We start from the raw sequence: 57,671 nt of genomic DNA on the forward strand, positions 1-57,671 counted from the left end.
AAAGATGATAAAAAAATAGTTTCGCCTTTTTTGAAGAACCTTTTTGGTGCGTGTGCGTTATAATTTCTTTTGGATAATAATATATTTTCTTACCGGATTGATATACTTTTCTACAAATATCTGCATCTTCCATATACAAGAAATAACGCTCATCAAAACCATTTAAATTTACAAATTCCTTTGTTTTAAAAAGCATGAAACAACCATGTATAAATTCAGGAGAAAAGGGTTCTAACAAACTTTTACTTCTATATTCGTTTTCGAAAATCTTTTGTTTAGAGAGATTTAATCTTCTATTAACTAAATCAAAAGGCGTTGGGTTTTTTCTGCAAATAAATTGATTTTCATTGTTTGAGTACACCACTCTAGGACTTATAAATGAAACATCTTTTTGATGATCTAAAACATTAATTAAGTTTGGTAAAACCAATCTAGAAAATTGAATATCCGGATTTAAAATTAAATGAAAATCTGAGGCAACTTTATCTAAAACCAAATTATGAGCCTTACCAAAACCAATATTTTTACCTACAAAAATGTATTCTATATCTGCATGGTTAAATTTTGATTTTAAAGCATCCGTAGAATTGTTATCTACTAAAAAAAGTTTTTTAGAAACATTAGTCTCTAAAAAACTTTTAATTGTTTGCTCTAAAATATTCAAATTGTCTTTATAAAGTACAATAGTAGCGGTTATTTTGAATCTTGGTTTCATTAATATGCTTTCTCTTCTCCTTTAAATACATTTAAAACAGTTTGTATTATAATCTTTATATCTAAAAAGAAAGACCAATTTTCGATATAAAAAATATCTAAACGCACTCTATTTTTAATATCAGACTTTTTCTTAATTTCACCTCTATAACCACTTATTTGTGCCAAACCTGTAATACCAGGTTTTACAATATGTCTTTTTAAATAATCGTCTACCTCTTTTTGATATTCTAAAGACAGACTTTCTAAGTGCGGTCGTGGGCCAACAACGCTCATATCACCAAAAAGAACATTGATAAATTGAGGCAATTCATCTAAACTAGTTTTTCTTAGAAAAGCACCAATTTTTGTAACTCTTGCATCTCCTTTTGTGGCGTGTACTTTATCTGCAATCTTATTAAGTTTCATAGATCTAAATTTATAACAAATAAATTCTTCTCCATTTATACCTTCTCTACCTTGTTTAAAAATTAAAGGACCTTTAGATTCTAACTTTACTAAAATCCATAAAATAGGTATTAACCAAGATAAAACAGTTACACAAACAAAAAAAGAGAACACAATATCAAACAACCTTTTAATATAGAAGTTACCCGTAAACTCAAATGGTAATTTATTAACATTTAAAACCATCAAATCATCGTCATAGTAATGTATCGTTTGATTTTTACTATACAATTCTGTAGCATTAGGAATTAATTTTAAATCAATTTCTTTCTCTAAAGCAAACTTATTTACTTCTTTTATTTGACTATCGGTTAATGAAGAAAGTGAACAGTAGATTTCATCTACCTTATTTTTTTTAGTAAAGTCATAAACAGATTCTAATTTCCCCAAGTATTCACTATTCTTATAATTTTTATCGGAAAAGAATCCTAAGAATTTGTACCCTAAATTCGCTTTACTTTTAAATAACTTAATAATATTTTTTGAAGATTCATCGAAACCTAATACAACTGTCGTTCTAAAATTATTACCTAAAGATCTGTATTTTTTAAGTGCAAACGACCATAAAATTTTTATGACTGATATAGCTATCATTATTGACATTAAAATTACAAACTGATTATTAACAACATCTCCTTCTCTAAATATACCGAAATAAGCAAAATAACCTAATGCAAAAAATAAAATTTGTTTACCCAAAAGTGTAATTACACGTAAGTAACTTGTATAACGGTAAACCTTATAAAAACCAAAAGAATAACTAGATGCTAACCAAAACAGGGTTATATAAGATAAGAAAGAAAAATTTAGAAACTCTTTATCATAAATTAGATATACAATTAAATTAATAATTATGACATCTATTAAAACTTGCAAAGGTCTTATTAAATATGAAAATCTCTTTTTCATTCTTTATTTTTTTATTGTATTCTTAAAATTATACAAAAACCTACTCTCTTCAAAACCCTCTGCATGCTTCCTAATCCATAAAGGGTCAAATTCATACTGTACGCTTTTAAAATTTAAAATAGCTTCTTGCAATGAAGTTATTGATTGTTCTTCAAAGAATACACCGGATGATTGAGAGTAATCTTCTTTATTTTCTATAACAGTTTCTAAGGCACCACCTTTTTTTAAAGCAATAACTGGTATACCGTAAGACATAACTTCTAATGGTATCATACCAAAATCCTCTTCACCAGGAAAAAGTAATGCTTTGGAAGTCGATATATATTTTTCTAGTTTATCATCCTCTAAAAACCCTTTAAACTCTATATTAGGTTTAGCTTTTTTTACTAAGTTTTCTTTTTCAGAACCATTACCTATAATAATTAATTTATCTCCGCTAATATTAAAAGTATCTACTAATAAATCTATTTTTTTATAAGGTGTTAAAGCACCAAAACTTAAATAATGAGTTTTTTCAACATCTTGAATTAATGATTTTTCAAATAATTTAGTTTCAATTGGTGGATAAACAACCTCTGCCACTTTACCATAATATTTTTTTACTCTATCTGCTACATTATTAGAATTCGCTATGTATAAATCAACATTATTCACTGTTTTTATATCCCAATTCTTAAGTTTTCTAAAAAGAATTTTGCTAAAGGTCTCAAGACAGGGTTTATAGCTGCCAGGTATTCATTTGTAAAGCCCCAACAGTATCGCATTGGACTGTGAATATAACAAATATGATTAGTTTTATTTTTAATTGAGATGCCTTTTGCTGGCCCGGATTCTGATGAAATAATTAGATCATAATCCTGCTTCAATTTTAAAGATTTCACAGCTAATGGATAAAGAGGAAATAATTTTTGATAATGTTTTCTTAATAAAGGAAAATTTAGTTTAGATGTATAAACTTTATGATTTTTTAAGTAATCTCCATATTTATTTTTATCATAAAAAAGTGTATAAATATCTGCATCAGGATATAGCTTTAACAAAGATTCAACAACTTTCTCTCCTCCTCTTCTAGTTATAAACCAATAATGTACAATAGCTACTTTCATCAAACCTCTTTATTAAAATAAAATATAGCAGTAAAAAAACTATAAAATATAACGCCATCATGCCTACTCAAAATATTTTCTGTAAAAAAACATATTATTAAAAACATATTTAATGCAAAAAACAAATTATCTTTATTTCTAATTGACAATTTTAACAAAATTAATAGATTGTATAAAAAAAATAATAGCCCTAAGAGACCACTTGCTAAAATTATCTGTAAGTACTGATTGTGTGAATTATAATGAAAAATTTGATAAACATCACTATCAATTTCACTCTCATAACATTTATTTAAATTGTCATTAACATCTCCTATGCCAATTCCATATAATACTGATTGTTTAATTATTTTATAGGAACAAAAATATATACCAGCTCTAATATCTTCACTCGACATTACATTATGCTTCAATTCATATTTTCCTTGAGGTATTTTAAAGTCTATTTTATTCTTTATGGTATTTAAATTGACAAAACCGATTACTAACGCTAGGGTAATTGCTGTAAAAAATATAGATAGCTATTCTCTTTTCTAATTGTTTCAATAGTAATACAAAAGATAAAAGTAATGTTACAAATAAAGGTAATCTCGCAGCAATTATAAATTGCCAATAAATACAGTAAGATAATACTATTAAATATAGTGAGATTATTATAAAGTTTTTTTATTAAATTTTAGGTTACATATTTTATTAAGTATTATTAATACTGCAAAACCTGTCCATAAAGAAAAGTAGGTACCATGCACTTTTGTATATTCTTCAAAAGCATTTCTATATTCCCACGAAGTTATTTCTCCTGAAACATTAAAAATTAAATACGTATGAACTATCAAAAGAGCTGTAAAAACTGAAAAAAAATATGTGTTTAATAAAAATTTCTTTTTTTCTTTGTAATGATTGGATTTAAAATTCCTAAAGTTAATGCGAATAAAAAAATAGGAGTTACTCTGAGGATAAAATTAAAAGCTTCAGATAAATTTTCACTGTACAATGTAGATATGAGATAAATTCCGAACAGAGACGACAAATTAAACACCTGAAATACATTTGATTTACAACAGTGTTTTTTGTTTTTAAAAAAATAATTAACGAAACTAAAAAAAATAATATCATTAATATACTTTCTACCGCCTTAGGGAGCAAAGGGAACATAGAAATCAATACTAAAATATAAAATGAATTTTTTTAAACTAAAAGTCTTCATATAATTAAATTACTTTTTCAAAAATATTTATGTGTTCTTCCGCAGATTTTTGCCATGTAAATTTTTTAGAATGATTGTAAGCTAATTCAATCTTAATACTATTATCACTATATATTTCTTTTACAATTAAATCTTTTAATTCTTCTGTATCTAAAGGGTTAAAATATAAAGCATTGTCTAAAGACACCTCTGGTAAACTCGTTAAATTAGAGGATAAAACTAAAGTTTTTGAAGCCATAGCCTCTAAAATAGGTAAACCAAAACCTTCATACAAAGATGGAAAAATAAACATTTTGGCTTTTTGATAAATATCCGGTAAATATTGATCTTCTACATAACCTGTAAATATAACATTATTAATTAGGTTATTTTTATTAATAAAGTTGAAGACTTTTTTATCAGGAGTTATAAAACCTTCTTTCTTCCCAATAACGACCAAACTAAATACTTTTTTATATTTAAAGGTAATTTATTATAAGATTTTAGTAACGAAATTAAGTTTTTATGTGGTTTTACATTACCCACATATAATAGATAGTTTTTTGGCAATTCGAAATTTAAAGTGCTTTTTTTAAAGAAAAGTTTATTTACGCCACCATAAATTACATTAATTCTTTCCTCATCCACCTTTAAATATTTTAATATTTCACTTTTTGAAAAATTAGAAACAGTAATTATTTGATGGCTTTTTTTACTGCATTTTTATACAATAGTTTAGCATACATCTTTTTAAGTATACTAAAATTATTATTAAACGCTAAGAGATTAATATCATGAATTGTTGTTACTTGCTTTTTAGCTCTTATAGGAAATAAAGGCACATTGATATGTGGAGACCAAAAGATATCACACTTAGGAATAATAAGAGGCAAATAAATTTGTTCTGCGAAAGAATAAATGTTAGCAGTAAACTTAACTATATTGTTTCTTAATTTATTTTCATATTTATGTAAATCTTTTGGAGTACCCAAGAATACCAAATCATATTTTGGTATTAAATAAGGAATAACATTTTTTAAATAAGTTCCTATACCAGAATCATTAATCATTCTAGCATCTACAACTATCTTTTTTTCTTCATTTTTTTTATTAGCAATAGACATTAACAAACCCATTAAAATCCAAGGGTAAAGAAAGTATATCTGAACTCCAAAAACAAAAAATAATAAAAATATTATTAAATAATTTTCTAGTTCTCTTTGATTGTTTCTAAGGTTTTTAAATAAACTATAGATTATCCATAAAAATAGAAACAACATTACAATTCCTCCGTCGACCAACAACTGTACTAAACCACCATAACCATGAGCATCCGTTTTACCTTTTGGACTTTTAGGTACAAAACCCAAGTATTTAGGATTGTTTCTAATAATTGGATAGTTACCCAAGCCTATACCAAGTATAGGATTTTCTACAACCATCTTTGGAAATATAAATAATCCGGCAATTCTTCCCATTACAAGATTTACATCTCTTGACCTCTCTTTCATTTCTCTCCTAACATTTACAATATCATCAATATAATCTTTTCCTAATTTAGCAATAACTATTGATATTAATAAGCCTCCAATTAATATAATTACAATATTTAATTCTTTTAGCTTTGCATACATTCTCTTATAATAAAATAGAATATACCAGCTTATAATTAAAACCAAACCTGCTTTAGACCTTGCTAAAAAAATATTACCAATATTAGAAACATTCTGTTAATAAAATGCCATTTACTTTTAAACAGAAATGTTAATATAAATGTAAAACTAAGCATTAAACCATAAGGCCCCCTTCTACATAACCACCATTCAATCTAATACCGTGATCATAATATAATAAAACACTCTCTTCAATTATATTAAACTTTAATAATCCAAAAGTTATTACATTGTATATAGTAAAAATCAAGCAAAATCTAAAAATATATTTAATATAAATTAAAGCTGTTTCTCTCTTTTTATTTTTGAAAAATAGATAAACAAGTGTAGCTAAATTTACACAAGATAATAATTCTAAAAACCTACCAATAGTTATAAAATAAGGTCTTTTTAAAATAGAAACGTTTTCCAATAAGTAAAAATCTCTAAAATTATTAAGAATTAATGTCGCAACCAACCAAAAAATAAATAAACCTAAAAACAACAAACTGTATTTATTAATGGTTTTTCTTAAATAAAGAAATGGAGTTAAGATTAACAGTAGTAGTTCAGATAATTTTATTACATCTAATTTTAGTTCTGTAAATTGTATACAAAAGACTACAAAAACAACAAATATTAGATTTTTGATATTTTTAGCTTCTCCAATACTAATTTTCATTTATTGTTTTATTTATAAAAGGTAAATAAATAGGTAAAAAATTATATTTTCTTTTTACATATATAACACCCGTAATATTAGTTATTAAAATTGAAAAACCTGTCGCTATAGAAGCACCATCAATACTATAAATTGGAATAAGAATGAGATTAAGAATTATATTTACCGGACTCAGAAAACATTGTTATTTTACTAAAAACCTTTTGCTTTCCTGTCATATTTAATATTAAATCTACAAATCCAGATATCGCATAAAAAAATTGACATATAGATAAAATTATAATTGAATTTCTTGCCTTTAAATATTCTTCACCAAAAAAAAGTAGAATTTCTGTGGAAAAAAACAAAATAAATATTAATACTGGTATTGTTATAAATAAAATAATTTTTGAAGCATTAATAACAACTTTTCTAATCTCATCATAATTAGAATCAGAATAAAAGTTTGATATTTTAGGACCTACAATAGAATTTAAAATAATTAGAAAGACTGCATTTAAACTAGAAACCTGGGTTACAATCCGATAAACCCCCACATTCTCGCTAGTATCAAAAAAACCTAACATTAATGTATCAAGAGAAAAAATAATAAAAATCATTGAAGAACTTAACATCATCGGAAAACTTTCCTTTAGAATATTTTTTGTACTTATACTTTTAACTTCTTTCTGAAATTTCAGAGGAAATATTTTAGTTATTGATATAATTAAGGCTATAAAAAAACTAAACAAAAGACTTAAAATGAGGTATATTTCTTTAGAAGAATAATAATTAAAAATCAATAAAATTAGACCTATAAAAATAAAATTATTGCAAAATGAACTCACAAATGAAAAGGATAAAACCTTACCTTGACCTTTTAAGACATTACTGTTATAGTTTAAAAAAACTGATAGAATTAAAATCAAAGGAAAATACTGCAAATAAATTTCTAAGTTTTTATCACCAAAAATCTGAATAGCTATATTTTTTTAAAAAAATATATAATAAAAGTAAATATTAACGAAACAATAAAAATAATCTTATAAGATTTCGATATAAAATTACTTTTAAAGAATCCATTCTCATAGTGATTTTTGTTTGAAGACAATTTAATTGCGTATGTGTTTAAACCAAGTGTATTAAAAATAATAATAACTAAAATTAACGCCTTAATTATAGAATACCTTCCATAAGTTGCAGAACCATAATATTTAGTTATAAAAATTCCTATCAAATAAACAATCGCAAGATTTAAACCATAAAATATAAAGTTTACACCACCTTTTTTTATTAATTCTAATAAATTCTTATCAAAAGAAGTATTTTGCTTTTCCTTAATTTTCATAGTTTAAAAATCATAAAAAAACTTCAACTTTAAATCTTTTTCAGAAAGAATAATTTTATTAAACGGAATCTTCCAATCTATATTCAAATCTTTATCATTATAAAGCACTCCATCTTCTGCATCAGGTTCGTAATAGTTATCGCATTTATAAGACACAATAGTATCATCTTCTAATACCGAAAAACCATGTAAAAACCCTCTAGGAACTAATAATTGTTTATTATTTTCTCCTGACAGTTCTACTGAAAATACTTTACCATAGGTTTCTGAATTTTTTCGGCATCTACAGCTACATCTAAAATTTTGCCTTTAACAACCCTTACTAACTTAGTCTGTGCAAATTCTCCTTTTTGTAGATGCAAACCTCTAATAACACCGTATTGAGAAGTAGATTGATTTCCCAAAACAAAATCGCCTTTAAAACCAGTTTTTTCTGCAAACTCTTTTTTATTAAATTCTAATAAAAAACTTCCTCTTTCGTCTCCAAAAACTTGTGGTTCTATAACGAAACAATCCTTTAAATAAGTTTCAGTTACTTTCATTATACTTTTAATAAATTGTTAGAATAACCACTTTTTAATAATGGTTTTGTTATTGCTAAGAGTTGTTCTTTATTTATAAAACCGGCTCTAAAAGCAGCTTCTTCTATAGAACCTATTTTTAAACCTTGCCTTTCTTCAATTACTTGTACAAATTGACCTGCTTGCATTAAAGAATTAAATGTTCCGGTGTCTAACCAAGCCGTTCCTCTATCTAGAATTTCTACAGAAAGTTTTCCTTTTTGAAGATACATGTTATTTACTTCAGTTATTTCTAATTCACCTCTCTTACTAGGTTTAATGTTTTTGGCAATTTCTACGACTTCATTATCATAAAAATATATTCCAGGTACGGCATAATTAGATTTAGGCACTTCCGGTTTTTCTTCAATAGAAATTGCTTTTAAATTTTTATCAAACTCTACAACACCATATCTTTCTGGGTCATTTACATGATATGCATATACAATTCCGCCATTTGGGTTATTGTTTGCTTTTAATAAGTTCGATAAACCAGATCCATAGAAAATATTATCTCCTAAAATTAAAGCAACTTTGTCTTTACCTATAAATTTTTCTCCGATAATAAATGCTTCTGCTAAACCATTAGGATTTTCTTGAACTTCATACTCAAAACTGCAACCAATTTGATTTCCGTTGCCTAATAATTTTTTAAATAATGGTAAGTCTTGCGGAGTAGAAATAATTAATATTTCTCTAATTCCTGCAGAAATTAAAGTTGAAATAGGATAATAAATCATTGGTTTATCATACACTGGCATTAACTGCTTACTTACAGCTAATGTAAGTGGATGCAATCTTGTACCAGTAACCTCCTGCTAAAACTATTCCTTTCATATTAATTATATTTTTTTAAATACCACTCAATGGTTTTTAAAATACCTGTTTCAAAACTTTCATCAGCTTGCCAACCCAATTCATTTTCTAATTTAGTAGCATCAATTGCATATCTAAAATCATGACCTGGCCTATCTTTTACAAAACTAATTTGCTCTTTATAAGATTCATCTTTCGGCTTAATTTCATCTAAAATATCACAAATTTTATGTGCTATATATAAATTATCTCTTTCATTTTTTCCACCAATATTATACGTTTCTCCAGCTCTTCCGTTTTCTAAAACCAAATCAATACCTTTACAATGATCTAAAACGTATAACCAATCTCTAATATTTTTTCCGTCACCATAAATAGGAATATTTTCTCCAGAAATTGCTTTCCTTATTATGGTTGGTATTAACTTCTCATTATGTTGTTTTGGTCCATAATTATTAGAGCAATTTGTAGTTACAACGTTTAAACCATAAGTATGAAAATAACTTCTAACCATAAAGTCTGATGATGCTTTCGAAGCACTATATGGACTATTTGGTGCGTACGAAGTTTCTTCTGTAAAAAGACCTTCTTTGCCTAATGTTCCGTAAACTTCATCCGTAGAAATATGATGAAATCTAGCATGCTTAAATTCTTCTCTATATTTATTTGGTGAAGTCATCCAATAATTTTTAGCAACGTCTAACAAATTAAACGTTCCAAAAACATTCGTTCTTACAAATGCATCAGGGGTTTTAATAGAGTTGTCTACATGAGATTCTGCTGCAAAATGAATTACTTCTGTAAAATTATATGTATCAAACAACTTGTTTAGTAAATCTCTATCGCAAATATCACCTTTAATAAAAGTATAATTTTTATGATTTTCTACTTCCTTTAAATTTTCTAAATCTCCGGCATATGAAAGTACATCTAGATTAATAATTTTACAATCACTATTCTTTTCTAAATAATAAGGAATAAAATTAGAACCAATAAACCCTGCACCACCAGTAACTAAAATAGATTTCATAGTTACTTTTTATAAGTATTTAAATAAGTATTTAGCTTGAGAACTAATAAAATTAAAATTACCAATACCGATAAAACAATTGCTAACTGAAAACCTAAATTTTTAGTTACACCTTTAATTTCATAACCAATCGGTTGAAAATCTGAAATCACATTTATAACCTCATATTTTTTAGATTTATTTTCAACAATGCTTCTTAATTCAGAATTTAACTTCCTGTTTGTTTCAAAAAGCTCTAACTCTTTGGTTGTTCTTTTCTCTCCGCCTAAATCTATGCTTGTTCCGTTAGATTGCTTTTTAGCTTCTTCTACCATAACCTGCATATAAACCCTTCTTAAAGAATCTACTTGACCTAGATTTTGTCTAAGTAAAGAATCTGTTCTATTCAAATTCTCGTTAGTTAACTCTTTAATTCTATTAAAGTATTTATTTTCTGTAACAGACTCTAAGATAACATTACTTAACTTATCAAAAACATCATTTTTAGTGGCTATAACAGTAATTTCATGAAGTTTATAATCTAATTCTTCAAATGAATTTTTATAATCTTCAAACTTGTAGCTTTTTACCGTTGTAGTATCTACAGATTTTATAAAATCATCATAAGAATTAATTATATCGCTTTTATTTTTAATCGGTTCAATTTCAAATTTCTTTAAAGACCCTGCAGATTTTTTATCAATTTGAAATATATTTTGAATTCTAGAAGTATCTTTTTGCTTCACTAAATCATTATAAAAATTCACATTATTATAAAGTTGTCTAGCACTTTCAAAATTTGGTTCTACAAGTAAAGTAGATCCAAATGTATTTTCTTTTTTGACTTCTAAAAATAAACCTACGGTAAAACCAATAACTGCTGCTATTGCTATTTTTAAAAAATTACTTCTTAAAAAAATTAATATCAAAATAAAGAAATGAAAAATCCCTTTAAAAATGTTTCCAATAAAGTTGAAAAACTTAGAAAAACCTCTACCAATGATAACAAATAAAGATCCTAAATCTACCTCTTCTTCGTTATTATTGGCTTGGTTATTTGGTTGTTGATTTGTTGCCATTTTTACTTATTAAAAAACAGTTTAACTGTTAAAAATTTGTTCTAAAATCTTCTGAGTAATTGCATAGGTTGGTGTTACACCTGTCATTCCTAAACCTCCAGAGGCTAAAGTTGCACCTGTTTCTAAAGGATTATCCGATGCATAATATGCGTATCTTACTTGTACATCTTCAGAAATATTTCCTCTAATTTTAGATGCAGACTGTATTGCTTTTTGGTAATGCGCTCCTTCCATTTCTAAACCGATAACATTCCATGTAGAATCATGAAAGAATTTTAGTAAATCTTTATTTTGTAATGAAGTTCCTAAAACAGAAATCATAGAACCATCAAAAACCTCGATACCAAAGCCTTCTAAATCTTCTTTTGCTAACTCGTTTTTAAATGGATAATTATCTGCTGTACCCTCAAAAATATGTGCAGAAGGTATCATTATATCTCCTTTTCCGCCTTCTAGAATTCCGGCTTTACCCATTATAGAAACAGACTTTACATCTAAATGTGTTTTAACACCTTTAGTACACGTATAAGGTTTTAACAATTCATCCATAGTTTCGAATGCCTGCTCACCAAAAGCATAATCCATTACCACAATAACTGCATTGTCTTCTACATTTTCTAATTTAGAAAACGATAAAATATCAAAATCTATTTTTGCTGTATCTATTATTTGTACATTAATATTTGTACCAGATGTATCTTTTAAATAAATAAGACCATTTGCCGTTGCAAAATCTTTTACTTTTTTCTGAAGAGGCTTGCTATCTGCATTACTTAGTAGTTGATACAACTCAAAACCTTGTAACTTTTCTGCTTCTTTTGGCAATGCATTTTTAGCATACACCGAGTTTAAAACACTGTGCATGTTTGCACTAATGATATGAATTGGTCTTGCTAAAAGTTTATTATCATTTAAAACCTTCTTAATATCATTCGCCCAAATTTCACCATAAATATGATGTCCTATTTCTTCGACTAAAACAGAACTAAAAGTTACTGTTCTCTTATTATTTTCTACAACTTCATTTATTGCCAGCTTACCTAACCAATATATTAATTGAAAAAATCTATCTGGATTTTCTGTTGTTGAAAAAGTATTATAAATATTAGAAACCTCATCAAAAGTTCTACCTAAAATATTACCTAAATGTACAATGGTAACTTCTCTTTCTTTCTCTGTAATTTCTTTATGATGAAGAACAATATCTTCTAAGTTTTTCCATTCTCTGGTAAAATCTTCACCATCATTTAAGGTAACTCTTTCTTGAATTTTGTGAGATTCAATAAAAAGAAAAGTTAAATGCGTTAAAATATCGTAGATTTCAGATCTTCCTCGGGTAATCTCAATATTCATTTGATCTTTATCAATTCTGTAACAATTTCTTCTTCTTTTGGCGGAATTATTGCTTCAAAATGAGAATTCTTATATCCTTCGTCTGCAGTTAAATTTATAAACTGACATTCCTCAATTCCTTCAGGAAGTCTTTCTATTACATAAGTTAAACCACTCAATTCTATTCTTTCTTCTGCTATAGAACCATAAATTTCTGGTCTTAAAAGCAATAAAGATTTACGTAATGTTTCACCTGAAACACCCATCGGTTTATAAAAACCTCTACTAAATAAATGGCGCATAGAAATATATAATTTCTCAATTGCATTTGTAGACTCTTGCGCTCTTGTTCTTGTTATTTTTTTAATTTCTGACATATCTTAATTTACTTCACAAATATAAAACTATTTACCTGATAGTATTTCTGTGTATTGGGTTGGGTTGTTTAACAAAGCTACTGCTTGCGAAATAGCTTCATCATTTTTTAAATTATACTTGTAAACGCCTTCTTTATAAAAGTATCTTTCTAGAATTTCTGCCTCTAAAAGTGCTGTAATAATATCTTTATTTTTAGAGATTTCTTTAATTTTATCGTCTGCTAATTTTTCTTTTATCTTTCTGTATTCCAAAGAAACATTATTTTCTTTTGAAGCTAAAAATGCTTTTTTAAACAACGATTCTTGCACTGTTGTAAATGTTGTATCTACCTTTAAAAACTCTGTAAAACGATTAAACTCTTTATTGCTAAATTTAAAATCTTCTAAACTTTTAGATGTTAAATTATTGTAATAATAATCTGTAGCAAAGTTAAAAATAGCTCTAGATTTAATTAATGCATCTGTTGTTTCATTCTTTTTAGAAGTTTTAATTTCTACATCTGGCATTACACCACCACCATCATAAACAGTTCTTCCGTTTGCAGTTTTAAAAGCATTAATTCCTTTATCAGAAAACTTAGGTATTTTACCCGTTTCAAGATCTCTGTTTTCATAATCTAACTCCTGTATACATCGCCCACTTGGTGTATAATATTTAGAAATAGTAAGCTTTAATTGCGTACCGTAAGTTAACTCTCTATAGCGTTGCACCAAACCTTTACCAAAAGATCTTTTACCCATAATTACAGCTCTATCATAATCTTGTAAAGAACCGCTAACAATTTCTGATGCCGATGCAGAACGTTCGTTAATTAAAACTACAATAGGAATTTCTAAATCTAAAGGATCATTTTTAGAAGTATATGTGTTGCTCCATTTTTTAATTTTTGCTTTTGTACTCACTATTTTTTTCCTTTAGGTAAAAAGAAATTAGAAATTCTAATAGATTCTAATAACGATCCACCAGGATTATACCTTAAATCGAAAACAAGTTTTTTCATTCCTTGTTTTTTTAATTTTCTATATGCTTTTTTTACTTCGGATGAAGCTTTGTCATTAAAACGAGTTAAGGTAATGTAACCGGTTTCTGCATCAATCATTTCTGCAAACGGAACCGGATTAACAACTACTTTTTCTCTAATAATTTCTTTAGTAAAAGATTTACTTTGTCTAACAACCTCAACAGAAAACTTGCTATTTGGTGTTCCTTTTAAAAACATAGACAATTGTTCTCTATTCATGTTTTTAATAGATTGATTGTCTACAGCTACAATTACATCACCTGCTTTTAAACCTGCTTTATCAGCAGAATATCCTTTATAAACTTCGCTAATTTCTATACCTTGTTTTGTGTAAAATACAGAAACCCCGATACCGCCATATTCACCAGCTCTTCTAATTCTTGCTGTTTCTACATCTTGTTCGTTATAAAAATTTGTGTATGGATCTAAATCTTTTAATGTGTTTTTAATTGCTCTATTGGTAAGTTCTGCAGGATTAATCTCATCTACATAGTACATGTTTAATTCCTTAAACAAAGTATTGTAGATTTCTATTTGTTTTGCAACTTCAAAAAACTTCGATTTAAACGAATACGTTAAAAAAACAGTAGCTACTAGAGCTATAATTATAGTTTTCTTTTTTATTTTAAAGTTTTTCATCTTCCTTTTCTTTTACTTTATTTACAAATAACGTTAGTAGTTTTTCCATTTTTAAATACAATTCTTCATATTTAATTTCATCTCTACCAATATACGAAATCATAAAAACATACGGTTTATCTAAATTGTTATACACAATCTCTTTTTGCAATCGATACGTTTCTCTTAACAGTCTTTTTAATCGATTTCTATGCACAGCTAATTTAAAGTTTCTTTTTGCTACAGAAACTCCTACTTGACAAGGAAAATCTGACGTATGTTCTGTTTGCACATAAATTAATCTTAAAGGAAAAGTTTTAACAGAATTCCCTTCTGAATACAGTTTTTCTATTAACTTCTTACTCTTTAAACGCTCTTGCTTTCCTAACGTATTTTTCATCTATACAAACTTAATAGAAAACAACTAGTTTTTACAATTTATAACGGCTAACTTTAAAAAAAGTTGTGTATTTTTAGCTTAAATTAGCAATACTTTTTAATTACTATTGTTAAAAATTAAACAATAATTTATAAATTTGTTTAAAATAAAACATATAAATATATGAAACCCGACTTATTTCAAGCACCAGATTATTATAATCTAGACGATTTATTAACCGAAGAACATAAACTTGTTAGAGATGCAGCAAGAGAATGGGTTAAAAGAGATGTTTCTCCTATCATAGAAGATTATGCTCAAAAAGCAGCGTTCCCAAAGCAAATTATTAATGGTTTGGCAGAAATTGGTGCTTTTGGTCCTTATATTCCAGAAGAATACGGTGGCGCAGGTTTAGATCAAATTTCTTATGGGTTGATTATGCAAGAAATAGAACGCGGTGATTCCGGAGTAAGATCTACAGCTTCTGTGCAATCTTCTTTAGTAATGTATCCTATTTTTAAATACGGAAATGAAACGCAAAGAAAAAAATATTTACCAAAATTAGCTTCGGCGAATGGATGGGATGTTTTGGTTTAACAGAACCAAATCACGGTTCTAATCCGGCAGGAATGGAAACCAATTTTAAAGATAAAGGCGATCATTATTTATTAAATGGCGCTAAAATGTGGATTTCAAATGCACCGTTTGCACAAGTTGCAGTTGTTTGGGCAAAAAATGAAGAAGGTAGAATACATGGTTTGATTGTAGAAAGAGGTATGGAAGGTTTTTCTACACAGAAACACACAACAAGTGGTCTTTACGCGCATCATCTACAGGAGAATTAATTTTTGACAATGTAAAAGTGCCAAAAGAAAATTTATTACCAAATAAATCGGATTGGGCGCACCATTAGGTTGTTTAGATTCTGCAAGATATGGTATTGCTTGGGGCGCAATTGGTGCTGCGATGGATTGTTATGATACCGCGCTTCGTTATTGTAAAGAAAGAATTCAGTTTGGCAAACCAATTGGTCAGTTTCAATTACAACAAAAAAAGTTAGCTGAAATGATTACCGAAATTACAAAAGCACAATTGTTGGCTTGGAGATTAGGAACTTTAAAAAATCAAGATAAAGCTACTTCTGCTCAAATATCAATGGCAAAACGTAATAATGTAGATATGGCATTAAAAGTGGCTAGAGAAGCAAGACAAATGTTAGGTGGAATGGGAATTTCGGAGAATATTCTATCATGCGTCATATGATGAATTTAGAAAGTGTTGTTACTTATGAAGGTACACACGACATTCATTTACTTATAACAGGTTTAGATATTACTGGCTTTAATGCATTTAAATAACCCACTCAAATTGTAAGGTTTACATTAATATTCAGACAAAAACAAGATGAAAAAGCCTATTCTAAGTATTTTTATTTGTTTTTGTCTGTTTCTTGTTTCATGCGGAAGTATGAATGATCAAATAGAAACAATTGATGAAATTGATGAAATTAAAGACGAAGTAGTTGTTATTGATGCAGAAGTAGATTCGACTTCAGTAAACAATTCAAATACAAAAAACTTCAAAATATTATCTTTAGGTGACAGTTATACAATTGGCCAAAGCGTTTGCGAAACTTGTAGATATCCGTCTCAATTAAAAGATAGTTTGCTAAAAAAATACCCCGAAGAATCTACAATTGATCTTAAAATTATTGCTAGAACTGGTTGGACAACTACAGACCTAATTAATGCAATCAATTCTCAAAATATTTCTGATGATTATAATTTAGCGACTTTATTAATAGGCGTAAATAATCAATATAGATTTAGTAATATGGCTGTCTTCGAAGAAGAATTCCCTTTATTAGTTGATACTGCTATAAAAGCTACTGGTAATGAGAAAAATAAGTTGATTGTTATTTCTATACCCGATTATTCTTTTACACCATTATTTAAAGATAATACTGATATTTCAAAGCATATAGACAATTACAACAAGTTTATAGAAGAATATTGTACTAAAAATGATATTACTTATGTAAATATAACTGATATTTCTCGTGAAGGTTTAACAAATCCTAATTTGGTAGCATCAGATAATTTACATCTTTCGGAATTGGCGTACACAAAATTTATACAAAGAATTTTACCTTTAGCTTTAAAGAGATTAAATAATTAAGAGGCTTTCGCTAATAAAACATGAGGGCATCTTTTGCAATTGATTCCCTTCTTTTTATATTTATTACAGCATTTATTTTTTGGCTTAATACAACTAGAAGAACAAACAGAATTACAAGCAACTTCTTGCTTTAACTGAATTGTTGGTGTAGTATTTGTGTAAAAAACAATCATAATCTAAATAATTATACTGCAAATATAAGCATTTATTTAGAATAAATAAAAATAGCAAAGTTAATCCTTCAATAATTTCACAAATAACTCTCTACCTTGCCTATTTTTATATGAATTATAACACTTTTCTAAAATGTCTATTTTGAAATGAGAAGAAAAAGTTCAACGTATTCTTCTAAGTTTCCACCAAAAGGAGGTCTATTTTCATTTAACGGAACATTAAACATAACACCAACTAATTTACCCTTTGGTTTTAATAATTCCTTCATTTTAACCGCGTATTTTTCTCTTAAATCTGGTGCAATAGCACAAAAGAAAGTTTGTTCTATAATTAAATCAAAAGTATCATTTACATCAAAAAATCTGAATTTATCAATTGGTTTTTTGGTAATTCGGTATTCTATTATGTAAGTTATTTAAAGCAGTCTTAGAGAGATCAACAACAAATATATTTTTAAAACCTTGTTTAAAAAGATATTCTGCTTCGTAAGAATTCCCTCCTCCAGGTATTAAAATTTTAAGTTCTTTATTCTTTAATTGATCAAAATATGCTTTTAAAGGAGGAGAAACAATACCTAAATCCCAACCAATATCATTATTAATATATCTATTGTCCCAAGCACTTGCAGATAAATCCATTTAAAATCTTCTTTTTATTAGTTTAACAAAAGTACATTTTAAATAAGATCATTTAAAATTTCTATTAGTAACTCATCAGAAATTAAAGCCGTTAAAGTTCCTTAAAGTATTCATAAAGTTCTGTTAAATGGCAAAAACTTCTACTTATTAGTTAAATATTTGCAAAATAATACTAACAAACTCAAATGAAAAAAATATTACTTTTAATTGCTTTTTTAGCGACATCTTTAACCTATTCGCAAAAAAAGACTTTACAATTAGCGGAATCATAAAATCTGCAGAAGATAAAGAAATGTTAGAATCTGCAACCGTACATGTAGAAAGGTTAAAAGATAGCAGCATTGTTTCTTATACAATTACAGATGCCAAAGGAGATTTTAAAATTGTTTCTAATACAGGCGATTCTAAATTAAAGTTAGTAGTTTCTTTTATTGGTTTCGAGTCATATTCTAAAATTATAGATGTAAAAAATCAAAACGTTGGTACATTATATCTAAAATCTGCCAATACTTTAGATGCTATTGTTATTAGATCTTCTGCGCCAATTACTATTAAAAAAGATACGGTAGAATTTAATGTAAAATCATTTAAAACAAAAGCAGATGCTAATGTAGAAGATTTACTTAAAAAATTACCAGGTGTAGAAGTAGATGCAGAAGGTACAATTACTGTAAACGGTAAAGAAGTAAATAAAATTCTTGTAAATGGTAAACCTTTTTTTGGTAACGACCCTACAATTACAACTAGAAACTTAACAAAAGAAATTATAGAGAAAATTCAGATTTCTGATACAAAAACCAACGCACAAGCATTTGCTGGCGAAGATTCTGATGGAGAAAATAAAACAATAAACTTAACCATAAAGAAAGAAAACAATAAAGGTTATTTTGGTAAAGTAGCTGCGGGTATAGGTACAGATGATCGTTATGAGTATGCTGGTTTAGGAACTCGTTTTGAACAAAGTGAACGAATAGGACTTTTAGCCGGTGGAAACAATATAAACTCGCCAGGTTTTAGTTTTGGTAATCAAAGACTTCGTTTTGGTGGTAATAATAGAAGTTTTGGTGGCGGACAAGGTATTATTACATCAAATAATTATGGTGTAAATTACATTAACGTGTTCAAGAAAATTTTTGAATTTTCCGGAGATTATTTTTACAAAAACAGTGAGTCTAAAAACACTTCTTCTAACAATAGAGAAACGTTTTTATCTAACGGTGAAAGTTTTTTTAGAAATTCTAATAGTAATTCTGTAAACGAAAGCGATAGCCACGATGCAAGTATCGATTTTGAAATTGAAATTGATAGTACTTTTAGAATAGATATTGAATCTGATTTTAACAAGAACTTAAATACAAATACTTTTAACAGTATTTCAGAAAGTTTAAATAATGATAGAACACTTACCAACGATTCTGAAACAAATTCTGTTGCAGATTCTGATAGAAATCAATTTGATAATGAAATTAACTTTTCTAAGAGGTTTGGAAGTAAAGGTGCCTTTATAAGAGCAGAAGTAACAGCAAATTTTAGCGATAATAAAACAGATGATTTTGTAAAATCTGAAACAAATATTTATGGCTCTAATCCTGATCAAATTATCAGAAATCAATATTCTGACGGAAAAACAGAGGTAAAAGAAATTGGTAGTGAATTTACATACCGTTTACCAATTATGGCCAATAAATTATTTTTAGATGTTGCTTATGCATATGGCAACACAAAAACGAAAACAAAACGTAGTACTTTCGATTTTGAGGAAGCCACTAACGATTTTACAAGTTTTAGTACTTTATTAAGTACAGATTTCGAGTATTTAGATAAAACGAAAAGACCAAGTTTAGAGTTAGAGTTTAGAAATGATAAATGGTCTGCATCGGCAGAAATAGCTCAAGTAAATAGAACTTTAGAAAACGTAGATTTTTTAAGACCAGAAACAAATTTAGTTAGAGATTTTAATAATTTAGAATATGGTTTTGGTGTGCGTTTTAGAGAAAGTAGAAGTAGCAGGTATCGTTTAAGATATCGTTTTAGAAATAACACCCCTAGTTTATCGCAGTTACAACCTTTTAGAGATGAATCTAATCCTTTAAATATTGTGACTGGTAACCCATCTTTAACGCCTTCTAAAACACATTCTTTAAACTTTGGTGCTTCTAATTTTAATTGGCAAAAAAGAACTGGTTTTTGGTCTTTTGCAAACTTAACTTTTACAAATGATAGAGTTGTTGCAAAAACTATCATAGACCCTAACTCTTTAATTAGAGAAACAACTTATGCAAATGTAGATGGCTTTTATAGTTTTAGAGCAGGAGGAAGTTATAGCACTACAAAAAAGTGGGAAGATTTTGGAAGTTTAAGAACAGAATTTAGAGTTTTTGGTAACTATAATAAAAACATCAACTTTAATAACGGAATTCAATACTCAAGTAAAACGGCTACTATTTCACCTAGAATTGGTTTTGATTTTAATTGGGATAAGGTACTTCAAATTAGGCCGAATATTCAATTTCATTCAATAACAACAAATATGATATCGAAAGTTTTGAAGATAGAAATTTTGTTAGTCATGATGTCACCATACAAACTGCGACATTTTTACCAAAAAAATTAGAATGGAGAAATGACATCAACTATAATTACAACCCTAATATTGCAGATGGTTTTCAAAAAAGTGCTTGGTTCTGGAACACAACTTTACGCTATTCTATCTTAAAAGACCAAGGTGCTATTAGTTTAAAAGTTTATGATATTTTAGATCAAAACACCAATGCAAGAAGAGTTGCAACAGAAGATTACATTCAAGATTCTTCGAGTACGGTTTTAAATCAATACGCAATGTTATCTTTTACCTGGAAATTTAATAGTTTAGGTAGCGCTGGTAAGAAATTCGAAGGAGGAAATAGAAGAAGATATAGAGGATAAAATCAATATAATACTTAAAAAAAGCCCGATAAATTAATTTATCGGGCTTTTTTATTATTTTTTAATTCCTAATTTCTTCAAAATAGTTTCTAACAAACACCATTTTGTAAATGCTGATTGTATCATATTTACACCAATAAACACACCAAACCACAACCATTTAATACTTACATAATAAGTTAATAAAACCATTAAAAGTACCATACAACCAACTATAACTCTAAAATATTTATTCAACATAATTTACTTGTTTTTATTTATAATTCTTTTTTCTATCATATAATAAACTAATGGCACAACCAATAATGTTAACACAGTAGAAACAATTGTACCTCCCATTAACGAAATTGCCAATCCTTGAAAAATTGGATCAAAAAGAATTACAAAGGCTCCTATTACCACTGTACCCGCAGTTAATAAAATTGGTGTTGTTCTTACAGCTCCTGCTTCTATTGCCGCTTGTTTTAGCGGGACACCTTCTTCTAGCCTTAAGTTGATAAAATCTATCAATAAAACGGAGTTTCGCACCATAATTCCGGCTAAAGCAATCATTCCAATAAACGATGTTGCTGTAAAAAATGCGCCCATAATCCAGTGTCCTAAAACAATTCCTATTAAAGAAAGTGGTATTGCAACCATCATTACAACTGGTGCTTTAAAGTTTTGAAACCAACCCACAATCAAAATATAAATCAAAATAATTGCGCCTAAAAAAGCAATTCCTAAATCTCTAAAAACCTCTAAGGTAATTTGCCATTCTCCATCCCATTTTACAGTATAATCGTCTTCGTAATCTGGCTGTCCTAAATACATTTCGTTTAATTTATATCCTTCAGGAAGTTCAATTGCATTCAATTTCTTTTCCATTCCCGAATTGCATAAGCAGGACTTTCTAATTCTCCAGCCATATCTGCCATAACATACACAACACGTTTTTGGTTTTTTCTGTAGATACTTTTTTCTGCAATTGTTTCTTTAATTTCAACCAAATCTGCAATAGGAACCATATTTCCCATTTTAGATTTTACTTTTAATTGAGAAATATCTGAAATGGTAGATTTTTCTTTTTCATCTAAACTCAACACCAAACCAACTTGATTTACAGCATCTTCATCATATAAAGTTGTTATTGCTCTGTTAGATAAAGCCATATTCATGGTATATGCAATTTGCTGTGGCGCAACACCATACAGCATTGCTTTTTCTTTATTTATTTCAAATTGATATTCTTTTTGATCTGCTTCTACCATCCAATCAATATCTACAACATCATTGGTATTTTTTAAGATATTCTGAACATCGTTTGCTATTCTAATTTGCTCTTTATAATCTGGTCCGTAGACCTCAGCAACAATTGTCGATAATACTGGAGGTCCTGGTGGAACTTCTACCAATTTTACATTTGCATTGTATTTTTTTGCAATTTTCTGAATTTCTGGTCTAAGCAACTTAGCAATTCCATGACTTTGAATTGTTCTGTCTCCTTTATCAACCAAATTCACCTGAATATCTGCCATATTAGATCCACCACGTAAATCATAATGACGCACTAATCCATTAAAAGTTATTGGTGCAGAAGTACCAATGTAATTTTGATAATTCACCACTTCTGGTCTTGTAGATAAATACTGAGCAATTTCTTGTGTAACAACGCCTGTTCTTTCTAAAGTTGTTCCTTCGGCATATCTATTACCACCTGAAACTCGTTTTTATTATCAAAAGGCAACATTTTTACTGCAACAGAATTGGTTACAAATAATCCCATAGTTGCAATTAAAACAAAGAATGTTCCTCCTAAAAACAACCATCTTTTGGTTGCATTTTCTAACAAAGGTCTTTCTAACTTATTGTAAACTTTATAAATAAAGGTTTGCTCTAAAGGTTTTTCTGATTTTTCTTCTACTCCTTTTTTGTCTTTTTCTCTTAAGAAAATATATCCTAAATAAGGTGTAATTGTTAATGCTACAAATAAAGATAAAATCATTGCAATTGAAGCTCCAATTGGCATTGGCGCCATATAAGGCCCCATCAAACCAGATACAAAAGCCATTGGTAAAACAGAAGCAATTACAGTAAATGTTGCTAAAATTGTTGGGTTACCAACTTCATTAATTGCATATAATGCAGCTTGTTTAAAAGGCAAGCGTTTCATTTTAAAATGCCTGTGCATGTTTTCTGCAATAATAATAGAATCATCAACTACAATACCTGTAACAAAAACCAATGCAAAAAGCGTAATTCTGTTTAAAGTATAATCTAACATATAGTAACTTAACAATGTTAAAGCAAATGTAATTGGCACAGATAAAAACACGACCAATCCACCACGCCAACCCATAGCTAACATCACTACAAGTGTTACTGCAATGATAGAACCAATAAGGTGTAATAATAATTCTGATACTTTATGAGAAGCTGTTTCCCCATAATTTCTTGTTACTTCTACATGAACATCATCTGGTATTAAAGTAGTTCTTAAATGAGCTACTTTATCTAAAACTACTTCTGCAATTTTCATTGCATCTGCTCCTTTTCTTTTAGCAACAGAAATCGTTACTGCAGGATATTCAGATTTATATGTTTGAGCTTTATCACTTGCTTGTCCAAAACCTAAAGACACATAGTTTTGTGAAATTTCTGGTCCGTCAACAATAGTTGCAATCTGTTTTAAATAAATTGGTAAATTTTGCTGCACGCCAACCACCAAATTTTCTACATCTTTAACAGAAGCTAAAAATTTACCTGTATTTACTAAAAACTCAGTATCGTTTTTATCAAAACTACCAGAACTTAATTGTGTATTATTGGCTTTTATCATTTCAGAAACAGATAAGAAATCTAATCCACTAGCAGCCAACTTATCTTTATCTAAAACCACACGCAATTGTCTGTTTCTTCCACCTATTTTATGTGTAATAGAAACATCATTTACTTTCTTAATTTCTGTTTCTAACTCTTGCGCCATTTGGCTAATTTGATAATCACTGTAATTTTCACTCCACAACGTTAAACCTAACATTGGCACATCATCAATAGCACGTGTTTTAACTAACGGAAACGTAACACCTTGTGGCATTTGATCCATATGTTTGTTAATTTCATTATACAATTTTACAAACGAACGCTCAATGTCTTCGCCTACATAAAACTGAACAATTACCATCGCTTTTTCGTTCATAGCAGTGGCATACACATACTCTACACCCTTAATATTAGAAATTAATTTCTCTAAAGGTTTTACAACTCTATTTTCTACTTCCGTAGGACTTGCGCCTGGGTAACCCACAAAAATATCTGCCATTGGCACATCAATTTGTGGCTCTTCTTCTCTAGGAATTAAAAACGAAGCATATACACCAACAACCATAAAAACGATCATTAGAAGCACTGTAAGTTTAGATCCTATAAAGACTTTTGCAATTTTACCAGCTAAACCTTCTTTCATATTATTTATTTTTTGGGCGTTTTAACAGGCTATCCATTTCAATCTTTTTTTGCCATAAATGGCAGCAAAAAAAGGATTTCCATTGCTATCCTTAACGCGGAATGTTAGTTATTGAATTGTAATTTTTGCTCCGTTAAATAATTTTCCTTCAGCAGAAACTATATAAGATTCATCTGCATTTAAACCAGATAAAACTTCAACTTCATTTCCATAAGTTCTACCTAAACGTAACCAACGTAAAATTGCTGTGTTACTTTCACTTACTGTATAAACTCCGGATAATTGTCCGTTTTTAACTACTGCTTTTAAAGGAATTAAAACCAACTCAGATTTTACTTTTCTTTCTACAGGAAACTGAACCGTAGAAAACATACCGAGATAAAATATTTGCATCTGTTTTTTCTAAAGCTACTTTCACTAAATATTGTCCTCCAGTGTTTTTTGCAGAAGAACTTACTTCTGTAACTTTTCCTTTTAGAGTTGTATCAATCGATTTTACTAATACATTTACGTTTATTCCTTTGTCAATTTCTGATATTTCTGATTCTGGCACCATTGCAATCACCTCAAAAACTTTAGGTGTTTCTAAACCAATTAAAGGCATTCCTGGGTTTGCCATGTCTCCGTTTTCTACATTTTCACTTGTAATTACACCACTAAAAGGAGCCGTAATATTAGAATACGTAAACTGTGCATTAATTTCATTTTTCATTTGATTTGCAGATTCTAAACCGGCTTTTGCCATTTCGTAATTTGCAGTCATATCATCCATTTCTTTTTGAGTAACACTGTTGCTTACAAATAAATTTTTAAAACGATTGTAATTCTTTTCAGCATTTTTAAAAGCCGCTTTTGCTTGAATTATTCCTGCATTCACTTGTCCTTTTTTAGCTTCTAAATCTGTATTATTAATAGAAACTAACAACTGACCTTTTCTTACTTTATCGCCAACATTTACGTGTACTTTTTTTACGTAGCCCATCATTACGGTACTTAAGTCTGTACTATTTGCTGCTTGAATTTTACCACTTACAGACAAAAATTGGCTATTACTATTTACAGCAACTTTATTTATCGAAATTTTAATTGCAGGAGTAGTATCTATTGCTGCTTTTTTTCTTCGCTACCACAACTTGTAATAAATATTGATGCAGATAAAAACGCGATTATGTAGATATATTTTTTCATTTTAATGATTATTCTTTAGTTAAAAATTCTAAATATTTTAGTGTAAAATTGTATTCGAAAATTGTTTGGTAATATTCTAATTGCTTTTTAGCAAATTGAGTTTCTGCCATTAACAAATCAGATGTTTTTTCTAATCCTTCTTTAAATCTATTTTTTCTAATTCTTAAAGATTCTTCAGATTGTTGTATTGCTAAACTTGTTAATTCTAATCTATTTTTAGCATCTACTAATTGGCGTTTTACTTTGTTTAATTCTAAATTGCTTTTAGACACATATTGATTGTATTCTAATTTTGATTTTTCGAATTCAGCTTTACTTTTTTTAGCTTTTCCAAAACGTTTAGATCCTTGAAACAAATCCCAACTTAATTGTACACCAATTAAATATCCGTTTGCATTTCCTTGAAACACTTTATTATCATACATTTCATAACTACCAAAAGCATTTAAACGAGGTAAAAAAGCCATTTTATCTGCTTTATTCATTGCTTCAAATCCTTTTAAAGCAAGTTCCATTGCTTTGATATCAGATCTGTTTTCTGATATTTTTTTATCATCAACATTAAAACTAACCACTGATAAGGTTTCTGTTGGTTTATAAACGACGTAGTTTTTATCATTCATTAAAAAAGACAAATAATTAGAGGCATTTTGCACATTACTTTTTGCAGTTTGTAATTGGTTTTTAACTTCTGTAACTCTTACCTCAACATTTAAAACATCTGCTCGCTGTAAAAACCCTTGTTTAAAACTATTATCTGCCATTTGTTTGTTTGCAGTGGCCGCTTTTAGTGCTTTTTCTATAACGTCTACTGCTTTATAAGCTAATTGCAATTGCATGTATGCTTTATCTACTTCAAACACCAAGTAATCTTGCATTCTTTCTGTTTTTAAAGACATTGCTTCCATTTTAGATTTGGCTGCTTTTCTTTGATAAAAACCGTCAAGATTTATTATTGGTTGCTGAATTTCTATCTTTGTAGCAAAATTTCTAGTAGTTGCAGGGTCATTTAATAATGCTGGATTAAAATCGTTTTGCGTTAATATTTCTTGATTTAATTTAGACCCAAAAGCCATCAAAGGATTCGTTGTAGAAATACCAGTATGACTTGCTGTAATGTTTGGTAAAAAGACTGCATTGGTTTGATTGTAATCTGCTTTTGCTGCATTAAAGTCTTCTTTAGAAATTTTTAATGATAAATTGTTTTCAGATATTTTAGACAAGACCTCAGACTTACCAATCGAAATTATTTCTTGTGCAGGTAATTGTTTAGAAAACAACAACACAATTACAAATACACTTTTTATTATTTTATTCATCTATTCTATTTTACAGTACAAAGCTAAATCGAATAAAATCTTTTTTTAGTAACATTAGTTACTAAAGAAAAAGCACTTAAACCATAGAGATTTAAGTGCTTTTTAATTAAAAACTAAGGTAGTTTCTAATAACTTGTATCATCTAACTTTACCTTACCGTGAAAAGTTTTATATAAAAACAAAAAGTATCCTGCTAAAAGCGGCGCTCCAATTAAAACAATTGTTAACATAATGCCTAAAGATTTTTGAGATGATGCTGCATTATAAATAGTAACACTAAATTTAGGGTCTATGGTAGAAGGCAATAAAACAGGGTACAATTGAAAAGCAACTAGCATTAATAAAAACGCCATTGTTAACGATGAAAAAACCGGAGCATTGCCATATTTTTTCTTAGAAACCAATCTTGGTACATTTGCTACTGCTAAAAAAGCAAGAATTGGTAAAATAAAAAATACAGGGTATTCTTTAAATTTATCGGTAACTCCTGGTAAAAAAACCAAAGTATAAAAAGACGTTACTGTAAATGATAGAATAAAAAAACCATTCCTTTTTTAAGTAAAAATGTTAATCTTGCATACAAACGTCCTTCTGTTTTTAATAATAAAAAAATGGCACCTTGAGTCATAAAAATAGACAAGGTTGTGAAACCAACCATAATTGCATACGGACTTAAAAAAGCAAAAAATATCCCGCCTTTGTAGCTATAATTTTCTCCTATTTCAAACCCTTGCAGTACATTTCCTAAAACAACACCCAATAGAAAAGCTATTAAAGTATTGGAAACAAAATAAATAATATCCCATGTTTTTCGCCACCACATCATTTTTTCTGAACTTCTAAACTTAATAGCCGAAGAACGTAATACCAATAAAACTAAAAATAGCATAAACGGAATATACATTGCAGATAACATAGTTGCATACATTACTGGAAAGCCTGCAAACAAAGCACCACCGCCAATAATTAACCAAACTTGGTTTGCATCCCAAAGAGGCCCAATTGCATTTATAGCAACACGTCTACTTAAATCTTTTCTTAAAAATAAATGCCATGCTCCTGCACCGTAATCAAAACCTTCTAAAATAGAATATCCGGAAAATAATAATCCAACCACTAAATACCATAACGTTGGGTAATCTACCCCTAAAAAAGTTTCCATAAGTATAGCGTTAAACATGTTTTAAAAATTCATTAGGATTTTTAGCTTCATCATAAGGACCATGCTTTATTTTTTTATGCAGAGAATAAATAAACAAAAGAAATAATAACGTATAAACTACTAAAAATAGGATTAACGAAAAGAGAATTTGATTTGATGATACTTCTTGAGAAAAGCCTTCGTTGGTTCTTAAATGCCCATAAACAATCCAAGGTTGTCTACCCATTTCTGCAGCAAACCAACCTACTTGATTGGCTATTTGCGGTAAAATTACCGAGAATGCAAAAATATGTAAAAGCCATCTTTTGTCGAATAATTTTCCTCTCCACCATAAAAAACTTGCATATAATGTTAATGCGATTAAAAACATTCCGATAGCAATCATGATATGATAAAACTGAAAAACTGCATTTACTTGTCCTGGTCTGTCTTCTTCTGGAAAAGCATTTAAGCCAGTAACTGGTGCTTCAAAATCTTGATGTACTAAAAAGGATAATCCACCAGGTAAAGCTAAACCTGTAACTTCTTGACTTTCGTTATCTACCCAACCAAAAAGATACAAATCTGCCGGCGCCGATTTTTCATAATGCCCTTCCATTGCTGCTAATTTAGCTGGCTGATTTTTTGCAACACCATCCGCAGAACTATGTCCAGAAACTAATTGTGTTAAAGAGATAATAGTTGCCACAGCTAAAGCAATTTTAAATGCTTTTTTAGAAATTGTAATATATCGTCCTTTTAAAAGATAATAGGCATGAACACTTAAAACCAAAAAAGCACCTGCTAAAAAAGCTCCTTGCCATACATGAATAATTCTATCTACACTAGATGGATTAAAAACCATTTCCCAAAAATCGGTAACTTCTGCCCTAGCATTTAAACCTTCACCTACAATATGATAACCTGCAGGAGTTTGTTGCCAACTATTGGCTACAACAATCCAAACTGCAGAAAACATAGAACCTAAAAAAACACCAATAGTTGAAATAAAATGTACTTTCGGTGATACTCTGTTCCATCCAAAAATTAAAATACCCAAAAAGGTACTTTCTAAACCAAATGCAAACAAGCCTTCTGCTGCTAATGCACTACCAAAAATATCACCAACATATTTCGAATAAACAGACCAATTGGTACCAAATTCAAACTCCATAATAATTCCGGTAGCAACACCTATACCAAAAGTTATAGCGAATATTTTTAACCAAAAACGAGTTAAAATTTCATAATGTTTATTACCCGTTTTTAAATATAAACCTTCCATTATTACCATAATAAATCCTATTCCTATACTTAAAGGTGGATATATATAGTGAAAGGCAATTGTGAATGCAAACTGAATTCGTGCTAAAATTTCTGTATCCATGATAATGAATTAAATATACAGTAAATGTAAAATCTTTCTATGATTTTTAATGTAACAAATATTACATTTTATCGTGTTTAATAAAGTTTACAATACTTCAATTATTAAAATATAAACTCATAAAAAAAGCACTTGCCTACACAAGTGCTTTAGAGTTAACTAAATCTTTTTATAATTTCAACCAATTCTTTTGTTTGTAAAACTCCGGATTGTCGCCAAAGCTGTTCCCCTTCTTTAAAAACCATAAAAGTTGGCACTCCTCTAACTTGATATTTTGAAGCTAATGATTGATTTTTATCAACATTTATTTTAATAATTGAAACCTTGTCGCCTAAAACATCTTTAACTTGTTTTAAAATTGGACTCATCATTTTACAAGGGCCACACCATTCTGCAAAAAAATCGACTAAAACAGGTTTTTCTTGATCTATTATTTCTGAAAATTTACTCATGTTTAAAACTATTTTTTATTAAATGAAACATTCCAAATTCCACGAACTTGATTTATATTGTAACCCAAAGCCTGATCTTTGGGATATAATTCTTTTAATTTAGAAAGCGTGTTTTCTGTAACTTCTTTTTTAGGAGATCCATGGCATTGCAAACACATACTATTTGTTTTAATAGGGTAATAAACATTTATATTGTTTACAGTTTCTACTACTATTGGCTCTGATTCTTTATTTACTGCAACATCCTTTTTAAATAAATTAATTATTTTCAACTCCTCTAAATTAGCGGCATTTTTAGGGTTTCTAGGTTTATCTGAAACTCTTTTAATAGTTGCTTTGTGAAAAACAGACATACTATCTGTTAAAGGATATGCTTTTACGTTGCAAAATTTTAACGCTTCTAGTGTACCTTCTTTTTGAATTTTACTCATTAAATTTTTGCCTAAAACTGCTTTTGTAGAAAGAGCATATTGCAAACCTCTCTCAGAATTTGGTAAATCTTTAAAATTTTCACCCATTTTATGGTCTTGCTTCCCTTTCGTTTTTACTTTTCCCTTTCCTTTACTTCTTTCTTCATTAAAATGAGACTCAAACCATTCTCGGTTGTTCAATATTATTATCATAAATATATTCAGCAATTTTTTTAATATCGTTTGCTGCAAAGACCTGTTTAGGCATTAGACCAAATCTTCTTACAGCACCTCTCATTTTTGAAGTTTCTTTAGTAGGATTTTTTACAAAACTTTGTAAAGATTCTATAAACTTCTCTTTAGTGGTTTCTGAAGAAATATAATGTTTTTTGATAGCAATCATAGGAGGTGCAATTCTATCATCATGCGAAGCAGAAGGACTATGACAAACATAGCACTTGTTTTCCATAAGTTTTTTACCTTCCGGTTGTTGAATGTTTTTAGAAGTTATTACTTCTTTTTTAGAGTAAGAAGGCCTGTTATTATCTTTACAACTGAAAAATAGTATGAATACTAGTAATAATGTAAGTAATCTCATCTTTTTTTACAAAAATAGGCTCTAATTTTCTTTTGTACAGTAACCAATGTTACAGTTCTAGAACCTTTATATTGTTTCTAAAAAGTTGAATTTTACTTTCATTCTCTAGCTTTTTTAACAATCTAGAAATTACAACTCTAGAAGTGTGTAAATCGTCTGAAATTTGTTTGTGAGTTACTTGTAAAACATCATTATGTGTAACCATAGCTTTGTCTTTTAAATACTTAAAAAGGCGCTCGTCCATCTTTAAAAAAGCAATAGTATCTACTGCAACAAGAAGTTCTTCTACTCGGTTGTGGTAACTTTGTAAAATAAAAGATTGCCAAGATTTATAAGAGCTTAACCATGCGGTCATCTTTTCTTTTGGCAACATTATTAACTCTACATCTGTTTCTGCAACGGCTCTTATTTTGCTTTTTGTTTGTCCCATACAGCACGAAAGTGTCATGGCACAAGTATCTCCTTTTTCTAAATAATACAAAACTAGCTCCTCTCCTTTTTCATCTTCTCTAAGTATTTTTATAGCTCCGTAAAGTAATAATGGCATCGAAGTTATGTAATCTCCTCGGTCTATAATTGTAGACTCTGCTTTATAAGCTTTAGAAACACCTATTTCTGTAATTTCTTGTATTAAACTATCTTCAAAAAGATATCCAAAATTAGTAGCTAATTCGTCTGCCATTTTATAAATTTTAAAAGTATAAAAATAATAAAATGATTTTACGCAAAGTATTTTAAACCTATTAAAGATTTAAGTTTGATTATTTTACTTTCTTATCTGAATTTATCAATAAAAAAATTGCTGCTATTAAACCGATTACTACAACAGCAAATACACCAATCATAACTGTACCGTTTACCCAAGAAACTAGCGGAAAATTTAAAAAGTCCATAATTTTAAGTTTGCTACAAAACTAAAAACTATGGACTTTAAAATTTATGATATAAATCAGGTTTTAAAAATCTACGTTTAAAATATCTCCGCTTAATTGTAATAATTGAAGTTCAATTAATTTCGCGTCATATTTTGCATTATTTAATGCCGTTTTAGAGTTTATAAGATTTATTTGAGCTTGTCTAAACTCTATTGAGGTTACTTGCCCTAGTTTGTATCGCTCTTGTGTTCTTTTAAAGTTATTCTCTGTAGTTAAAACATTTGTTTCTTGAGCTTTTAAAATAAATAACTGATTTTGATAATTTTCCCAAGTATTCTTTAGATTATTTTCTATAGTTATTTTTTGTTGTTCTAAAAGTATTTGCTGATTTTCTAGAGCAATCTTAGAATTGGCAATTCTTGTTTTTGTTGAACCTCCATCAAAAATATTCCATGTTAAATTAACACCCGCATTTAAACCATCAGACGTAATTAATTTTGCCCCAAAAGGATTGATTAAATTCTCGTTTCTGGTTCTATTATAACCATAAGAAGCATTAAAATTTAAAGACGGTAAATAACTTGCTTTGTTAATTTTGATATTAAACTCACTTATAGCAATGTTTTTTTCATTCTGTTTTAAAAGCGAATTATTTTCTAATGTTTTATTTTTTAAATCATTAAAGCTTAACATTTTATTATAAGTCACTTCTGTTTCAACAGAAAAATTTGCATCGTTTTTTTACCTAAAATAACATTTAAACCACGTTTTGCATTGTTTAATTGTTGTTTTGCTGCGATTAAAGAAATACTATCATTATTTACATCTACTTGCGCGTTTAAAAACTCTAATTTGGTAGATTGACCATAATCATATTGATATTGGGCACGTTGCAAGCGCTGTTTAGAAATGGTAAGTGCTTCTGTTAAGTTGTCTGTATTTTCTGATAAACGAGCAATTTGAAAATACGTTGTAAACAATTGCAAATATGTATTTTCTATCGTTTCTCTAGCTTGTAACTCTGTTAAGTTATAGGTTTCTTTTAATTGCTCTACATTATATTTACGACCAAAACCATCAAAAATTGTATAGTTTACAGCAAGTGATGCATTGTATGTTTTTGCTACAACACCATTACCAGATATTTCAGAATCATCACCAGTATCTCTATCCGTAAAAATTAAACTTTGATTGTTCCTACTATAGTTTGCACCGAATTAAAAGTTGCAGTTGGTAATTTACCAGTATTGTAAATACTTGTATTGTTCTCTGCAATTTCTAAGTTATTCTTGGCAATTTTAATTCCGAAATTATTTTCTAATGTTATTTCTAGCGCTTTTTCTTTGGTTAAAATTTCTTGAGAAACCATTTGTAAAGTCGATAAAAAAACGACTGCTAATATTGTTTTTCTTACCAATCTCATATTATTCTTCTTTTGAATTAATCTTAAGAGTTTGTTCTTCTTCAGCTACTTTGGCTTCTATAATTGCTCTTTCTACCTCTTCTTTTGTTACAGGTTCTCCTGTTTTTAACCACTTAGCCTTTACTTTAATAGAGTTAGATACAGAAAGTAAAATAGGCAACATAACCAACGTTAAAACAGTAGCAATTGCAATACCATAAGAAATTGAAATTGCCATTGGTATTAAAAATTGTGCTTGTCTACTTTTTTCTAATAATAAAGGTGCTAAACCAGCAACTGTAGTTAAAGACGTTAAAAATATTGCTCTAAAACGAGATTGACCTGCAGCAATTAAAGCATCATCATATTTCATGCCTTCTTTAAGGTAATTATTAAACTTACCAATTAATACCAAACCATCGTTTACCATAATTCCTATTAAGGCAATAATTCCTAAAAAGGATAAAATACCAATTGGAAAATTATGAAAGTAATGCCCCCAAACTACACCAATCATACTAAAAGGAATCATGATTATTAATAAAATTGGCTGGCTATAAGAACGGAACGTAAATGCGATTACAATATAAATTAGTAATAAAATAATAGGCCCAACAACATTTACAGAATCTGTAGTTTTTTTAGCCTCTCTATTTTGACCTTCATATAACGGTGAAACTGTTGGATATTTAGATATTATTTCTGGCATTACCCTTGTTTTAATATCATCTAAAATTTCTGTAGCACTTGTTTCTAGATCTTTTAAATCTGCTGTAATTTGAATTTCTCTTTTACCTTTTAAATGATTTATTGCAATATCTCCTCTAGCTATTGTATAATTTGCAATTTCAGAAAATGCAACTCGAGTACCGTGAAGGTGTAGAAATTCGCATGTCATCTAAATTCTTTATAGAAGATCTATCTTTTTTATCATAACGAACCCAAACTTTAATTTCATCTTGACCTCTTTGAAATCTTTGTGCCTGAAATCCGAAGAAACCATATCTAATTTGCGCCATTATTGCTTGCAAATTCAAGCCTAATAAATACGCATTATCTTTTAAAGTAATTTGAATTTCTTTAATTCCGGCAGGATCATTATCTGCAATATCTTTTAAAAGTGCATTGTTTTCTAACTCTTGTTTAAGCTCTTGTTTGGCTGCTTTTAACTCGCTAATATTATTACCTAATAAAGAAACAGCAACCGGACTTCCACCAAAATTACCACCGTGAACCAAAAGTTAAACTTTCTACACCATAAACTTTACCAACTTTATCGCTAATAGAATTTGTAATTTCCGGTGACGAGAAATCTCGGCTTCACCAGGTAAAAGATTTACCGTTAAAGTTGCGTTTGCACTACCAGGTCCAATTCTTTTAATAACATTTTCTACTACAGAAATATTACCTGTTTGTTTTTCTGTGTATTCTGTGTTTGTTAACCAAACTTTTTCTTCTATAGACGATATTATAGAATCTGTAATTTGCTCGTTAGTACCTTGCGGCATTGTTAAAGCTATCTGAACTCTATCACTTGCTATTCTTGGAAAAAACGCTTGTTTTACAATACCTGCATTCATTGCCATAATACTAAATATTACAAGCGCAATTGGTAAAGACAATGCAAAAACTTTGTTTTGCAAACAGAACTTTAAAAAAGGCATGTAAAAAGTATCTCTTAATTTCATTAACAACCTATCTGCTGCTTTGTTTACTTTTGTAAAGAAAGCATCGATAACATTGGTTTTTTCTCTTCTCCGTTTTCTTCTCTTTTTCTTTCTAAAGCTTTAGAATGTGCAATATGCGCCGGTAAAATAACCAATGCTTCTACCAAAGAAACCGTTAATGTTAATAATACAATTGTAGAAACTTCACCAAAAAAGCTTCCTATTCTACCATCAACAAAAAAGAATGTAGAAAATGCAATAATTGTAGTTAAAATAGCAGATACAATTGGCGGAATAACTTCCATTGTCCCATCAATTGCGGCATTTATTTTAGATTTTCCTAAGTCGTAATAATGATGATAAATATTCTCTCCAATCACAATACCATCATCAACCAAAATACCAATAACGATGATCATACCAAATAATGATAATACATTGATTGTTACATCAAACTGAGCAGCAAAAATAAACATCCCGAAAAATGCAACAGGCAAACCAAATGCTACCCAAATTGCCAATCTTAAATTTAAAAATAACGCTAAGAAAAACAACACCAATAAAATACCTACAACTCCGTTTTCTATTAATAATTTAGTTCTACCATTTAGTGTAATAGAAGCATCACTAGAAATATTTAATTGTACGTTTTGTTGTTGCTGATTAAATTTATGAATGTATTCTTTAATTTTATCTGCAGAACTAATTAAGTCTTCGTTATTTGTATTACTTACCGTAACATTAATTGCTAAATTACCGTTGTAATACAATCTATCTGGCGTTTCAGACCAAGTATCGTTAACTTTTGCAATATCTTTTAATCGAATAATATTACCATCGGTAGACGTTCTAACTATTAAATTTTGAAGCTCTACACCATAATAAGAACGGTTACTTGCTCTAATTAAATAATCTTCTTCGGATGTTTTTATGTTACCACCAGTAATTAAAATATTAGAGTTTCTTATGGCATTTGCAACCTCTGTAAAAGACATATTGTAAGAACGCAAATCGTTCTCTCTAACAGAAATTTCTATTTCTTCGTCTGGAAAACCAGAAATTGCTACTTGAGAAATTCCTTCGATACCTCGTATATCGTTTTCTACATTTCTAGCATATTGTTTTAATGATTTTAAAGGAACATTTTCTCCACTAACCGTAAAACTTATTGTTGGTCTTATACTTTCTACCTTTGCAATTACTGCGGGTTCCATACCAGAAGGAAAAGACGGAACTCTATCTACTGCATTTTTAACATCAGATAAAACAACATCTATATCTTTACCTTTTTCTACTTCGATGTTTACACTTGCAGAGTTTTCTCTAGAAACAGATGTTACTCTTTCTACACCAACAATTCCTTTTAAATTGTCTTCAATTTTTAAAACAACACCTTCTTCCATTTCTGCTGGTGAAGCACCAGGATACGCTAAACTTATTTGAATAAGTTGCGAATCTACTAGCGGAAAAAAGAAGATTTCATGCTAATTGCACCAACCGCTCCAAAAATAATAAATGCAAGAATCATTACATTTACAGCAACCGGGTATTTAATAAAATAAGTAATGATTTTTTTCATAGTTTACTTCTTTTTATTAATTTTTACAACCATTCCGTCGAAAGCTCCTGGTAAAGTTTGCGTTAAAATTTTTGCGTCATTTTCGATTCCTTTAATCACAACTTTATCTGTTCCAAAATATACTGGTTGCACAGAAACTAAGCTCAAAATACTATCGTTTTTAACTGTGTAAACTGCGGTATTATCTATTAATAATTTTCTAGGAATTTCAATTGCATCAGATTCTGATTTAGCAACCAAGTTTGCTTCTAAAAACATCCCTTCTTTTAAATCTTTATGTTTTACATCGATAAACGCTTTAATTGTTTGCGAAACCTGATCTACTTTACCATTTACTCGTACTACTTTACCTGTATATTCTTTGGTTTTCTCTAGATTTGTTAGTGTTACAGAATTACCAACTTTTAGTAAATCTGCAAATTCAGAATTTATAGAAACTTCCATTTCATAAACACTTGGGTCAATAAATTCACCCAACTTTTGCCCAACTCTTACCAAAGAACCCGGACTAACTAATGCTTCTGTTAAAATACCAGAAAAAGGTGCTCTAATTTTATATTTAGACAAACGAACTTCTAAATTTTTTACATTGTAATAAGCTGTTATAATACCTCTACCAGAAATAAAATACTTTTCTTTATCCGAAGAAAACTCAGGAATTTTAGGTGTAGAATTGTTCATATTAAAACCCTTCAAATAAGATTCCCATTTGCTAAACTCGTTAGGATAATCTAATCTTAAATCTGGTAAAATAGCAGTAATTAAATTATATAAATTACTTTTTTGAGATTGTAAACTAGCGTAAAACTCATCATTATTAAGACTTAAAAGCGTTTCGCCTCTATAATAGTTTGTACCTGGTTTAAATAATTTATTTGAAGTTTTTAAAACACCTTGTACTTCAGAGAAAATTTCTATTTTATTTTTTGCAGTTAAGTTACCGCTAGCAGATAAAATAATAGGAATTTCTTTATTCTCTACATTTTCTACAAATACAGTTTTTATTTGTTTTTTAAACTTTGGTTTTGGTTTTTGATTCTTATCAATAAGGTAATTTCCTAATAATATTGCTCCTGCAATACTTAATACTCCTAGAATGGCTAGAATAACTTTTCTCATAATTGGTTTCGTTTCACTTTTTAATAGTTCGTAAAAAGTTTTCTTGTGGTTGGCACAAAGATACTTTTTATGACTCTAGCTATTTGGTAAAGTTTAAAACCAACTATGTTAAAGAAACGTTATAATTTACTAATAAAATTAGTTCTTCTAGAAACTCACTTTTTTTAGCATCTTTATATCATCTAAAAATATATAAATGTCTTCTAACAAAAGGATTTCTCGTGCTTTTAAAAATGCTAAAAGAATTTGTTTTAATACAGATTCCAAATTTGTGTTTTTTAGTGATTCTCATAGAGGTAACAATGGCTTTGCAGACGATTTTGCTAGAAATAGAAATATGTTTAAGCATGCTTTAGAACATTACTACACTAATAATTTTACTTATATAGAATTAGGTGATGGCGATGAGTTATGGGAAAACAGACGTTTTGAAAGAATTTTTAGAGCAAACAAACATATTTACATGTTGCTTAAAAAGTTTAATGATGATAATAGGTTGCATTTTATTTGGGGAAACCATGACATGAAATACAAAAACCCGGCAACAATTCGTAAGAATTTACATTATTATTACGACTCTGTAACAGATACACAAAAAGAGCTACTAATTGGTGCCTCTTTTTCTGAAGCAATCGTTTTAGAAGATGAAAATAGCGGAAAAGGGATTTTTTATTACACGGACATCAAGCAGATTGGTTTAATTATGTTTTTTGGAGATTGAGCAGTTTTTTAGTAAAAACACTATGGAAACCATTACAAATACTAGGTTTTTCAGACCCTACAAGTCCGGCTCAAAATTTTAAAGAACGTATAAAAGTAGAGCACAAATTAGAAAAATGGATTATGGAAAATAATAATCAAATGATGATTACCGGACACACACATAGGCCACGTTTTCCCGATAAAAGTGAAATCCCTTTTTTTAATGATGGTAGCTGCGTACATCCAAGATCTATAACGGGTATAGAAATAGAAAACAATGAAATTACACTTATAAAGTGGCACATAATAACCAACAATAATGGCACAATGCAAATAAAAAGAACCATTTTAGAAGGGCCGGAAAACTTAACACATTATATAAATTAATTTGATTTGTTGCACGAATACAAATACGGCACTTTATTTCTCTTCTATTGATGAAATTCCGTCTGAAACCTTAAAAGAGTTAGGTTGTTTAGACAACTTATATTTTAATCCTAAATTTTTAAAATCTTTAGAGATAAATCATCCAAAAATTACATTTTCTTATATTATTTTAGTTGATAATTTAAAAAATCCTATTGCTTTTGCTAGTTTAAAAATAGTAGATTTTCACTTAAAATCTATAAAAGATAATTTTGATTTTTTAAAGAATATTGGCAGAAAACTGCATCTTTTTCCGTAAACAAAACCTTTAAAACTGTTAATATGTGGTAATACATTTGTTAGCGGAGAACACGGTGTATTCATCAAAAATAATCAAGATAAAAAAGCTGTAGTTAAAGAACTAGCTGCTAGTATTTATCACTTTGTAAATTCTGATAAAAAATTAAAAAAACAAATTGATGCTTTTTTAATAAAAGACTTTGTCGATGCTTCTATAAACATAACAAACAAGTTAAAATTATACAATTATCATCCTTTTTCAGTAGAACCAAATATGGTTTTAAAATTAGATACAAATTGGTTAAATTTTGATGATTATTTAGCTTCATTAAAAACAAAGTTTAGGGTAAAAGCAAAAAAAGCTTTTAAACTGAGTAAAGAATTGGTAATTGAAGATGTTACGCTTGCATCCATAGAAAATATTTTACCTAAAATAAAATCTCTGTATACCAAAGTAGCTACCAATGCTAGTTTTAATTTGGTAGATTTCAATTTAGAAACTTACATAAGTTTAAAAGAAAAACTAGGTGACAATTATATTTTAAAAACCTATTGTTTAAATGGTGAAGTGGTTGGTTTTATATCTGGTGTTATTAATAAAAATGCTTTAGATGCACATTTTGTTGGTATCGATTATCAATTAAATAGAGGGTATGCTATTTACCAAAGAATGCTTTATAATTATATAGAAATTGCCATAAAAAACAATTTAAACACTATTAATTACGGACGAACAGCAAGCGAGATTAAAAGTTCTGTAGGCGCAACACCACAAAATTTAACAATGTATCTTCGTCATAAGAAAACTATAAAAAACAAAATTTTAAAGTTATTTTTGCAAAGAGTTCAACCAACACCGTTTCAACAAAAATTTCCTTTTAAAAAACAAAGTTAAATGCAAACTATACAAGAATTAATAAAACTTTTAAATCTAGAAAAAGTAGGCGAAAATATATTTAGCGGTAATAGTTATACTATTGGTAGCCCGCAAGTTTTTGGCGGACAAGTTTTGGCACAAGCCGTTAATGCTGCACATAGAACAATTCCGAGAAAATAGATTTTTACATTCTTTACATGGTTATTTTTTAGAAGCAGGAGATTTAAAGGTTCCTATTAATTATAAGGTTGAAGAAGTTAGAAATGGCGGAAGCTTTTCTACAAGAAGAGTAACTGCAATACAACATGATAAAACCATATTTATACTTGCAGCTTCTTTTCATCAGCAAGAAGAAGGTTTTGAGCATCAAGCTAATTTTGATAAAGACATAAAACAACCCGAAGAACTTTTAAGTTGGGATGATATGTTGGTTAAATTTGGAGATTTCTTACCAAAATCTACTAAAGAATTTTTAAACGTTAAAAGACCAATAGAGTTTAAACCTATTAGAGTTCCAAATCCTTTAGATCCAAAAAACTTGCCACCTACAGAGCAAGTTTGGTTTCGCTTAAAAGGTAAACCTGAAAATCTAGATTTTAGAACAAAACTAGAAATCCTTACATATATTTCTGATTATAACATACTTAATGCAGCTTTTAACCCAAATGCAAGCAAGTATAATTTTGGGAACACGCAAACTGCAAGTTTAGATCATTCTATGTGGTTTTTTAGAGATTTTGACTTTAAAGATTGGATGCTTTTTACAGCAGAATCACCAAATGCTTTTGGCGCTAGAGGTTTATCTAGAGGAAATATTTTTACAAGAGACGGTAAATTAATAGCATCTTTTGCACAAGAAGGATTGTTAAGACCTAAAAAGAAAAAATAATTATGAACGATGCTATATTATACATATTAACAACCAACGGTTTACTGTTTTTATTAAGTATAATTTTTTGGAAATTTCCACCCAAAAAAATTAATAGTATTTACGGCTATAAAACACCTAAAGCGATGCAAAATCAGCAAATTTGGGATTTTGCAAACAGCACTTTTAATAGAAGTCTGTTAATTTACGCAGGTTTGTCTTTTATTGCTTGTTTAGCTTTTACAACTTTATTAAACGCTAATTTAACTTGGCAACCAATGGCTTTTGTTTTTTTATCTGTAATTGTAAGTATCGTAAAAACAGAAAAAGCTTTAAACGAAAACTTTACGGATGAAGGAAAAAAGAAAAAGCTTAAAAAGTAGCCATTAAAGAAATTGATAAGTTTCTACCAGGAGAAGCAACACCGAAGCAAATTCTATATAATGTTCGTCTAGTAAATTATCTAATCTTGCTTGCACAGACACATTATTATTAACATCATATCTACCATTTAAACCTAAAGTAGCCCAACTTGGTGTGCCAAAGTAAATATCTGATGCTGTAGCACCGTTTTCGTTAACAATTGGTGTTAAATCGTGGTTATCGATACCTTCTGTAATATTAAAATCTTCTATATCTTTTTTGGCATTGAATCTAACAGCTGCACCTAATTCTATTTTATTTACTTTATAGTTTACACCAAATTGACCAAATAACGGCGGAATAGATGACATTGGTTCTTCTGTGTCATAGGTACGTCCTTTAGTGTAAGTAATAAAGCCTGTTGTATTCCAAACATCAGAAATTTTACCTAAATAGTTTGCTGTAAACCCAGTAATATAAGCAGTTTCTTTATTTTGATTAGAAACAGCGTTTCCAAATTCGCCATCAAACTCTACTTGTTGTACACTACCGTCTGCGTTGTAAACAAAATCTCTTTGAATATAATTATCTAATAATGTGTAATAGACATTTGCACCAAATCGGAATCTTTTGTTATTAAAGTATTTTTGAATACCAAGTTCTGCACTATACGCATATTCTGGTGTAACATTAATATTTGGCACTGTAACATTGCCGATTTTTCTCTAACTCTACCAACATCATCTATGTTTGGTGATCTAAAACCAGATGATAAAACGCTATTTATTTGCCAATTTTTATTAGGTTTAAAAACGTAACCTAAAGTTGCCGTAACTGCAGAATGATTTGCTTCAATATCTGTTTCTGGTAGCTGAATAAATGTTTGATCTATCCATTTTGCTTCTAAATGGGTGTTTGTAAATCTTAAGCCGGAGTTTAAAGTAGATTTAGCACTAAGATCTTGTCTATAATCAACATAAACAGCAGAACTCAAATAACTGCTTCCACCATCAGGATAACGAGATTGTACTTTAAAATTGTTAGAAAAACCATTAATTTGATTGTTTTCTATATTTAATTCTCTTCCGTAAGAATTTGAACCGACGTCGTTATAAGCCAATTCAAAACCATAAGAAAGTGTTCTTTTTTTATCTTCTGTTAAAGACACAGAAAAATCTCCATTCAAACTAAAAACATCTACAGATTCTTCTCTATAAGAACGCTCTAAACTACCAAATTTTCTTTGGATTCTACTTTCTTGCAGATTCTGATACGCAGCAGTAATAACTCCTTTTTCTAACCAATTTTTGTTGGCATCAAATAATAATTGAGACGAAATTAACAATCGTTCTTGCGGACCATAATACCATTCTGCAAATTTTAACGTTCCGCCACTTAATTCTGTTAACCTGTCAAACCTTGGTATATTTGATGTAGTAGAGTATTGTAAATTAATTTTTAAATCTGCGTTTTTATTTAAAGGCACAAAAAACTTCTGCAAAACATCTGTTTGATTGTAACCTGAATTTCTTTGCAAATTTGGATCTAAATTTGGTGTAGGATTCTCTTTATAATTTCCGTTAATATTTTCAGAGTAAAAGAATACTTTTCCCCAATCATCAAAACCATGCCTTCTATTTTCACCAGCTTTTAAATCGCCAAAATCACTATAAGAAACACTTGTTAAAGAAGCCCAATTTTTGTTTCTAATTTCTGCAGTAACATTTGTAGTAATTTCATGATTAACAGTAGAAAACCTAGAAAAAAACTGACTTTTAACTTCCTTTTCTTCTGATAACTTTGGTGTTTTTGTATAATAATGAATAACACCTCCTAAAGCATCTGAACCGTAAAGAACAGAAGATGGTCCGAATACTACTTCTGTTTTATCTAAAATATTTGGTGTAACCGTAATAGAACTTTGTAAATGTCCTTTTCTATAAATTGCATTATTCATTCTAACACCATCTACAACTAATAAAACGCGATTAGATTCCATACCTCTAATTACCGGACTTCCGCCACCAAATTGAGATTTTTGAACTTTTATACCAGGTATTGTTGCCAATAAATCTGCAGACGTTTGTGGTGATATATTTTGAATATCTTTAGTATTTAAAACCGCAACCTGTTCTGCTATCCTGTATGCTTTTTCTTCTTTTTTAAATAATGAAAGTACAACTTCATCTAACTGCTCTGACTCTTTTGCCAAAGAAATAACATAATTCTTACTCTTTAGCACAGATTTTTTGACTCTTAAAACAGCGTATGCTAAGTGAGAGAAAACAACATATTCGTTCTCTTTAAAATCAGAAACATCTACCAAACCAAACTTATTGGTAGTTAGATTAATTGTTTGGTTATCATTAAAAACACTAACATTTTTAACAATTTTACCTGTTTGCTCGTCTAAAACTTTAACTTCTTGTGCATAAGTTATGCCTGCGACAAAAAAACGATTGTAAGTAAAAATTTCTTCATTAATTAAAAACTGCTTCTAAAATTTGTAATGATTTAGGTTTTCTAAAGCCATCCAAATGTAATTCAAAATATCTTATTATGGTTTTTAACACCATTTGTCTTTCATTTTTACTGAAAGATACGTTTTCTATACTATCAAAATTTATGCCTAACAGCTTTTTAAATTGATAAAATTCGTTACCGGAAATAACATTAGCGTCAAGCGTTGATTCTGAGAAACTTCCGTTTAATAAATCGAAGCCAAATAAAGAATCATTTGTAGTATCAGGATAAAAGCCTAAAAAACGAGAAGCATTTAAAAGAAAAAGTAAATGAAAATTGGCAATTTTATCATGAGAATCTAACCAATTTAATCCTGCCTCTAAATAATTGTAAAAAGATGTATTACTTTCTTCTTCTTGAATACTATTAGACAACACTTCAGAAATAAACAATACAACAGATTGCTTAACTATATCTCTGTAAATAGAAGTATACGGATTTAAAACCTGCACTTCCTTAAGTGTATTTAAAGTACTTTTATTATTATGATTTGCTACAATTGTTAATTGTGTTAAAGGTTGAAAGTAAGCAACTTTAATTCCGCCTTTTTTCGCTTTTAAAATCCCTTTAATAATGTAAGATTTTACACCATCTTCATATGTAAAACATTTGACTATTAAACTAGTATCGCTATATTTTAAACTACTTAAAACAATAGCTTTTGTTTTAATTGCAGCCATTATTAGTTTACAATTGCTATTTTGGTTATTGATGTTTCTGATGCATCATCATTAGAAAGTAGCACAATGTAAATACCGAAGCAACTTTTCTACCGGATAAATTTTCTTTGTTCCAAACTACCTTACCACCTTGAAGCTCTTGCCCTTCTACAACATTAGTTTCATAAACCAAATTACCTGCTACATCTACAATTTTAACATTTGTACCCTTTGGTAAATGTGTTCCATTTCTGCCATCTATTGTTACAGTTTCATGATTTTTTAAGGCAGGATTTGGATACGCATAAACTTCACCTAAAACATCACCAAAAGGCGCAACTTTACTATTGTAAGCTACAATACCTTTATCTGTTGCAAAATATACTTTACCCGTAGAAGTATCTACGCTAATTTTTAATATTCGGTTAGATGGTAAAGGTGAATTTTGCTTACTAAAATTAGCCAATGTTGTTTGCCCGCTTGGGTTTGTGTAAATCACACCACCGTTATCAGTTCCAATCCATTTATTATCTGCGCCATCAACAGAAATACTATTAATTGCTTGATCTCCTCCTAATTTTTTCGGAATTCCGTCATCTAAAATAATTACAGGATTTGCATTGGTAACTGTCTCTTCGAAAACTCTGAAGCATTAGAATAAACTACCAAACCGGATTTTGTTCCCAACCAAACTCTATTGCTTTTATCTACAGCAACAGTAACTACAGAAGCGTCCGGTAAATTACCCAAATTAGGTGTTGCTATTAAAGATTTTTTTCGGTTTCCGTTTTCATTAAACACAAAAACGCCGTTATTTCTAGAACCATACCAAATACTGTTGTTTCTATCTATTGCCATTTCACTTAAACCAAATGCAGCATTGGTTTTTACAGAACTCATATCAAAACTAGACCATTGCCCATTAGTAGATAATTTTTTAAGTTCGTTTGGCACACCAATATTTGTTACCCATAAATTACCTTGACTATCTATTGCAGAACCAACAACTCTAATAGTTACTCTGTTAGGATCTAATGCTTCTATATCTTGTAACGGACTATTTAATTGATTGTAAAATGTAGTAATTTCATCATTTTCTACAACCATTAAACCACCAGTAGCAACACTATTTGTGTTACTTGTATCGCCTAAAGAACTTATAAAAACTTTATTTTCTTGGTTAGGATCTATTGTAACATAACTTAAATCTGTTACCGGAAAACTAGGATTGTAGTTGGTATTCAACCAATTTTCTCCGTTAAAATGACTAAATCCTGCTTTGTTAAAAGTTGGCCCATACACAGAATTATAACCTCCATAAACAATCCATAAATTATTATTTGCAGAAGCTATTGAAAAAGCATTGTTTGCTAACGGACCTTCTGGATGAATTTCTAAATAATTATTAGGGTTAGAAATATTTGATACCAAAACACCAAACTCTTTGGTTGCGATATAAACCAAATTATTTTCAAAAAAACTAGTGTTTACACTATAATCTAAACTAGAATTTGCACTAAAAGTTGCTTGAATTCCCATAGTTGTATTTAATACGACAACACTTTTACTTAAAGCAATATTTAAATGTGTTTCTGATGCTTTTGTTGCTATAATATTTTCTGAAAAACTTCGTATTTGATTTAAAGCATTACCATCATATGCATATAAATTTCTATTTTCTGATACATACAAGTTATTTAAAAATGAGATCGATTTAAAACTTCTGCCGTCAAATTGCTGCTCCCAATTATTATAATCTATTAATAAAGCACTTTTAACATCAGCTTTAAAAATACCAGAATCTGTAGCTGCGTAAATAACATCATTATTTACTAATGTTTCATTAATTTTTACTGATGTAGAATTGTTTCCTATAAAATAAGTATCGCCAAATTCTAATTTTTCTATATCATACACTACAATGGCAAAAGGTGTTGCTAAAAAAAGTTTATTACCGTGTTCTGATATATGATTGATACTTTTTTCTCCAGATTGACTAAAATTAACAATGTCTGATGAAATTGTAATAGAACCATCATTATCTACAACTTCTACCAAACCATTTTCGTAACCAATAATTAATCTTTGATACGTTTTATTATAATAAATTGATGTTGTATTCTCACCAGATAAACCTTGTACAGAAGATAGTTTATCAATATCGCCAGTTAAAACATTGTAGGTAAAAACAGCATTATCTGCCAACGCATAAATTACATTATCTACCTTTGTAAAATCTTTAACATTATTGTACGAATAGAAATCTTCCCAAGAATCACTGTAATCTGTTTGAGAAAATATTATCGAAGAGATAATGAATATATAAAGAGTTACTATTTTTTTCATGAAGATAAAATTAATAATCAAAGATATTTATTTATTGTTACAATAACGCTAAAACACATTACATTAGTACAAAATACAGCACGTTTTATGAGTATAGAAATAGAAAGAAAGTTTTTGGTAAAAAACTTAAACTTTAAAACAGAAAGTTTCGAAAAAAATATATTAAACAAGGGTATCTAAATTCTGATAAAAACCGAGCCGTAAGAGTTAGAATTGCAGACGACAAAGCTTTTTTAACTATCAAAGGAAAATCTAATTTAGAAGGCACCACAAGATTTGAATGGGAAAAAGAAATTGATGTAAAAGAAGCCGAAAATTTATTTATATTATGCGAACCAGGCATCATAGAAAAGCATAGATATTTGGTTTCTTACGAATCTTTAACTTTTGAAGTTGATGAATTTAATGGCGACAATAAAGGTTTGATAATTGCTGAAGTAGAACTAACTTCTGAAAATCAAAAAATTGAAAAACCAAATTGGTTGGGTAAAGAAGTTACAGGAGACGTAAAATACTATAACTCAAATATTAGCAAATTTCCTTTTAAAAATTGGATATAAAAAAACCTCGAACTTGCTGTTCGAGGAAATTTAATAAACCTACCCCTAAATAAATTTATAAATACTCAAAAATCCATTAACAAATGTTAACTTTTTTATGAGCGACACAAAATTAAAGTTTTTTTAACATTTAACAAAATAATTACCTTGTTTTAAGAATTTGTCATTAAATCATCAAAAAAACAAAACTAAACAACTGTAAAACAACTATTTGTTACGTAATTAATAAGTTAAGCCAATATTTATAATAGATTATATATTGCTAAAAAATGACAAAAACTTCCTATTAAAACAAATAAATGAAAAATTGCATGATTATACGGCATCTTTCTAATGGAATATAAAACTGCACCAATACTATAAGAAATACCCCCATAAAATAGAAAATTTAAACTAAACGAAGACAGACTATCTATTAAAGGCGAAATAAAAAAACTACTTGCCATCCCATAAGTAAATACATTGCGGTAGATAATTTATCAAATTTACCTGTAAAAAATAATTTGAGTATGATACCAATCAATGCAAAAATCCAAACAAATATAGCCATGTAATTACCTAGTGAAGAATCTAAACCTACCAAGCAAAAAGGTGTGTAACTTCCGGCAATTAATACATAAATAGCAGCATGGTCAAATATATTTAAACGCCTTCTTTTTTTGGGATCTTTTGCTGCATGATAAAAAGTAGATGCGGCATACAACAATATCATGCTTACTCCATAAACTATAAAACTTGTAGGTTTCCAAAAATCATCATATTCAAATGCTTTTAAAATCAAAAAAGGAAAAGCAATTATACTTAACACCAAACCGAATCCGTGAGACCAAATATTTAGTTTTTCTTCGGTACTTGTATAAATAGGATTTAATTTTTCGTTCATTTTTTTCTATTTGTATCTTTCATATATTTTTTATCAGCCTGCAAAGCTTCAAAAATAATATTAAAGGTTTTATTTTTCAAAACCTTCATATCTTCTAACACGTTTAAACCTTTTGTTTCTATAAATTTAAACTGATGAACCCTTAAAACACCAGGCCTTCCTTTAAAAATATCCCAAGAAAAAAACGCTTACAATCGTAATATACTTGCGGTACAATGGGTATTTCAAACTCGATAGCCAAACTAAATGCACCTTTTTTAAATGGTGCTAAAACAACATCTTCTTCAGGCACTAATCCTTCAGGAAAAATAGCCATACTTACACCGTTTTGTAGTCTTTTTTTAGCCATTTCGAAAACTCTTTTTCTACTTTCTACGCTCGATCTATCTACCATTATAACGGTTCTTTTATAGAAAAAACCAAATACTGGTATTTTAACCAACTCTTTTTTACCTACAAAAACAATGGGCCTTTTACTTAATACAATCAATACAAAAGGATCTAATAAAGAGGCATGGTTAGGGCAAAACATATAACTTTTATCAACGTCTATTTTTTCATCCGCAGTTAAATCTATACGAAAACCCATTCCGTAAATTAAAATCTTAGAAATTAATCTAGCAAACTTCCGAATATAGGATAATGTTCTTCTTTAATTGTAAAAATCAATAAAAAAGGAAAGAAAATTAAAAGTGAAACAAACATTAAAATGTAGAACCACAAACGCCAAATAAGTAATAACGGAATCTTAAATAATTTCATATCAATCAAAAATACTAATATTCTTTTTGTTTATTGATTATCCTTATCAAAACCTTATTTTTGTTTTTTTAAAGAAGAATTATAAGTATTAAAACATACAATTAATGTCAAGAATTTTAACAGGTGTACAAAGTACAGGTACCCCGCACTTAGGTAATTTATTAGGAGCTATTTTACCTGCAGTAGAAATGGCTAACAACCCGAGAAAACGAAGCTTATTTATTTATTGCAGATATGCATTCTTTAACGCAAATTAAAAACGGAGAAGAATTAAGAGAAAACACTTATAGTACTGCTGCTACTTGGCTTGCTTGTGGTTTAGATATTAATAAAACTGTTTTTTATAGACAAAGTGACATACCACAAACTACAGAATTAACTTGGTATTTAAGTTGTTATTTTCCTTTTCAGAGATTAACTTTAGCACATAGCTTTAAAGATAAATCTGATAGGTTAGAAGATGTTAATGCAGGTTTATTTACATACCCAATGTTAATGGCTGCAGATATTTTATTATATGATGCAGAAGTTGTGCCTGTTGGTAAAGATCAATTACAACATTTAGAAATTACAAGAGATGTTGCAAGTAGAATGAACAATATTATTGGAGAAACGTTTGTTTTACCGAAAGCAAAAATACAAGAGCATACAAAATTAGTACCAGGAATTGATGGTGAAAAAATGAGTAAGTCTCGAAATAATACTATCAATATCTTTTTAACTGATAAGAAATTACGCAAGCAAATTATGGGTATAAAAACCGATAGTTTAGCTTTAGAAGATCCTAAAAACCCAGATACAGATAACGTTTTTGCTTTGTACAAGTTATTAGCTTCTGATGCTCAAATTGCAGAAATGCGAGCTAATTATGAAGGTGGTAATTATGGTTACGGGCACGCAAAACAAGCTTTGTACGAACTTATTTTAGAAAAATTTGCGACAGTAAGAGAACGTTATCATCATTATATGAATAACAAAAATGAAATTGATGATGCATTACGTATTGGAGCAGAAAAAGCAACAAAAACTGCAAATGACGTTCTTAAAAGAGTAAGACAAAAAATAGGGTACTAAGCTACTTTACTTTTATATATAATTAAAAAAATCCCTTAACAGAATTTGTTAAGGGATTTTTTAGTCTATAAACTAAGTATCGTTATTTTATTTTCATTGATTTTGCAATTGCCTCTAACTCGAATATAAAAGCTCTTTTATTAACAGAAGGCGCATATGTAAATCCTTCGAAAACTACAACCCTATTATTCTTTTTATCAATTACAGAATAATTTAAAAAAGGACCAGCCATAAAATCGTTTTTTACTTCCCATTTACCTCTAGTTTCAAAAGTTTTTTTACCATCTAAAACCATTTCAGAAGTAAAAGGAGTATACGCTTCTTCTGTAATCATGTGCATAGTTTCTTCATTTGTACCTGGTATGTACTTCTCTCCTATTTGGTTTCTAACGTTTACAATATTTTCGGCTACCTTATCTTCATCTTCTAGAGGCACACTGTACACTAAAATATTATTACTACCTGTTTTTGCAATACCACTTAATAAATGCTGTCTAAGCCATAAAAAGTCTCCTGTATCATCAACTTTATTATAATTATCTGGTGCCGTAAAAGTAATACCCAAGTTTTTTACAGTTTCAAATTGAGATTCATCTAGTTTTTTCTTTTCAAAAATCTTTTGAGTCATTTTGATATCAGAATCTATATAAGCATCCATAATTTCTTTCTTATGCTCATTAAAAACTTTACTTATACTCGCATCATCTGTACCATACACATACACAATTATTTGTGGTTGTGCGTATACATTTCTTTTAATATAAAATTCTTCTTTTTCACCTTCTCCAATAATCATGATGTTTCTAGAAACTTTCATCATGCTACCAAAACCATTTGGCGCAATTTGAGACACAGAAAGAATAGGTTCTGCTTGTGGCAAACCAACTAAAATTTCACCAAAAGAATTTCTTATTTCAGAGCCTAAATCTCCGTTCCAATCACTTGCTTTTGTTACAACTAAAACTTTGTTTACTTTTCCTAAAGAATCTCTAAGTACATATTTGTCTGTACCTTTACAAGAAACTAAAACTAATGCGGTTACAAATAGTATTAATGCTTTTTTCATAATTAACTTTTATAGATTTTAAGTTTGGTTCCGGGTTTAATACTTTTTGCACTCCAAATATCATTCCATTTTTTAATTTCATCTACAGAAACATTTTTAAACTTTCTAGAAATTGTCCATAGTGAATCTCCCTTTTGCACTGTATACAAGTCGTAAGCACCTTTTTTATTACTTTTCGTATTTTTTTTGGTTGATGAAACTTTTACGGAAGATTTTGGAATTGCCAATTTCTTTGGATAAATACTTAAACGTTGCCCTACTTTTAATCTACTATTTTTTAATCTATTCCATCTTTTAATTTCACTAATTCTAACACCAAATTTATTAGCTATTTTACCTAAAAAATCTCCACTTTTTACTTTGTAACGAATACGTTTATCCATCTCAAAATACTTAGGTAAAGGCTTTTCTCTTTTAGAAGCATCTTCTGCTGCTAAAGTGTAAATTGCATTTTCATTTTCTATAAAATTAAAGGCATTCTTTCTTGGTAAACGAATTGCATAATTTTTTCCTTCTACAAAAGGGATAATATCTAACTTATAAGCCGGATTTAAAAACTGAATCAACTCTGAACTTATACCGGTAGTTTCCGAAACATGATCGAAACTAATTGTCTTTTTTATTTGAATTGTGTCGGTTTCGAAATGACGAATTTGAGGTGGTGCCGCAATTAAATTATGTTCTTTTTGATATTCAAACAAATACATTGTTGCATAAAATGCAGGCACATAACTTGCTGTTTCTTGTGGTAAAAACGGGCGAATATTCCAGTAATTTCTATAACCCCAGTAACGCTTAATTGCTTTTGCTACATTACCAGGACCGAATTATATGCTGCCAAAGCCAAATCCCAATCACCAAAAATAGTATACAAATTAGATAAATATTTGCAAGCCGCAATAGTTGCTCTAACCGGATCTTGGCGCTCATCTACATAAGAACTAACTTTTAAATTGTATTGCACACCTGTTGTGTACATAAATTGCCATAAACCTGTTGCACCAACTCTAGATTTAGCCGTAGGATCTAAAGCAGATTCTACAATTGCCAAATATTTCATTTCTAAAGGAACATCGAATTGGTCTAAATATCTCTCGAACATCGGAAAATAATATTCTGCTTTCGCCATTAAAGCAGGATAATATCTTTTTCTATATTTTAAATAAGACTTTATTACCTTTTCTAAAGCAGGATTATAGGCAATATGAAAAGGTGTTTTGGCATTTACTTTTTGCAATCTTTCCTTTAAAACCTCTGTAGTTAAAGCAACATTAGAAACGTCTTTATTTTCTACATCTTTTATAATATATGTTGATGTTTCGTATAACGGAGACTTGTATTTAGAATCCATTAACAAACTATCTATCAAAACAATATCATAATCAGAGAATAAATCTGCTTTTGTTATTTTCTTGTAAGTTGAATCTTTAGGTGATTGTGCAAAAACACTTGTTGCTATAAAAAATACTACTAAAAAATTTCTCATTAAAATTCTATAAATCTAATTCTACTGCGATTGGGCAATGGTCGGAATGTTTAGCTTCTGATAAAATATAAGCTCTAGAAATCTTGTCTTTTAAAGGTGCTGTAACCATTGCATAATCTAAACGCCAACCTTTATTGTTTGCTCTTGAATTTGCTCTGTAACTCCACCAAGAATATTGTTGTTTCTCTCGGATTTAAATAACGAAAACTATCTATAAAACCATTATCAATAAAATTACCTAACCAAGCTCTTTCTTCGGTAAAAACCCGAAACACCTTTCATTTTTGGATTGTGAATATCAATTGCCTCATGACAAATATTATAATCACCACAAATAACTAGATTTGGTATTTCTTGTTTTAAATTTTGAAGATACTCATGAATTTCATCCATATAATTAAACTTATAACTAAGTCTATCAGAATTTGTACCGAAGGCAAATACATACTCATTACAGAAACATCATCAAAATCTACTCGAAGATTTCTTCCTTCAAAATCCATGGTTTCTATACCTGTACCATATTCGATATGATTGGGTTTTTCTTTACAAAGAATTGCTACTGAAGAATATCCTTTTTTTGTGCTGAAAACCAATAATGGTATTTGTAACCTGCGTCTTCAAAAACAGACAAATCTAATTGTTCTTTATGTGCTTTTGTTTCTTGAATGCAAAGTACATCTGGTTGTGCTGCTTCTAACCATTCTATAAAACCCTTTTTTAAAGCGGCTCTAATTCCGTTTACGTTATAAGATATTATCTTCATTTTTATATCTTTCTATAGTTTTTTATTCACTACCTTTTTAAAAAACAACCACTTAATTTGCTCTTCTGGCCCATGTTGCTTTTCTACAATTACAACTTTAGGAGATAATAAAAACGCCAGTGAAACAGCAATTGAAGTACTTAAAACGATGTTATCTAATTTAAAAAGCTTTTCTAAAATCAGCATAAAAGCAACCATTAATAATGGATTTATCAACCAATATAATTTTTTAAATAAAGTCATGTTCTTTTTAAGTAAAAAGGTTATTGTTCTATCTAAATATTCATTTCCGGAATTTCTCCGTTTACAACCAAAGTACCTTCTGTAGCATTTTGTATTTCTTCTACAGAAACTCCTGGTGCTCTTTCTAAAAGATGAAATGCATTATCTTTTACTTCTAAAACCGCCAAATTGGTTACCACTTTAGTAACACAACCTACACCTGTTAATGGTAAAGAACATTTTGTTAAAATTTTAGATTCACCACGTTTGTTAGAATGCATCATGGCTACAATAATGTTTTCTGCAGATGCTACTAAATCCATTGCGCCGCCCATTCCTTTTACCATTTTTTCGGAATTTTCCAGTTGGCAATATCACCATTTTCGGCAACTTCCATAGCACCAAGAATTGTTAAATCTACATGTTTACCTCTAATCATAGAGAAACTAGTTGCAGAATCAAAAAAACTTGCTCCTGGCAATGTGGTTATTGTTTGTTTACCTGCGTTTATAATATCTGCATCTTCTTCGCCTTCAAAAGGAAAAGGTCCCATACCTAAAACTCCATTTTCAGATTGAAATTCTACTTCGATATCTTCTCTAACATAATTGGCTACTAATGTTGGAATACCGATACCTAAATTAACGTAAAATCCGTCTTGAACTTCTTGTGCGATTCTTTTCGCAATTCCGTTTTTATCTAACATAATTAGCTTCTTTGTCTTACAGTTCGTTGTTCAATTCTTTTCTCGTAATCTTTTCCTTCAAAAATTCTTTGTACAAAAATTCCTGGAATATGAATATTGTTTGGATCTAACTCACCAACCTCTACCAATTCTTCTACTTCTGCAACAGTAATTGTAGCTGCACCACACATATTTGGATTAAAGTTTCTAGAGGTTCCTTTAAACACAAGATTACCTGCTGCATCACCTTTCCAAGCTTTTACAAAAGCAAAATCTGCTTTAAAAGCGGGTTCTAAAACATACATTTTACCATCAAATTCTCTTGTTTCTTTACCTTCTGCTACTTCTGTACCGTAACCTGCTGGCGTGTAAAATGCAGGGAAACCTGCTTGTGCAGCTCTACATTTTTCTGCTAAAGTTCCTTGTGGCGTTAATTCTACTTCCAATTCACCGAGACAACATTTGTCTTTCGAATTCGTCGTTTTCGCCAACATAAGAAGAAATCATCTTTTTTATTTGTTTATTTTGAAGTAATAAACCCAAACCAAAATCATCTACACCAGCATTGTTAGAAATACATGTAACATCTCTAACATTTAATTTTACCAATTCTGAAATTGCATTTTCAGGAATACCACACAAACCAAAACCACCTAGCATAAAGGTCATTTTGTCTTTAACACCTTGTAAGGCTTCTTGTACATTTTTAACTTTTTTATTAATCATAAAATTAAATTTTGTAAGTTATTATTTTGAGTATTGATAAGAATAAAAATTAAAAGTCTGTATCTTCTTCTGGCACAACCTTTTCTTCTTTATCATCCTTATCATCTGTATCTTCTTCGCAATTGATATTTATCGACAAGTTTTCTGGCTTATCAAATTCTGCTTTACTAATTTTTAAACTTTTATCAGCATAACATTTTTGCATAAATAAAGCCCAAGAAGGTAAAGACATAGTTGCTCCTTGCCCGTAACCAATACCCGGAAAATGCGTAGATCTATCCTCTCCACCAGTCCAAACTCCAGTTGCCAAATTTGGCACAACACCCATAAACCAACCATCTGATTGATTCTGAGTTGTACCCGTTTTACCTGCAATTGCATTCGTAAATTTATATGGAAAACCCGTTACAATTTTTGGATAAGCGGTATAGCCGAACGCAATCTTGCACCGAACCAGATTGAGTTACACCTTCTAAAAGATTTAAAACAACATACGAAGATTCTTCACTTAAAACTTCTTGTGTTTTTGGTGTAAATTCTTCTAAAACTGTTCCGTTTTTATCTTCTATTCTTGTAATAATCATAGGGCTAACGCGCAAACCTCTATTTGCAAAAGTAGAATAAGCACTAACCATTTCTAATAATGATAAATCTACAGCACCTAAAGCAATAGAAGGATTTGCCGGTATATCAGTTTCGATACCCGCAGACTTTGCCAATCGAACAACATTTTCTGGTGAAACCATATCTACTAATCTTGCAGACATTGTATTTACAGAACCTGCTAAACCTTCTTTAAGCGTTAACATTCCGCCATACTTAGAGTTAGAATTCTCTGGTGTATAAGCTTCGGAATTCCGTATTTTCCTTGCGGAATCGTATAAGGAATATTAGGAAACTCTGTACAAGGTGACAATTTTAATTGATTAATTGCAGTTGCATATACAAATGGCTTAAAGGTAGAACCTACTTGCCTTTTTTGTTGTTCTACTGCATCAAACTTAAAGTGTTTATAATTTACGCCACCAACCCAAGCTTTAATGTGCCCTGTTTGTGGTTCTATTGATAATAAACCGGAACGTAAAAAGTATTTATAATATTTAATTGAATCGTTTGGAGACATAATTGTATCAATATCTCCTTTATAAGAAAACACTTTCATTGCAGTTTTTTTCTTAAAAACTTCATCTATATATTTTGAAGATTTTCCTGCTTTTTTTAATCGCTTATATCTTTCAGAGTTTTTCTTAGCTCTATTTAAAATTCCGGCAACTTGGCTTTTTTCAATATCTAAAAAAGGAGCCGTTTTATTATTTTTCTGTTCTTTAAAAAAGTATTTCTGCAAATTTGCCATATGCTCATTTACGGCTTCTTCTGCATACTGTTGCATTCTAGAATCTAAAGTTACATAGATTTTTAATCCATCCTCAAAAATATTATACTCTTCTCCGTTAGGTTTTGGGTGTTCTTTTACCCATTTACGCATCACTTTTTGTAAGTGCCCTCTAAAATAGGTAGCATAACCATCACTGTGACTTTCTCGAGTAAAGTTAATTTTTAAAGGTAATTTTTGCAATGAATCTTTTTCTTCTTCTGTGATAAAACTATTTTTATACATCTGAGCAAAAACCACATTTCTTCTATTTAAAGATTTCTTTTTTGAGATTTCTCTATGAGGATTGTATTGTCTAGGATTTTTTAACATCGCAACAATAATTGCTGCTTCTTGTAAATCTAAATCTTTAGCTTCTTTACCAAAATAAATTCTTGAAGCAGATCGAATACCTACTGCTCTAAAAATAAAATCTTGCGTATTTAAATACATTGCAATTATTTCTTGCTTTGTATATTGTCTTTCTAATTTGATGGCAACAATCCATTCTTTTGCTTTCTGTATAACTCTTTTTATCTTGTTACCGAAGCTCTTTTGGTAAATAAATTTTTAGCCAGTTGTTGTGTAATTGTACTAGCACCACCGCCAGCACCTAACTTTACTACAGCTCTTGCTGTTCCTCTAAAATCGATACCAGAATGTTCGTAAAAACGCTCGTCTTCTGTAGCAACTAATGCATTTACCAAATTTGTTGGCAACTCTTTAAAAGTAATTGGCGTTCTGTTTTCTGTTGCATATTTTCCTATTGTTTTACCATCAATAGAAATAACTTCTGTTGCTAAATTGGTCTGCGGATTTTCTAATTCTTCAAAAGATGGTAAAGCATCAAAAGGATCCCAGGCTGTATACAAAAACAACAATAAGATTAGTGTAAAACCTCCTAAAACAATTCCCGTGAACCATTTTAAATATTTTTTAAAACTTGTAGTTTCTTTTTTGCCATTATTCATTAATTTTTTCAATAGTTAAACCAACGTCTAAAATTCCTTTTAAATTTTTAATCTCGTTAATTTCTCCGTTTTTTCGCATTGCTTGTTTTACACTTAAAACGTAATTTCGAAGTAGGAAAAACTTTTTCTTCCTTATAAAATAATTTATTTTCTTTGATACTCGAAAATCCACTACCTAAAAACACCCCTTTTTCATCTGCCATTTCATATTGCAACGTATCTATAACTGCTGTGTTATTCGGAAACTTTAAAGTTGTTATTATAAACAAATTACTGTATTCGTATTCGTTATTATTTCTAATATTGATAAACAAATTTTTTGGTCGAATCGTATCTTTAACTTCAAAATTAAACGTTAAATCTTGGTTCGATTTCCAAGAAC

General features: G+C 29.2%; 51 protein-coding genes and 15 pseudogenes (2 of these 66 only partly in view). 12 read left to right on the top strand and 54 right to left on the bottom strand.

Annotated elements, in window-relative coordinates; genetic code table 11:
* From ACZ1HD_RS15465 to rnpA, 20 genes and pseudogenes are all read right to left on the bottom strand, one after another.
* Nucleotides 1–715 carry the 5' portion of a glycosyltransferase family 2 protein gene (locus ACZ1HD_RS15465; RefSeq protein ID WP_375240180.1) on the bottom strand. Its footprint begins 38 nt before the window's first position, so the window shows 715 of its 753 coding nt (coding positions 1–715); it begins with the start codon at nt 713–715; its stop codon lies beyond the left edge, outside the window.
* Nucleotides 715–2,070: an exopolysaccharide biosynthesis polyprenyl glycosylphosphotransferase gene (locus ACZ1HD_RS15470; protein WP_472687946.1), complete on the bottom strand. Its 1,356-nt coding sequence runs from the start codon at nt 2,068–2,070 to the stop codon at nt 715–717. The genes ACZ1HD_RS15465 and ACZ1HD_RS15470 overlap by 1 nt, the downstream gene beginning before the upstream one ends.
* Before the next feature lie 3 nt (nt 2,071–2,073).
* On the bottom strand, nt 2,074–2,724 hold the full coding sequence (locus ACZ1HD_RS15475) for a glycosyltransferase (protein ID WP_472687947.1): 651 nt from the start codon (nt 2,722–2,724) through the stop codon (nt 2,074–2,076).
* A gap of 5 nt (nt 2,725–2,729) precedes the next feature.
* Nucleotides 2,730–3,176 (bottom strand): glycosyltransferase family protein, encoded by a 447-nt coding sequence (locus tag ACZ1HD_RS15480; protein ID WP_472687948.1) that lies wholly within the window; start codon nt 3,174–3,176, stop codon nt 2,730–2,732.
* On the bottom strand, nt 3,176–3,691 hold the full coding sequence (locus ACZ1HD_RS15485) for an O-antigen ligase family protein (RefSeq protein WP_472689375.1): 516 nt from the start codon (nt 3,689–3,691) through the stop codon (nt 3,176–3,178). The genes ACZ1HD_RS15480 and ACZ1HD_RS15485 overlap by 1 nt, the downstream gene beginning before the upstream one ends.
* Before the next feature lie 138 nt (nt 3,692–3,829).
* Entirely contained in the window at nt 3,830–4,012 is a 183-nt protein-coding gene (locus tag ACZ1HD_RS15490) for a hypothetical protein (RefSeq protein ID WP_472687949.1), read from the bottom strand.
* 375 nt (nt 4,013–4,387) lie between these two features.
* The gene (locus ACZ1HD_RS15495; protein WP_472687950.1) at nt 4,388–4,822 is read right to left on the bottom strand and encodes a glycosyltransferase; all 435 of its coding nucleotides are present in this window, start codon (nt 4,820–4,822) and stop codon (nt 4,388–4,390) included.
* Nucleotides 4,789–5,010 carry a hypothetical protein gene (locus ACZ1HD_RS15500; RefSeq protein ID WP_472687951.1) on the bottom strand — a complete coding sequence of 74 codons (222 nt, stop codon included), beginning with the start codon at nt 5,008–5,010 and terminating at the stop codon, nt 4,789–4,791. Before ACZ1HD_RS15500 ends, ACZ1HD_RS15495 begins: the two co-directional genes overlap by 34 nt.
* 47 nt (nt 5,011–5,057) lie before the next feature.
* A complete protein-coding gene (locus ACZ1HD_RS15505; RefSeq protein WP_472687952.1) occupies nt 5,058–6,041 on the bottom strand; it encodes a hypothetical protein in 984 nt (327 codons plus the stop codon).
* Between the two features lie 109 nt (nt 6,042–6,150).
* Nucleotides 6,151–6,519: a hypothetical protein gene (locus ACZ1HD_RS15510; RefSeq protein ID WP_472687953.1), complete on the bottom strand. Its 369-nt coding sequence runs from the start codon at nt 6,517–6,519 to the stop codon at nt 6,151–6,153.
* Nucleotides 6,520–6,845: 326 nt separating this feature from the next.
* Nucleotides 6,846–7,619: an MATE family efflux transporter gene (locus ACZ1HD_RS15515; protein ID WP_472687954.1), complete on the bottom strand. Its 774-nt coding sequence runs from the start codon at nt 7,617–7,619 to the stop codon at nt 6,846–6,848.
* A gap of 38 nt (nt 7,620–7,657) precedes the next feature.
* Nucleotides 7,658–8,023 carry a hypothetical protein gene (locus tag ACZ1HD_RS15520; protein ID WP_472687955.1) on the bottom strand — a complete coding sequence of 122 codons (366 nt, stop codon included), beginning with the start codon at nt 8,021–8,023 and terminating at the stop codon, nt 7,658–7,660.
* 3 nt (nt 8,024–8,026) lie between these two features.
* Nucleotides 8,027–8,565, bottom strand: a pseudogene (gene rfbC / locus ACZ1HD_RS15525) (dTDP-4-dehydrorhamnose 3,5-epimerase).
* Nucleotides 8,565–9,420 (bottom strand): annotated as a pseudogene (gene rfbA / locus ACZ1HD_RS15530) (glucose-1-phosphate thymidylyltransferase RfbA). The pseudogenes rfbC and rfbA overlap by 1 nt, the downstream one beginning before the upstream one ends.
* A 1-nt stretch (nt 9,421) precedes the next feature.
* Nucleotides 9,422–10,429, bottom strand: coding sequence for a dTDP-glucose 4,6-dehydratase (gene rfbB / locus ACZ1HD_RS15535; protein WP_472687956.1), 1,008 nt, complete (start codon nt 10,427–10,429; stop codon nt 9,422–9,424).
* Nucleotides 10,430–10,431: 2 nt separating this feature from the next.
* Nucleotides 10,432–11,487, bottom strand: coding sequence for a hypothetical protein (locus tag ACZ1HD_RS15540; RefSeq protein ID WP_375240185.1), 1,056 nt, complete (start codon nt 11,485–11,487; stop codon nt 10,432–10,434).
* Between the two features lie 21 nt (nt 11,488–11,508).
* Nucleotides 11,509–13,196: pseudogene (locus ACZ1HD_RS15545) on the bottom strand (DUF6909 family protein).
* A 27-nt stretch (nt 13,197–13,223) separates the two neighbouring features.
* Complete coding sequence (locus ACZ1HD_RS15550) at nt 13,224–14,099, bottom strand: S41 family peptidase (RefSeq protein WP_472687957.1); 876 nt, start codon at nt 14,097–14,099, stop codon at nt 13,224–13,226.
* Complete coding sequence (locus ACZ1HD_RS15555) at nt 14,099–14,857, bottom strand: S41 family peptidase (RefSeq protein WP_472687958.1); 759 nt, start codon at nt 14,855–14,857, stop codon at nt 14,099–14,101. The genes ACZ1HD_RS15550 and ACZ1HD_RS15555 overlap by 1 nt, the downstream gene beginning before the upstream one ends.
* Nucleotides 14,844–15,236 carry a ribonuclease P protein component gene (gene rnpA / locus ACZ1HD_RS15560; RefSeq protein WP_375240188.1) on the bottom strand — a complete coding sequence of 131 codons (393 nt, stop codon included), beginning with the start codon at nt 15,234–15,236 and terminating at the stop codon, nt 14,844–14,846. Before rnpA ends, ACZ1HD_RS15555 begins: the two co-directional genes overlap by 14 nt.
* Before the next feature lie 162 nt (nt 15,237–15,398).
* Between rnpA and ACZ1HD_RS15565 the strand changes: the two are divergent.
* Together ACZ1HD_RS15565 and ACZ1HD_RS15570 are read left to right on the top strand one after the other, a co-directional pair.
* Nucleotides 15,399–16,573, top strand: a pseudogene (locus ACZ1HD_RS15565) (acyl-CoA dehydrogenase family protein).
* Between the two features lie 109 nt (nt 16,574–16,682).
* Nucleotides 16,683–17,393 carry an SGNH/GDSL hydrolase family protein gene (locus ACZ1HD_RS15570; RefSeq protein ID WP_472687959.1) on the top strand — a complete coding sequence of 237 codons (711 nt, stop codon included), beginning with the start codon at nt 16,683–16,685 and terminating at the stop codon, nt 17,391–17,393.
* 310 nt (nt 17,394–17,703) lie between these two features.
* Here the strand turns inward: ACZ1HD_RS15570 and ACZ1HD_RS15575 are convergent, their stop codons facing one another.
* Nucleotides 17,704–17,982 carry a hypothetical protein gene (locus ACZ1HD_RS15575; protein ID WP_472689376.1) on the bottom strand — a complete coding sequence of 93 codons (279 nt, stop codon included), beginning with the start codon at nt 17,980–17,982 and terminating at the stop codon, nt 17,704–17,706.
* On the bottom strand, nt 17,939–18,205 hold the full coding sequence (locus tag ACZ1HD_RS15580) for a hypothetical protein (protein ID WP_472687960.1): 267 nt from the start codon (nt 18,203–18,205) through the stop codon (nt 17,939–17,941). Before ACZ1HD_RS15580 ends, ACZ1HD_RS15575 begins: the two co-directional genes overlap by 44 nt.
* A gap of 292 nt (nt 18,206–18,497) precedes the next feature.
* Between ACZ1HD_RS15580 and ACZ1HD_RS15585 the strand changes: the two genes are divergently transcribed.
* Together ACZ1HD_RS15585 and ACZ1HD_RS15590 are read left to right on the top strand one after the other, a co-directional pair.
* Nucleotides 18,498–20,819 (top strand): outer membrane beta-barrel protein, encoded by a 2,322-nt coding sequence (locus ACZ1HD_RS15585; RefSeq protein WP_472687961.1) that lies wholly within the window; start codon nt 18,498–18,500, stop codon nt 20,817–20,819.
* Nucleotides 20,741–21,130 (top strand): outer membrane beta-barrel protein, encoded by a 390-nt coding sequence (locus ACZ1HD_RS15590; protein WP_472689377.1) that lies wholly within the window; start codon nt 20,741–20,743, stop codon nt 21,128–21,130. The genes ACZ1HD_RS15585 and ACZ1HD_RS15590 overlap by 79 nt, the downstream gene beginning before the upstream one ends.
* Before the next feature lie 54 nt (nt 21,131–21,184).
* Here the strand turns inward: ACZ1HD_RS15590 and ACZ1HD_RS15595 are convergent, their stop codons facing one another.
* The 16 genes and pseudogenes from ACZ1HD_RS15595 to ACZ1HD_RS15670 all read right to left on the bottom strand — a co-directional run bounded on the left by ACZ1HD_RS15595 (nt 21,185) and on the right by ACZ1HD_RS15670 (nt 37,712).
* The gene (locus tag ACZ1HD_RS15595) at nt 21,185–21,370 is read right to left on the bottom strand and encodes a YgaP family membrane protein (protein WP_472687962.1); all 186 of its coding nucleotides are present in this window, start codon (nt 21,368–21,370) and stop codon (nt 21,185–21,187) included.
* Nucleotides 21,371–21,373: 3 nt separating this feature from the next.
* Nucleotides 21,374–24,575 (bottom strand): annotated as a pseudogene (locus ACZ1HD_RS15600) (efflux RND transporter permease subunit).
* A 108-nt stretch (nt 24,576–24,683) separates the two neighbouring features.
* Nucleotides 24,684–25,763, bottom strand: a pseudogene (locus tag ACZ1HD_RS15605) (efflux RND transporter periplasmic adaptor subunit).
* Between the two features lie 8 nt (nt 25,764–25,771).
* Nucleotides 25,772–27,082: a TolC family protein gene (locus tag ACZ1HD_RS15610; RefSeq protein WP_472687963.1), complete on the bottom strand. Its 1,311-nt coding sequence runs from the start codon at nt 27,080–27,082 to the stop codon at nt 25,772–25,774.
* Between the two features lie 125 nt (nt 27,083–27,207).
* Nucleotides 27,208–28,244, bottom strand: a pseudogene (gene cydB, locus ACZ1HD_RS15615) (cytochrome d ubiquinol oxidase subunit II).
* Nucleotides 28,245–28,254: 10 nt separating this feature from the next.
* Nucleotides 28,255–29,610 carry a cytochrome ubiquinol oxidase subunit I gene (locus ACZ1HD_RS15620; protein WP_079737516.1) on the bottom strand — a complete coding sequence of 452 codons (1,356 nt, stop codon included), beginning with the start codon at nt 29,608–29,610 and terminating at the stop codon, nt 28,255–28,257.
* A 155-nt stretch (nt 29,611–29,765) separates the two neighbouring features.
* Nucleotides 29,766–30,062, bottom strand: a complete 297-nt coding sequence (gene trxA, locus ACZ1HD_RS15625) for a thioredoxin (protein WP_472687964.1) — start codon at nt 30,060–30,062, stop codon at nt 29,766–29,768.
* 8 nt (nt 30,063–30,070) lie between these two features.
* Nucleotides 30,071–30,673, bottom strand: a complete 603-nt coding sequence (locus ACZ1HD_RS15630; protein WP_472687965.1) for a Tll0287-like domain-containing protein — start codon at nt 30,671–30,673, stop codon at nt 30,071–30,073.
* On the bottom strand, nt 30,651–31,070 hold the full coding sequence (locus ACZ1HD_RS15635; RefSeq protein ID WP_472687966.1) for a heme-binding domain-containing protein: 420 nt from the start codon (nt 31,068–31,070) through the stop codon (nt 30,651–30,653). The genes ACZ1HD_RS15630 and ACZ1HD_RS15635 overlap by 23 nt, the downstream gene beginning before the upstream one ends.
* A 49-nt stretch (nt 31,071–31,119) precedes the next feature.
* Nucleotides 31,120–31,752 carry a Crp/Fnr family transcriptional regulator gene (locus ACZ1HD_RS15640; RefSeq protein WP_472687967.1) on the bottom strand — a complete coding sequence of 211 codons (633 nt, stop codon included), beginning with the start codon at nt 31,750–31,752 and terminating at the stop codon, nt 31,120–31,122.
* 79 nt (nt 31,753–31,831) lie between these two features.
* Complete coding sequence (locus tag ACZ1HD_RS15645; protein WP_302849547.1) at nt 31,832–31,963, bottom strand: hypothetical protein; 132 nt, start codon at nt 31,961–31,963, stop codon at nt 31,832–31,834.
* 63 nt (nt 31,964–32,026) lie between these two features.
* Nucleotides 32,027–32,653 carry a TolC family protein gene (locus ACZ1HD_RS15650; protein WP_472687968.1) on the bottom strand — a complete coding sequence of 209 codons (627 nt, stop codon included), beginning with the start codon at nt 32,651–32,653 and terminating at the stop codon, nt 32,027–32,029.
* Complete coding sequence (locus tag ACZ1HD_RS15655; protein WP_472689378.1) at nt 32,650–33,126, bottom strand: TolC family protein; 477 nt, start codon at nt 33,124–33,126, stop codon at nt 32,650–32,652. Before ACZ1HD_RS15655 ends, ACZ1HD_RS15650 begins: the two co-directional genes overlap by 4 nt.
* Nucleotides 33,126–33,368, bottom strand: a complete 243-nt coding sequence (locus tag ACZ1HD_RS15660) for a hypothetical protein (RefSeq protein WP_472687969.1) — start codon at nt 33,366–33,368, stop codon at nt 33,126–33,128. Before ACZ1HD_RS15660 ends, ACZ1HD_RS15655 begins: the two co-directional genes overlap by 1 nt.
* 1 nt (nt 33,369) lies before the next feature.
* Nucleotides 33,370–36,593: pseudogene (locus ACZ1HD_RS15665) on the bottom strand (efflux RND transporter permease subunit).
* 3 nt (nt 36,594–36,596) lie between these two features.
* Nucleotides 36,597–37,712 (bottom strand): efflux RND transporter periplasmic adaptor subunit, encoded by a 1,116-nt coding sequence (locus ACZ1HD_RS15670; protein ID WP_472687970.1) that lies wholly within the window; start codon nt 37,710–37,712, stop codon nt 36,597–36,599.
* Nucleotides 37,713–37,908: 196 nt separating this feature from the next.
* Between ACZ1HD_RS15670 and ACZ1HD_RS15675 the strand changes: the two genes are divergently transcribed.
* From ACZ1HD_RS15675 to ACZ1HD_RS15700, 6 genes and pseudogenes are all read left to right on the top strand, one after another.
* Entirely contained in the window at nt 37,909–38,433 is a 525-nt protein-coding gene (locus ACZ1HD_RS15675) for a hypothetical protein (RefSeq protein WP_472687971.1), read from the top strand.
* Nucleotides 38,430–38,801, top strand: a complete 372-nt coding sequence (locus ACZ1HD_RS15680; RefSeq protein WP_472687972.1) for a metallophosphoesterase family protein — start codon at nt 38,430–38,432, stop codon at nt 38,799–38,801. Before ACZ1HD_RS15675 ends, ACZ1HD_RS15680 begins: the two co-directional genes overlap by 4 nt.
* A gap of 1 nt (nt 38,802) precedes the next feature.
* Complete coding sequence (locus tag ACZ1HD_RS15685) at nt 38,803–39,099, top strand: hypothetical protein (protein ID WP_472687973.1); 297 nt, start codon at nt 38,803–38,805, stop codon at nt 39,097–39,099.
* Nucleotides 39,100–39,354: 255 nt separating this feature from the next.
* On the top strand, nt 39,355–39,975 hold the full coding sequence (locus tag ACZ1HD_RS15690; protein WP_472687974.1) for a hypothetical protein: 621 nt from the start codon (nt 39,355–39,357) through the stop codon (nt 39,973–39,975).
* A pseudogene (locus ACZ1HD_RS15695) lies at nt 39,976–40,846 on the top strand (acyl-CoA thioesterase).
* A 2-nt stretch (nt 40,847–40,848) separates the two neighbouring features.
* On the top strand, nt 40,849–41,208 hold the full coding sequence (locus ACZ1HD_RS15700) for an SdpI family protein (RefSeq protein WP_472687975.1): 360 nt from the start codon (nt 40,849–40,851) through the stop codon (nt 41,206–41,208).
* Nucleotides 41,209–41,211: 3 nt separating this feature from the next.
* Here the strand turns inward: ACZ1HD_RS15700 and ACZ1HD_RS15705 are convergent, their stop codons facing one another.
* The 5 genes from ACZ1HD_RS15705 to porZ form a co-directional block, all read right to left on the bottom strand.
* Nucleotides 41,212–41,892, bottom strand: a complete 681-nt coding sequence (locus ACZ1HD_RS15705) for a TonB-dependent receptor domain-containing protein (RefSeq protein ID WP_472687976.1) — start codon at nt 41,890–41,892, stop codon at nt 41,212–41,214.
* Nucleotides 41,778–43,514: a TonB-dependent receptor plug domain-containing protein gene (locus ACZ1HD_RS15710; protein WP_472687977.1), complete on the bottom strand. Its 1,737-nt coding sequence runs from the start codon at nt 43,512–43,514 to the stop codon at nt 41,778–41,780. Before ACZ1HD_RS15710 ends, ACZ1HD_RS15705 begins: the two co-directional genes overlap by 115 nt.
* Before the next feature lie 154 nt (nt 43,515–43,668).
* Entirely contained in the window at nt 43,669–44,391 is a 723-nt protein-coding gene (gene recO / locus ACZ1HD_RS15715; RefSeq protein ID WP_340932150.1) for a DNA repair protein RecO, read from the bottom strand.
* 25 nt (nt 44,392–44,416) lie between these two features.
* The gene (locus ACZ1HD_RS15720; RefSeq protein ID WP_472687978.1) at nt 44,417–44,869 is read right to left on the bottom strand and encodes a hypothetical protein; all 453 of its coding nucleotides are present in this window, start codon (nt 44,867–44,869) and stop codon (nt 44,417–44,419) included.
* A gap of 107 nt (nt 44,870–44,976) precedes the next feature.
* Nucleotides 44,977–46,716 carry a type IX secretion system anionic LPS delivery protein PorZ gene (gene porZ / locus ACZ1HD_RS15725; protein WP_472687979.1) on the bottom strand — a complete coding sequence of 580 codons (1,740 nt, stop codon included), beginning with the start codon at nt 46,714–46,716 and terminating at the stop codon, nt 44,977–44,979.
* Between the two features lie 212 nt (nt 46,717–46,928).
* Between porZ and ACZ1HD_RS15730 the strand changes: the two genes are divergently transcribed.
* The gene (locus tag ACZ1HD_RS15730; RefSeq protein ID WP_472689379.1) at nt 46,929–47,276 is read left to right on the top strand and encodes a CYTH domain-containing protein; all 348 of its coding nucleotides are present in this window, start codon (nt 46,929–46,931) and stop codon (nt 47,274–47,276) included.
* Between the two features lie 242 nt (nt 47,277–47,518).
* On the opposite strand, the pseudogene trhA reads toward ACZ1HD_RS15730, so the two are convergent.
* Together trhA and ACZ1HD_RS15740 are read right to left on the bottom strand one after the other, a co-directional pair.
* A pseudogene (gene trhA / locus ACZ1HD_RS15735) lies at nt 47,519–48,159 on the bottom strand (PAQR family membrane homeostasis protein TrhA).
* Nucleotides 48,160–48,301: 142 nt separating this feature from the next.
* Nucleotides 48,302–48,748, bottom strand: a complete 447-nt coding sequence (locus ACZ1HD_RS15740) for a lysophospholipid acyltransferase family protein (protein WP_472687980.1) — start codon at nt 48,746–48,748, stop codon at nt 48,302–48,304.
* Nucleotides 48,749–49,025: 277 nt separating this feature from the next.
* Here ACZ1HD_RS15740 and trpS point away from each other — a divergent pair.
* Nucleotides 49,026–49,995, top strand: a pseudogene (gene trpS, locus ACZ1HD_RS15745) (tryptophan--tRNA ligase).
* Between the two features lie 82 nt (nt 49,996–50,077).
* On the opposite strand, the gene ACZ1HD_RS15750 reads toward trpS, so the two are convergent.
* The 9 genes and pseudogenes from ACZ1HD_RS15750 to ACZ1HD_RS15790 form a co-directional block, all read right to left on the bottom strand.
* The gene (locus tag ACZ1HD_RS15750) at nt 50,078–51,061 is read right to left on the bottom strand and encodes a DUF4837 family protein (protein ID WP_340932139.1); all 984 of its coding nucleotides are present in this window, start codon (nt 51,059–51,061) and stop codon (nt 50,078–50,080) included.
* A gap of 2 nt (nt 51,062–51,063) precedes the next feature.
* Nucleotides 51,064–51,789 (bottom strand): LysM peptidoglycan-binding domain-containing protein, encoded by a 726-nt coding sequence (locus ACZ1HD_RS15755; RefSeq protein WP_472687981.1) that lies wholly within the window; start codon nt 51,787–51,789, stop codon nt 51,064–51,066.
* 80 nt (nt 51,790–51,869) lie between these two features.
* Nucleotides 51,870–52,547: a lytic transglycosylase domain-containing protein gene (locus ACZ1HD_RS15760; protein ID WP_472687982.1), complete on the bottom strand. Its 678-nt coding sequence runs from the start codon at nt 52,545–52,547 to the stop codon at nt 51,870–51,872.
* Between the two features lie 7 nt (nt 52,548–52,554).
* A pseudogene (locus ACZ1HD_RS15765) lies at nt 52,555–53,313 on the bottom strand (exodeoxyribonuclease III).
* A gap of 12 nt (nt 53,314–53,325) precedes the next feature.
* A complete protein-coding gene (locus ACZ1HD_RS15770) occupies nt 53,326–53,556 on the bottom strand; it encodes a hypothetical protein (protein ID WP_472687983.1) in 231 nt (76 codons plus the stop codon).
* A gap of 32 nt (nt 53,557–53,588) precedes the next feature.
* A pseudogene (locus ACZ1HD_RS15775) lies at nt 53,589–54,241 on the bottom strand (3-oxoacid CoA-transferase subunit B).
* 2 nt (nt 54,242–54,243) lie between these two features.
* Nucleotides 54,244–54,946, bottom strand: a pseudogene (locus tag ACZ1HD_RS15780) (CoA transferase subunit A).
* A gap of 49 nt (nt 54,947–54,995) precedes the next feature.
* Nucleotides 54,996–57,289, bottom strand: a pseudogene (locus ACZ1HD_RS15785) (penicillin-binding protein 1A).
* A 56-nt stretch (nt 57,290–57,345) separates the two neighbouring features.
* Nucleotides 57,346–57,671 carry the 3' portion of a gliding motility lipoprotein GldH gene (locus ACZ1HD_RS15790; protein ID WP_472687984.1) on the bottom strand. Its footprint extends 109 nt past the window's final position, so only the last 326 of its 435 coding nucleotides appear in the window; the start codon falls outside the window, past its right edge; its stop codon occupies nt 57,346–57,348.

It is taken from the genome of Polaribacter sp. HA6-7, from assembly GCF_055693625.1.

What these genes read in the sequence shown, in the direction of transcription:
- ACZ1HD_RS15470 (WP_472687946.1), bottom strand. Translation starts at nt 2,070, where the DNA reads ATGAAAAAGAGATTTTCATATTTAATAAGACCTTTGCAAGTTTTAATA.
- ACZ1HD_RS15480 (WP_472687948.1), bottom strand. Translation starts at nt 3,176, where the DNA reads ATGAAAGTAGCTATTGTACATTATTGGTTTATAACTAGAAGAGGAGGA.
- ACZ1HD_RS15520 (WP_472687955.1), bottom strand. Translation starts at nt 8,023, where the DNA reads ATGAAAATTAAGGAAAAGCAAAATACTTCTTTTGATAAGAATTTATTA.
- rfbB (WP_472687956.1), bottom strand. Translation starts at nt 10,429, where the DNA reads ATGAAATCTATTTTAGTTACTGGTGGTGCAGGGTTTATTGGTTCTAAT.
- ACZ1HD_RS15540 (WP_375240185.1), bottom strand. Translation starts at nt 11,487, where the DNA reads ATGGCAACAAATCAACAACCAAATAACCAAGCCAATAATAACGAAGAA.
- ACZ1HD_RS15555 (WP_472687958.1), bottom strand. Translation starts at nt 14,857, where the DNA reads ATGAAAAACTTTAAAATAAAAAAGAAAACTATAATTATAGCTCTAGTA.
- rnpA (WP_375240188.1), bottom strand. Translation starts at nt 15,236, where the DNA reads ATGAAAAATACGTTAGGAAAGCAAGAGCGTTTAAAGAGTAAGAAGTTA.
- ACZ1HD_RS15570 (WP_472687959.1), top strand. Translation starts at nt 16,683, where the DNA reads ATGAATGATCAAATAGAAACAATTGATGAAATTGATGAAATTAAAGAC.
- ACZ1HD_RS15580 (WP_472687960.1), bottom strand. Translation starts at nt 18,205, where the DNA reads ATGGATTTATCTGCAAGTGCTTGGGACAATAGATATATTAATAATGAT.
- ACZ1HD_RS15585 (WP_472687961.1), top strand. Translation starts at nt 18,498, where the DNA reads ATGTTAGAATCTGCAACCGTACATGTAGAAAGGTTAAAAGATAGCAGC.
- ACZ1HD_RS15595 (WP_472687962.1), bottom strand. Translation starts at nt 21,370, where the DNA reads ATGTTGAATAAATATTTTAGAGTTATAGTTGGTTGTATGGTACTTTTA.
- ACZ1HD_RS15610 (WP_472687963.1), bottom strand. Translation starts at nt 27,082, where the DNA reads ATGAATAAAATAATAAAAAGTGTATTTGTAATTGTGTTGTTGTTTTCT.
- ACZ1HD_RS15620 (WP_079737516.1), bottom strand. Translation starts at nt 29,610, where the DNA reads ATGGATACAGAAATTTTAGCACGAATTCAGTTTGCATTCACAATTGCC.
- trxA (WP_472687964.1), bottom strand. Translation starts at nt 30,062, where the DNA reads ATGAGTAAATTTTCAGAAATAATAGATCAAGAAAAACCTGTTTTAGTC.
- ACZ1HD_RS15635 (WP_472687966.1), bottom strand. Translation starts at nt 31,070, where the DNA reads ATGAGATTACTTACATTATTACTAGTATTCATACTATTTTTCAGTTGT.
- ACZ1HD_RS15640 (WP_472687967.1), bottom strand. Translation starts at nt 31,752, where the DNA reads ATGGCAGACGAATTAGCTACTAATTTTGGATATCTTTTTGAAGATAGT.
- ACZ1HD_RS15645 (WP_302849547.1), bottom strand. Translation starts at nt 31,963, where the DNA reads ATGGACTTTTTAAATTTTCCGCTAGTTTCTTGGGTAAACGGTACAGTT.
- ACZ1HD_RS15660 (WP_472687969.1), bottom strand. Translation starts at nt 33,368, where the DNA reads ATGAGATTGGTAAGAAAAACAATATTAGCAGTCGTTTTTTTATCGACT.
- ACZ1HD_RS15670 (WP_472687970.1), bottom strand. Translation starts at nt 37,712, where the DNA reads ATGAGAAAAGTTATTCTAGCCATTCTAGGAGTATTAAGTATTGCAGGA.
- ACZ1HD_RS15675 (WP_472687971.1), top strand. Translation starts at nt 37,909, where the DNA reads ATGTCTTCTAACAAAAGGATTTCTCGTGCTTTTAAAAATGCTAAAAGA.
- ACZ1HD_RS15690 (WP_472687974.1), top strand. Translation starts at nt 39,355, where the DNA reads ATGGTTTTAAAATTAGATACAAATTGGTTAAATTTTGATGATTATTTA.
- ACZ1HD_RS15700 (WP_472687975.1), top strand. Translation starts at nt 40,849, where the DNA reads ATGAACGATGCTATATTATACATATTAACAACCAACGGTTTACTGTTT.
- recO (WP_340932150.1), bottom strand. Translation starts at nt 44,391, where the DNA reads ATGGCTGCAATTAAAACAAAAGCTATTGTTTTAAGTAGTTTAAAATAT.
- porZ (WP_472687979.1), bottom strand. Translation starts at nt 46,716, where the DNA reads ATGAAAAAAATAGTAACTCTTTATATATTCATTATCTCTTCGATAATA.
- ACZ1HD_RS15740 (WP_472687980.1), bottom strand. Translation starts at nt 48,748, where the DNA reads ATGGGTTTTCGTATAGATTTAACTGCGGATGAAAAAATAGACGTTGAT.
- ACZ1HD_RS15750 (WP_340932139.1), bottom strand. Translation starts at nt 51,061, where the DNA reads ATGAAAAAAGCATTAATACTATTTGTAACCGCATTAGTTTTAGTTTCT.
- ACZ1HD_RS15760 (WP_472687982.1), bottom strand. Translation starts at nt 52,547, where the DNA reads ATGAGAAATTTTTTAGTAGTATTTTTTATAGCAACAAGTGTTTTTGCA.
- ACZ1HD_RS15770 (WP_472687983.1), bottom strand. Translation starts at nt 53,556, where the DNA reads ATGACTTTATTTAAAAAATTATATTGGTTGATAAATCCATTATTAATG.